Genomic DNA, 57,236 nt, shown 5'->3' on the forward strand with positions numbered 1-57,236 from the left:
GGTGGGTTGGGTGGGTTGCGCAGGGGCGTAAGCGCCATGGATGGCGCGCCCGAGCCTACAGGGACGTATTCACGGCGTCCCCTGCGCAACCCACCCGCCCGGCCCACCCCCCAGAAATCCGCTGTAAACGACCAACCCCAGCCACGAGGGGGCTCCGCCGATGGCCGCCGACCGCGCGCCAGCGCCGCTCTCCGCCAAATCCTCGAACCATGCACTCGCTCACGGATTGACCACGCAATTGATGACAACGTTGTCCCCACCTGGCGCCGGACTCTCTCCCCGGCCCACCAGGTACCTCCGTCCGCCCCCTCCGTCGCCTTCCCGGGCGATGTCCGGACCCTGCGTTACGTGCGGCGCCGTCCCGGCCCGTGCGCCAACCATCGATCGGAGACACACCATGTACGACCCGCTTGTGCAGAGTGCCGATGTACGCAGTGCCCACCCTTCCCTTCATCGCTGTCGCCCGCGCCGTCTGGCCTGGCTGCTGGCCCTGGCCGGGGCGGTTGCCCTGCCCGGCCTGGCCCAGGCCGCCAGCTGTGCCGGCGTGGCCGAATGGGACCAGGCCAAGATCTACCGCAGTGGCGACACCCTGCAGAAGGGAGGGGTCCTCTACCGGGCGAACCAGGACATCTGGAATGCGCCGCCGGACCATCCGGCCGGGGCGCCCTACTACACCAACCTCGGCGCCTGCGACGGCGGCGGGACCAACCAGCCGCCCGTGGTCAGCCTGACCTCGCCGGCCAACGGCGCCACCTTCAGCGCCGGCAGCACGGTCAACGTGACCGCCAACGCCAGTGATGCGGACGGCAGCGTCAGCAAGGTCGAGTTCTTCCGCGATGGCAGTTCGCTGGGCGTCGACACCAGCGCGCCGTACAGCGCCAGCTGGGCCAACGCCAGCGCCGGCAGCCACACCCTGCGCGCGGTCGCCACCGACAACAACAACGCCACCGCCAGCACCGCGACCATCACCATCACCGTCAACGCGGCCAGTGGCGATACCACCGCGCCCAGCGTGCCCGGTGGCCTGGCCGTGGGTACCCGCACCGCCAGCAGCATCGCCCTGAGCTGGAGCCCGTCCACCGACAACACCGGTGGCAGCGGCGTGGCCGGCTACGACGTGTACCGCAATGGCAGTCTGGTCGGCTCACCGTCCAGCGCCAGCTATGTCGATGGTGGCCTGACTGCATCGACCAGCTACAGCTACCGCGTGCGCGCCCGTGACAACGCCGGCAACGCGTCGGCACAGGGCACGGCAGTGACCGCCAGCACCCTGGCCGGCGACGGTGGCACCACCGGCAAGCGGGTCATCGGTTACTTCACCCAGTGGGGCATCTATGGCCGCAACTACCGGGTCAAGAACATCGACAGCAGCGGTTCGGCCGCGCGCCTGACCCACATCAACTACGCCTTCGGCAACGTGCGCAACAACCGCTGCGAAGTAGGCATCACCCAGGCGTCGGACCCGAACAGCGGAGCCGGTGGCGATGCCTTCGCCGACTACACCAAGGCCTTCGGTGCCGGCGAAAGCGTGAGCGGCAGCGCCGATACCTGGGACCAGCCGCTGCGCGGCAACTGGAACCAGCTCAAGCAGCTCAAGGCCAAGTACCCGGGCATGAAGGTGCTGATCTCGCTGGGTGGCTGGACCTGGTCGCGCGGCTTCTCCAGCGCGGCGCAACCGGCCAACCGCCAGGCCTTCGTCGCTTCGTGCATCGACGCCTACATCAAGGGCAACCTGCCGGTGACCGACGGTGCCGGTGGCCCCGGTGCGGCGCTGGGGGTGTTCGATGGCATCGACATCGACTGGGAGTACCCGGTGGCCTGCGGTATCGCCTGCGGCACGCCCGAGGACAACGCCAACTTCACCGCGCTGATGGCCGAATTCCGCCGCCAGCTCGATGCGGTGCGCCCGGGCCTGCTGCTGACGGTGGCGGTCGGCGCCGGCATCGACAAGATCCGCGTCACCGATCCGGCCGCATACCACCCGTACCTGGACTACATCAACGTGATGACCTACGACTTCCACGGCGCGTGGGATGCGAAGACCAATCACCAGTCGGCGCTGTTCGATTCGCCGAATGATCCGTCCACCGGCGACCAGAAGCTGTACAACAGCAACGACGCCATCGAGGCCTTCATCAGCCGCGGTGTTCCCGCCGCCAAGCTCAACCTGGGCATCGGTTATTACGGGCGTGGCTGGACCGGGGTGACCAACGCCAACAACGGCCTGTACCAGAACGCCACCAGTGCGGCACCGGGTACCTACGAGGCCGGCATTGAAGACTGGAAGGTGCTGAAGAACCTGGCGTGGTCGGGCTACACCGACAACACCGCCGGTGCCACCTGGATCTACAACGGCAGCACGTTGTGGAGCTTCGATACACCGGCCAACATCACCCGCAAGATGGGCTACGTGAAGACCCAGGGACTGGGCGGTGCGTTCGTCTGGGAGTTCAGCGGCGACGATGCGCAGGGCACGCTGACCAAGGCGGTCAGTGATGGGTTGAAGTAAAAAAAAGCCGGGGGCGCACTGCGTCCCCGGCCTCGTTCGCGTTGCTACATCCGCCGGGCCGAGCCCGGCGGAATCGCATCAGATCAGCGGCCGCCGCCAGCCGCGCCGGCAGCCGCGCGCTTCTCCAACGCCGCACGCAGCTGCGCCGGCGGCAGGTAGCCGCCGAGCTGGGTGCCATCGGGCGCGAAGATGGCCGGCGTACCGTTCACGCCCAACTGCTGGCCCAGGGCGTACTGCATCGCCACCGGGTTGGTGCAGTTCTTCGCTGCCACCGTGCCACCACGCTTGGCATTGGTCAGCGCCTGGCGGCGATCGGCCGCGCACCAGACCGAGATCATGTCGGTGTAATCCTTGCTGCCCAGCCCCATGCGCGGGAAGGCCAGGTATTCGACGGTGATGCCGTTGCGGTTGAGCTCGGCGATGTCCTGGTGCAGCTTGCGGCAGTAGCCGCATTCGATGTCGGTGAACACGCTGATGGTGTACTTCGCGTTCGGCGCGGCGAACACGATGCGGTCGCCATGGTTGGCCTTGGCCAGCAGGTCGCGACGGTAGCCCAGCAGGCCTTCGCTGTTGGCCGGGCTCTTGGCGCGGGTGTCGTAGGGCTGCGACTGGAACAGGTAGCGGCCGTCGTCGGAGACGTACAGCAGCTGGCCGGAGACCACCACTTCACGGAAGCCCGGGAAGGGCGCGGCACCGATGTAGTCCACCTGGAAGCCGGGGTTGAGCTCGGTCAGCGCCTTGCGCACAGCCTGCTCGGCCGGAGCATTGGCCGTGGCGGCAGGGCCGGCCTTGGCTGCCGCTGCAGCGGGGGCCTTTGCGGCGGGCGGGGCGGGCTGGGCGCAGGCACTCAGGCTGAGCGCGCCGAACACGGCGGCGATGGCGAATCGGAGCATGGAGCAGTCCGCAGCAGAAAGAAGACCCCGGATTCTGACACAGCCATCCTGAGCGGTCCGCGATGCCGCGCACAGGCCCGGCAGGGGTTCAGCCGCGGGCTCAGCCGCGTGGATGATGGCGGGCGTGCAGTTTCTGCAGGTGTTCGCGTGCGACCAGCGTGTAGATCTGCGTGGTGGACAGCGAGCTGTGGCCCAGCAGCATCTGCAGCGCGCGCAGGTCGGCGCCACGGTTCAGCAGGTGGGTGGCGAAACTGTGCCGCAGGCCATGCGGACTGATCCGCGCCGGGTCGATACCGGCCACCGCCGCGTATCGCTTGACCAGGTGCCAGAAGGCCTGGCGGGTCAAGCCATGCAGCGCCGGTTCGATGAACAAGGGCGTCTGCCCGTCGGCCAGCGCCTGCACCTTGCCCTTCCCCACCAGCTGCGGTCGCGACTGCTGCAGGTAGCGTTCCAGCCAGTACTGCGACTCCTCGCCCAGCGGCACCAGGCGTTCCTTGCTGCCCTTGCCGGTCACCCGCAGCACGCCCTGGCGCAGGTTCACCGCCGTGGCGGGCAACAGCACCAGCTCGCTCACCCGCAGCCCGGCGGCATACATCAGCTCCAGCATGGCGCGGTCGCGCAGGCCGAGCGGACTGTCGATATCCGGTGCCGCCAGCAGCGCGTCGATCTGGCTCTCGGCCAGCGCCTTGGGCAGCAGCCGTGGCAGCTTCGGCGGGTCCAGCAGCGCGCTGGGATCCTCGCTGCGTTCGCCACGGCGCACGGCGTCGGCGAAGAAGGCACGCAGCGCCGACAGCAGCCGCGCGTTGCTGCGCGGCGACCAGTTGTGGCGGGTGCGCCAGGCCAGATAGTCAAACAGGCCGGCGCGCTCAACACCGGCCAGACCACCGTCGCGCCCGTCACACCAGCGCGCCAGGCCTTCAAGGTCGCGGCGATAGCTGTCCAGGGTGGCGCGGGCCAGACCGTGCTCGGCCCAGATCGCATCGAGGAAACGCTGGATGCGCTGGCTGTCCTCGCCGCGCAGCTCGGGCAATTGCTGGACCAGCTGACGACGTTCGGCGGGAGTGGAAGTGACGGCCATGCACGCAGGATACGAGGCCAACTGCGGGCACGGCCAGCATTGCGTATGCTCGGCACATGTCGAGCCCCGCCACCGATGCGGCCCACGTCGCCGCTGATACGCCCCGCCCGCGCGCGCTGCTGCTGTGGCGCCTGCTGGCGATGATCTATGACGCGCTGCCGGTGTTGGCCTTGTGGATGCTGGCCGGCACGGCCTTCACCCTGGCCTATACGTTCAGCGGCCATGCGCAGCGCGAGAACATCGCGCCTTTCAGTACCTGGCAATGGCTGCTGTGGGCGGTGTGCTGGGGGTTGACCGGGTGGTATGCCACCGCCAGCTGGCGGCGCGGTGGGCAGACGCTGGGCATGCGCCCGTGGCGCTTGAAGCTGGAATCACGCGATGGCACGCCGTTGCGACGCGGCCAGCTGTGGCTGCGCTTCGCGGTGGCCACGCTGTCGTTGCTGCTGGGCGGATTGGGCTTCTGGTGGGCCTTGGTGGATCGCCAGCGGCTGACCTGGCACGACCGCGCGAGTGCCACGCAGCTGCTGCGGATACCGAAGCGCTGACCTGTCCTGGCAGCGCCGGGCCATGCCCGGCGGACGCGGGAAATCGCACACCTTCGCCGGGCATGGCCCGGCGCTATCGGAATCAGCCCGATTTGCGCCGGAACAACAACCCGGACACGGCCAACATCACGATCGGCGGCAGCGCGTAGGCAATGCGGTAGTCGAACTTCAGCGCACCGGCCATGCGGCCGAAGAACAGCTGCAGCAGCCAGAACGCCAGCGCGAACAGGATGCCCAGGAACAGGCGCTTGCCCATGCCACCACTGCGCAGCGAACCGAACGCGAACGGCACCGCCGCCAGGCACAGCGCCAGCACATTCAATGGATAGAACCAGCGGCTCCAGTACACATCCTCGTAGTCGCGTGCGTCCAGCCCGTTGCGCTCGCGGTAGGCGATGCTGGTGCTCAGCTCGGACACGCTGAGGTTGCGCGGCTTGGCGATGCCGGTGGCCAGGGCGCCGGCGTCCAGCTTGGAATTCCACGGCTCACGGGCCGCTTCCTGGCGCGTCGCCGAGCGCTCGCCGAAGGTGTCACGGCGCACGCCGGTCAATACCCAGCCATCCTTGTCATGCTCGGCGGTGGCCGCATGGGTCAGCGTACCGATCCGACCCTCTTCGTCGATCTTGTACAGGCGCACGTCACGCAGAATCAGCCGGGTGCCCTTGTCGCCGACCAGCTGTTCTTCGCCACTCTGTGCATTGAGGAACGTGTCACCTTCGCGCGCCCACAAGCCGGAGTAACGCGCCACCGCCATGTCGGTGCCCCACTTGGCACTCATCTTCAGCGAATCGGCGCGGTTCTGGCCCCACGGCCCCAGGGTCTCGGCGCTGATCACCATCAGCCCGGTCAACAGCGACAAGGCGATCGCCACCGACACGCTCAGGCGCTTGCGCGACAGGCCCAGCGCGCGCAGCGCGGTCAGCTCCGAGGTTGCGGCCAGCTGGCCCAGGCCCATCAGCGCGCCGATCACCGCCGCGGTCGGGAACATCGTGTAGGCCCGGCGCGGCACGGTGTACAGCACCCAGGCGGCAGCATGGCCCAGCGAATAGCCGTTCTTGCCGATGTCCTTGAACTCACCGGAGAAGGCCATCAGCACGTCCAGGCCCACCAGCACCGCCCAGGTCAGCAGCACGGTACCCAGCACTGCCCGGCCCAGGTACAGATCGAAACGCATCGGTCGCAGCATCATGCGCGGGCTCCCTTCGGGCGGGCCATGCGGCCGTCACGCGCGTACATCCAGATCGCCAGTGCCAGCAGCGGCAGGGTCAGCCACCACAGGCCAAGCGCCGGCGGAATCTGACCATTGGCGATCCAGCCACTGCCGATGAACATCAGGTTGGTACCGACCATGTAGGCCATCAGGGCCAGCATCATCCGCCCATAGCGCTGCTGGCGCGGCGAACTGCGTCCCAGCGGCACGGTCAGCAGGGCAAAGGCCAGCGCGATCAGCGGCGGCGCCAGGCGACGGTGCAGCTGTGCCTGGGCCTCGGGGCGCTTGTCACCGAACAACGCGGTGGTCGGCATCAGTTCGGGGTCATCACTCTTGCGCGCTTCACTGCCGTCGGGCAGCGCCACGTCGTTGCGGGCGAAGGTCGCCAGGCGGTAATCCAGTGCACCGGCCACCGGCCCTTCCAGCTGGTGGCCATCATCCAGTTCGAGGAAGCGCTGGCGGGCGCCTTCGAAGTACATGCGGCCACCGGCGGCGGACACCACTTCAAGGCGATCCTCCTTCTGCCGCTGCAGGAACACCCGGCCCAGCTGGCTGCCATCGGGCGAGATCGAGGCGACATAGACCACCCCGCCATTGGGCAGCGGGGTGAACCGGCCCGGCTCCAGGCCGGCCATCAGCACGCTGCGGTTGGCGTCCTGGACCATCTGTTCGGCGGTGCGCCCGGCCCAGGGGCCGAGCCACAGCGAACAGGCACCGACCACCGCGATCACCGGCAGCACCAGCATCAGCAGGGGCTTGAGCAGGCGCCGGGGGCCGACACCGATGGCGGTGATGACCGCCATTTCCGAGTCGCGGTAGAGGCGGGCAATGGCCAGCAGCAGGCCCAGCATCAGTGCCAGCGGCAGGATCAGCGGCATGTAGACGATGAACTGCAGGCCCAGCTGCGAGAACAGCAGCTTGGCCGGCAGCCGCCCGTCGGCGATGTTGCCGAGGATGTCCACCAGCACGCCGCCCACGCTGACCACCAGCAGGACGATCAGGGTAGCCAGGAAACTCTGGACGAAATCGCCCAATAGATAGCGGTCGAGCTTCAACATGGGGCGGTGGTTTAAACTCTCAGGTTCGTTCGCGGTGCCGCCCAGTCTAGCGTCTGGGCGTAAACGGTCCGCGATTGTACGGACTTGCCAATGGAATCTGCTCAATGGCTCTCGAATTCACCCTGAACCACCTCGCTGCGGCTTCGGCCGCCGTTGACTGCATCGTCGTCGGCGCCTATGCCGACCATACCCTGACTGCGTCCGCGCAGGCACTGGATGCTGCAAGCGGTGGCCGCCTGGCCGCCCTGGCCCAGCGCGGCGACCTGTCCGGCAAGACCGGCGCCACCACCCTGCTGCACGACCTGCCGGGCGTGACCGCCCCGCGCGTGCTGGTGGTCGGCCTCGGCGATGCCGCCCGCTTCGGCGTGCCGCAGTACCTGAAGGCGGTCGGCGATGCCGTGCGCGCGCTGAAGGCCGGCGCTGCCCGCAGCGCACTGTTCACCCTGTCCGAAGTGGCAGTGAAGGACCGCGACGCGGCCTGGGCGATCCGCCAGGCGGTGATCGCCGCCGACCACGCGGCCTACCGCTACACCGCCACCCTGGGCAAGAAGAAGGCCGACGATGCCGGCCTGGCCCAGCTGGCCATCGCCGGTGATGACGCGCAGGCCCTGGCCCAGGGCCAGGCCATCGCCGCCGGTGTCGAGTTCGCCCGCGAGCTGGGCAACCTGCCGCCGAACTACTGCACCCCGGCCTATCTGGCTGAAGTGGGCGTGAAATTCGCCGGCGAGCATGACGGTGCCGAAGCCGAGATCCTCGACGAGACCCAGATGGAAGCGCTGGGCATGGGCTCGCTGCTGGCCGTGGCCCGTGGCTCGGCCAACCGCCCGCGCCTGGTCGTGCTGAAGTGGAGCAATGGCGGCGACGCCAAGCCCTACGTGCTGGTCGGCAAGGGCATCACCTTCGATACCGGTGGCGTCAACCTGAAGACCCAGGGCGGCATCGAAGAGATGAAGTACGACATGTGCGGTGGCGCCAACGTCATCGGCACCTTCGTCGCCGCGGTCAAGGCCAAGCTGCCGTTGAATCTTGTGGTGGTGGTCCCGGCGGTGGAAAACGCCATCGACGGCAATGCCTACCGTCCGTCCGACGTCATCACCTCGATGTCGGGCAAGACCATCGAAGTGGGCAACACCGACGCCGAAGGCCGCCTGATCCTGTGCGACGCACTGACCTACGCGCAGCGCTTCGAGCCGCAGGCGCTGGTCGATGTGGCCACCCTGACCGGTGCCTGCATGGTCGCCCTCGGCCACCAGACCGCAGGCCTGATGAGCAAGCACGACGACCTGGCCAACGAGCTGCTGGCTGCTGGCGAGCAGGTCTTCGACCGCGCCTGGCGCCTGCCGCTGTGGGACGAGTACCAGCCGATGCTGGATTCCAGCTTCGCCGACGTCTACAACATCGGCGGCCGCTGGGCCGGTGCCATCACCGCCGGCTGCTTCCTGTCGCGCTTCGCCGAAGGCCAGCGCTGGGCCCATCTGGACATCGCCGGCGTGGCCAGCGATGAAGGCAAGCGTGGCATGGCCACCGGCCGTCCGGTCGGCCTGCTGAGCCAGTGGTTGCTGGACCAGGTCGCCCGCGCCTGACGCTGTACCTGACCCTGGCCGGCAACCGCCGGCCGGGGCCTCGCCGGTCCAGCCGCCACCCGGCATGGATCGGCACCTGCCTCACCTGGATGCCGCCATGCCCCGCGCCGACTTCTACCTGATCGCCAAGCCCCGTTTCCTGACCGAGCCGTTGCGCCTGGTCTGCGAGCTGGCGCGCAAGGCCAACGACGCCGGGTTGTTCACCCTGGTCCTCGCCCGCGACCAGGCCCAGGCCGAAGAACTTGACGAACTTCTCTGGTCATTCGACGACGATGCCTACATTCCGCACCAGATCGTAGGTGAGGACGTGGACGAGGAAGAAGCCCTGGTACTGATCGCCCCGCCCGGTGGCGAGGCCCCCGTGCGGCCGCTGGTGATCAACCTGCGCGACGAACCCTGGCTGGGCCAGTGCGAGCGCGTGCTGGAAGTGGTCCCGGCCGATCCGGAAGCGCGCGAACCACTGCGCGAGCGCTGGCGCCAGTACAAGACCGCCGGCTACGACCTGAACAAGCACGACATGTAAGCCCTGCGAGGACCCCTTGATGCGCCTGCTGATCGCCCTGATTCTTCCCTGGCTGTCCTTTTTCACCATCGGCCGGCCGTTTGCCGGCATCGTCTGCCTGATCCTGCAGATCACCCTGATCGGCTGGCTGCCCGCCGCCATCTGGGCTGCCTATTCGGTCAGCCAGTACCACACCGACCAGAAGATCCGGCGCACCCTCGGGTCGCGCTGATCTCCCTTCCCGCCTTGATGACTGGTTCCCCCGCATGACCCAACTCGCCTCCAGCTACGACCCGAAGTCCTTCGAGACCGACCTCTACGAGGCCTGGGAGAAGGCCGGCCATTTCAAGCCGTCCGGCAAGGGCGAGCCGTACACCATCCTGCTGCCGCCGCCGAACGTGACCGGCACCCTGCACATGGGCCATGCCTTCCAGCAGACCCTGATGGATGCGCTGGTGCGCTACCACCGCATGCGCGGCTACGACACGCTGTGGCAGGTCGGTACCGACCACGCCGGCATCGCCACCGAGATGGTGGTCAGCCGCAACCTGGCGCTGGAAGGCAACGGCGAGACCCGCGATTCGCTGGGCCGCGAGGGCTTCATCGGCAAGGTCTGGGAGTGGAAGCAGCAGTCCGGTGACATCATCGAGCGGCAGATGCGCCGCCTGGGCACGTCGGCCGACTGGTCGCGCAGCACCTTCACCATGGACCCGCAGCCGTCCGAAGCGGTGATCGAGGCCTTCGTGCGCTGGCACGAGCAGGGCCTGATCTACCGCGGCCAGCGCCTGGTCAACTGGGATCCGGTGCTGAAGACCGCGATTTCGGACCTGGAAGTGGAGAGCGCCGAGGAAGACGGTTTCCTGTGGTCGATCGCCTACCAGCTGGATGAAGGCCTGAGCTACGAGCACGTCGAGCGCGATGCCGACGGCGTCGAAACCCTGCGCGAAACCCGCGATTACCTGGTGGTTGCCACCACCCGTCCGGAAACCCTGCTGGGTGACACCGCGGTGATGGTGCATCCCGAAGACGAGCGCTACCTGCACCTGATCGGCAAGAGCGTGGTGCTGCCGCTGACCGGCCGCCGCGTGCCGGTGATCGCCGATGACTACGTGGACCGTGCGTTCGGTACCGGCGTGGTCAAGGTCACCCCGGCGCATGACTTCAACGACTACCAGGTGGGTGTGCGCCACAGCCTGCCGATGATCAACCTGTTCACTCCGGTGGCCGCGATCAACGACAACGCGCCGGAACGTTTCCAGGGGCTGGACCGTTACGATGCGCGCAAGGCCGTGCTGGGTGAACTGGAAGACCTGGGCATCCTGGTCGAGACCAAGGCGCACAAGCTGCAGGTGCCGCGCGGTGACCGCACCGGCCAGGTGATCGAGCCGTACCTGACCGACCAGTGGTTCGTAAAAATGGACGAACTGGCGCGTCGTGGCCTGGAACTGGTCGAGGACGGATCAATCGCCTTCGTGCCGCCGAACTGGATCAACACCTACCGCCACTGGATGAACAACATCCAGGATTGGTGCATCAGCCGCCAGCTGTGGTGGGGCCACCGCATTCCGGCGTGGTTCGATGCCGCCACCGGCAACTGCTACGTCGGCCGCAGCGAAGAGGAAGTGCGGGCGAAGAACAATCTCGGCAGCGACGTCGTGCTGAGCCAGGAAAGCGATGTGCTGGAGACCTGGTTCTCCTCGCAGCTGTGGCCGTTCTCCACCCTGGGCTGGCCGAACGAGCAGGCGATGGCCGAGCGCGGTTTCGACCGCTACCTGCCGTCGTCGGTGCTGATCACCGGCTTCGACATCATCTTCTTCTGGGTGGCGCGCATGATCATGGCCACCGACAACCTGACCGGGAAGGTGCCTTTCAAGGACGTCTACTTCACTGGCCTGATCCGCGATGGCCAGGGCCAGAAGATGTCCAAGAGCAAGGGCAACGTTCTCGACCCGCTGGACATCATCGACGGCATCACCATCGATGATCTGGTGGCCAAGCGCACCGGCGGGTTGATGCAACCACGCATGGTGGAGAAGATCGAGAAGGCCACGCGCAAGGAGTTCCCGGACGGGATCGCCGCCCATGGTGCCGATGCGCTGCGTTTCACCATCGCCGCGCTGGCCACCCATGGCCGCGACATCAAGTTCGACATGAACCGCGCCGAGGGTTACAAGAATTTCTGCAACAAGCTGTGGAACGCCAGCCGCTTTACGCTGATGAACACCGAAGGTGCGGCGTTCACCGGCGTGCCGACGCCGCGTACCGATGCCGAGCGCTGGATCCTCTCGCGCCTGGCCGCTACCACCGCCGAAGCGCAGGGTCATTTCGCCGCCTATCGCTTCGACCTGTTGGCGCAGTGCCTGTACGAATTCGCCTGGAACGCGTTCTGCGATTGGTTCCTGGAGCTGAGCAAGCCGGCGTTGAACGGTGCCGATGCCGCCGACGCCGAGAGCACCCGCCACACCCTGCTGTACGTGCTGGAAGCGCTGCTGCGCCTGCTGCACCCGCTGACCCCGTTCATCACCGAACAGCTGTGGCAGCAGCTGGCACCGCGCCTGGGCCTGGCCGAAACCACGCTGTCGCTGCGTCCGTACCCGACCGCCGCCGAGTTCGAGGGCGATTTCACCCAGGCCGAGGCCGACGTGGAATGGTTGAAGGCGGTGATCAGTGCGGTGCGCCGCGTGCGCAGCGAACTGAACGTTGCCCCGTCCAAGCTGGTGCCGCTGCGCCTGCTGGCCGGCCAGGAACAGGACCGCGTGCGCATCGAGCGCTTCAGTGCCTCGCTGTCGTTCCTGCTGAAGCTGGACAGCATCCAGTGGCTGGCCGACGCACAGAGTGCGCCGCCGGCAGCCGCCGCGATCGTCGGTGAACTGAAGCTGCTGGTACCGCTGGAAGGCCTGGTTGATCTCGATGCCGAGCGCGCGCGCCTGGACAAGGAGATCAAGCGCGTGGAAGGCGAACAGGAGAAGAGCGAGACCAAGCTGGCCAAGTTCTCCGACAAGGTGCCGCCGGCGGTGATCGAGCAGGAACGCGTGCGCCTGGTCGACTGGAACAACCAGCTGGCCGGCCTGCGCGAACAGCGCGCGAAGCTGTAACGCCGCCCTGGTAGGTGCGGACCGTGGTCCGCACCGCTGTGATGTGCCAACCAAGGTTGGCACCTACCAAAGCGCCAACCCTGGTTGGCACATTCTCGAGGTCGACGCCGGGCAATGCCCGGCGTTTCCTTTTGCCACGCGTGGCATCATCGCCTGATGCCGCTTTCCATCTTCCTGCTGGTCCTCGCCGCCGCCGCACTGCACGCCAGCTGGAACGCGATCGTCAAGCGCGGGCCGGACAAGTTCCTCGGCACAGTGCTCGTCACCGGCAGCGCTGCGCTGTTGTCTGCGCTCGTCTTGCCGTGGCTACCCTTCCCCGCCGCGGAAAGCTGGCCGTGGCTGGGCGCTTCGGTGCTGCTGCAGGTGACGTATTACGCGTTGGTCGCACGCTGCTACCAACAGGTCGACATGAGCCTGGCGTATCCGATGATGCGCGGTTGCGCGCCCATCCTCGTTGCGCTGGCCGGCGCCGTGCTCGGCGAACGCCTGCCGCCGTCGGCCTGGCTCGGTGTCCTCCTGGTGAGCGGCGGCATCCTGTGCATGGCCCGCGGCGCACGTGGCGGCCAGCTGCGCCTGCCGTTGCTGACGGCGGCAATGATCGCCACCTACACCCTGGTCGATGCGCAGGGCGCGCGACTGTCCGGCAATGCGCTGAGCTACACGTTGTGGCTGTTCCTGCTGTCGGGCATTCCGTTGCCGTTGTGGGCGCTGCATCGGCAGCGCGGTGCGCTGCTGGCGTATGCGCGCCGGCACTGGCCATTGGGCGTGGCCGGCGGCATCGGTACCACCGCCTCGTATGCGATGGCGCTGTGGGCGATGACCCAAGTGCCGGTGGCAATGGTATCGGCGCTGCGCGAATCGTCGATCCTGTTCGCGCTGCTGATCTCGGTGTTCCTGCTGCGCGAACGGGTGCCACGTGCACGCTGGGTGGCGGCAGCATTGATCGTGGCTGGCGTGCTGGCGCTGCGGTTGGCATGAGAACGGCGTACCAATCGAGGCGGAGATTCATCGGTAGTGCCGGTCGCTGGCCGGCAACCGTCTCCATTACAGCGGCGGCATTGTCTCCAGCTCGCCGTCCACCAGCTCGATCGCCATCACCAGCGCATCTTCGCGCCCCTGCGCAGCAGGGTAGTAGCGAGGGCGCCGGCCGATCTCGTTGAAGCCTTCGCTGTGATACAGCGCCAGGGCCGGGGTGTTGGACGGACGCACTTCCAGGAACACCCGCTGCGCGCCTCGATCACCGGCCAGGCGGACCAGTGCACGCAGCAGCTGGCGGCCCAGCCCACGCGATTGCACCAACGGATCGATGCAGATGTTCAGCACATGGGCTTCATCGGCAGCGAGGCTGAGCACGCCATAGCCGATCAACAGGCCATCGCGCTCCATGGCCAGGCCGGGGTAACCGGCGCGCAGGCAATCCAGGAAAATGCCGCGGGTCCAGGGATAGGGGTAGCCACGCACTTCGATGGCCATCACCCCGTTGAGGTCGCTCTCGCGCAGCGCACGCATCGCCACCGGCCCGGGCTGGCTGACCGCACTCATGCGGTTCCGCCCTTGCGCAGCGCGCGCAGCTGCGGCCACAACGCGCGCTTGGCAGCAGGGTCGCGACGCAGCTGTTCCAGCGGCCAGCTTTCCATCAGCGTCTGTGTGGCCGGATCGTTCGGATTGCAGCCCGAGGCACGCAACAGCGCGATCTGCAGGCGGTCAGGCAAGCGCACCAGCGGTTGGCGCGCGTTGCCGGTGGGTAGCGGACGGGCCGCAGCCGGTATGGTGTCCGGCGCCGCCACCGGCACGGCAGTGCGTGGTGGCGCGCGCTCGGGCCGAGGTTCCGGCGCCGCGTCGCGCTGGCTGGGTGCGTGCTGCATCGAAGGTGGAGCCGTGCGCGTCAGCTCAACCGGCACGGGTGCCGATGCTGCGGCTTCAGCCACGCTCAGCTGCAATGCCGCGTCCATTTCAGCGGCCAACTGGCCGTCGTGATAGACGGTGTAGCCCATGGCCTGCAGCCAGGCCTGCTGGGCCGGAGACCACAACAGGGGCAGGTCCTGGCTCACGCCGCCTCGGACTTCTTGCGCAGGCGCTGCACGCCCCACATCACCGGGCCTGACAGGGCGTACAGGATGCCGACGACCAACAACACGCGGGGCAGATCGATCACCGCGATGGCGATGGCGATCGGCACCAGTGCCAGCACCAGGAACGGGACACGATCCGAACGTGCGCCCTCCTTGGCCGCACCGCCCTTGAAGCTCCAGAAGCGGATGCGGCTGACCATCAACAGTGCGGCGACCAAGGTCACCGCCAGCGCCACGAAGCGCAGCTCGTTGCCGTTCCAGCCCAATGTGCCATCGGCGAAGGCCCAGACGAAGGACATCATCAGGCCGGCAGCAGCCGGGCTGGCCAGGCCGACGAACCAGCGCTTGTCGACCACGGCTACCTGGGTATTGAAGCGCGCCAGGCGCAGGGCCGCGCAAGCGGCGTACAGGAATGCCACCGCCCAGCCCAGGCGACCGACCAGCTCACCGTCGTATTTCAGTTCCGACAGGGACCAGTGATACATCACCAGGGCCGGCGCCATGCCGAAGCTGACCAGATCGGCCAGCGAGTCGTACTGCACGCCGAACTCGCTGCTGGTACCGGTCAGGCGCGCGACACGGCCATCGAGGCCGTCCATCACCGCCGCCACGAACACGGCGATGCTGGCATTGACGAAATCCCCGTTGGCCGCGGCGATGATGGCGTAGAAGCCAGAGAACAACCCAGCCGTGGTGAACAGGTTGGGCAGCAGGTAAATCGTGCGCGAGCGCGGCGGCGGTGTGATCGGGTCCATGGAATCCAGTTTAATCGACTTGCCAGCGGTCGGCGCCAATGCTGCAATCGGCGTTCTACGCCCATTCTGCGGAGTTTGCCATGCGTGCCCTGTCCTGCCTGGGATGCCTGCTGCTGTTGGCCAGTACCACTGCGCTGGCCGGCCCTGTCTACAAGTGGAAGGACGCCAAGGGCGTGACCCAGTATTCGGAAACGCCGCCGACCGGGGCCAAATACGAGACCCGTGCCCAGGCCAGGACGCCGGTGGCGGAAGAAGCGGCGGCGACCAGCGCCGCTCCGGTGCCCAAGGAGTGCAGCACCGCCCGCGCCAACGTGGCGCTGCTGGATGGCGGCGGCCAGGTGATGCACGACACCGACGGCGATGGCAAGGCCGATACCGCGCTTACCCCGGAACAGCGCAGCGCGCAGAAGGGCCTGGCCGAGGCAGCGATCAAGGCGTACTGCCCCCCGGCGGGTTGAGGGGTATCGGCCGGGCGGCGCCCGGCACCCGCCGAATCAACGTCAACGTCAACGTCAAAAGCGGGCATTCCGTGGGATGACGGGGCGGTGTCGGATTGCGGGGACGCCGTAAACCCATCCGTGGGGGCTTGGCAGCCGCATCCATGCGGCTGACACCCCGCAATCCGACACCGCCCCGTCTTCGACAGTTTCCCGGTGGCCAGTAGATCCACGCCATGCGTGGATGATCTACGTTCAATTGTCGAAATATTCGATTTCGACGGAGATTCATCCACGCATGGCGTGGATCTACGTGTCGACCAAGGTCGACACCCACCAAGAGCAGGCCATGCCATCCCGACAGATTGCGGAGATCTGTCGAAGGCGGGGTGGGTCCGGTTGCGGGGGTGTCCGCGGCATGGATGCCGCGGCCAAGCCCCCACGGATGGGTTTACGGCGTCCCCCGCAACCGGACCCACCCCGCCATCCCACGGAATACCCGCTTTTGACGTTGACGTTGATTCTGCGGGTGCCGGGCGCCGCCCGGCCGATACCCCTCCCCCGGCCGGGCTGGCAGAATAGGTATCTCTGCCGTAATCCGAAGCCGACGATGCGCCTCTCCCAGTTCCACCTGCACACCACCAAGGAAACCCCCAGCGACGCCGAGCTGACCAGCCACCGGCTGATGCTGCGCGCGGGCATGATCCGCAAGCTCGCGTCCGGCCTCTACACCTGGTCGCCGCTGGGCCTGCGCGTGCTGCGCAAGGTCGAACGCATCGTCCGCGAGGAAATGGACCGTGCCGGTGCCGTGGAATTCCAGATTCCGACCATCCAGCCGAAGGAACTGTGGGAGCAGACCGGCCGCTGGCAGAAATTCGGCCCGCAGCTGCTGAAGATCAAGGACCGCAAGGAACAGACCTTCTGCTACAGCCCCACCGCCGAGGAAGCGGCCTGCGATTTCGCGCGCAGCGAACTGTCCAGCTACAAGCAGCTGCCGGTGAACTTCTACCAGATCCAGACCAAGTTCCGCGACGAGATCCGTCCGCGCTTCGGCGTGATGCGTGCGCGCGAATTCCTGATGAAGGACGCCTACTCGTTCCACCTGCACGACGAAGACCTCGTGCGTGAGTACGAAAACATGAAGGTGGCCTACAGCCGCATCTTCACCCGGCTGGGGCTGGACTTCCGCATGGTGCAGGCCGATTCCGGCGCGATCGGCGGTGACGCCTCGCAGGAATTCCACGTGATCGCCGACTCCGGTGAAGACGCGCTGGTGTTCTCTACCGGTTCGGACTACGCCGCCAACATGGAAGCGGCCATTGCCGCCGATCCGGCTGCGCGCGCTGCGGCCAGCGAGGCACTGCGCAAGGTCGAGACCCCGGTCCAGAAGACCTGCGAAGACGTCGCCGCGCTGCTTGGCATCGACCTGCAGCGCACGGTGAAGTCGGTGGCGCTGATTGCCGGTGAAGGCAAGGCACAGCAGTTCGTGCTGGTGCTGGTGCGTGGCGACCATGAGGTCAACGAAATCAAGCTGGGCAAGGTTGCAGGCCTGGACGAGCAGCGTTTTGCCAGCGAAGCGGAGATCGCCGAATACCTCGGCAGCGTGCCGGGCTTCCTTGGTCCGGTCGCCCCGGCCAAGCCGATCCGCGTGGTCGCCGATCGCGAAGTGGCGGCGATGTCCGACTTCGTCGTCGGTGCCAATGAGGCCGGTTTCCATCTGGCCGGCGTCAACTGGGGCCGCGACCTGGCCGAACCGGAAGTGGCCGATATTCGCAACGTGCGCGCCGGTGATCGTGCGCTGGACGGCGGCGAACTGAAAATCGCCCGCGGCATCGAAGTCGGCCACGTGTTCCAGCTGGGCCGCACCTATGCGAAGGCGCTCGATGCCACCGTGCTGGACGAGAATGGCAAGGCCGCGGTGATGACGATGGGCTGCTACGGCATCGGTATTTCGCGCGTGGTCGCCGCAGCCATCGAGCAGAACCACGATGACGCCGGCATCATCTGGCCCGACGCGATGGCGCCGTGGCAGGTGGTGGTCTGCGTGATCAATCCGAAGGGCGACGCTGCCGTGGCCGATGCAGCTGCAGGCCTGCTGCAGGAGCTTTGCGATGCCGGCCTGGATGCCGCACTGGACGACCGCGGCCTGCGCCCGGGCGCGATGTTTGCCGACATGGAACTGATCGGCATCCCGCACCGGGTGGTGGTCAGCGAGCGCGGCCTGGCCGCAGGGACCTTCGAGTACCGCTCGCGTCGGGCGGCCGAAGCGGAGAGCCTGGACAAGGCCGCCCTGCTGCAGCGCCTGCAGGGTTGAGCGGAAAAGACCTGGGTATACCCCGGTCTTTTTTATGCCGGATGGCCATCCCCGGAAAATCGCAGCGGACATAATCCGGTCAAAATGGTCGCAACCGGGCCAGCCAGCCGACAGACGGTGACCACAACTGTTTGTGCTGGGATTAATTCCTCATTACTCTGTCCCGCGACGCCACGGACCGGCTCGTCCCTGTCCCTAAATTAGTTTCTGGAGTAATCGTTGATGAGCATCGACCTGACCGGCCTGTCGGCACGTGAGCTGGGCGCATTGATCCGCACAGCCAAGAAGCAGCAGACCATCGTCGCCAAGCGTCGCCCGATCACCAAGGTGCGTGCCCAGCTGAGCAAGCTGGCCAAGACCGAGGGTTACACCATCGAGGAACTGTTCGGTGGTGAACCCGCACCGCGCGCACGCAAGGTCGCCAAGGCCACCAAGGCCCCGTCCAAGACCGCCGGCCGCAAGCTGGGCAAGGTTGCACCGAAGTACCGCAACCCGGCCAACCCGAAGGAAACCTGGACCGGTCGTGGCAAGCAGCCGCGCTGGATGGCCGAGCTGACCGCCAAGGGCAGCAAGAAGCCGGAAGATTTCCTGATCAAGAAGGCCTGAGGCCAGATCGGGTCGCAATGAAAAACGCCGGCGAAAGCCGGCGTTTTTTTGGGGTAGCGCCGGGCCATGCCCGGCGAGCGCAGCGGTTGGTTTCCCGATCCGCCGGGCATGGCCCGGCGCTACCGCCCCCGATCACAGCGTCTTGCGCGCCGGCATCAGCAGGTTGCCGAACAGCAGGCCGGCGACCAGCGCCATCACCACGTTCAACACGGTCAGGAATACACTCTGGCCGGCACCCACGTCCTGTTGCTGGACCAAGGTCAGCACGCCGCGCAGGCTGGTGCTGCCAGGCACCATCATGATGATGCCCGGCAGGCGGATGATCGCGCCGGGACGGCCGACCACGCGCCCGAACAGGTTGCCACCGGCGGTCAGCAGCATCGCCGACAGGAAGATGCCGGCCGGCGTACCCCAGGCGTGACCACCAAATTTGGAGATCGCGTAACCGGCCACCGAAGCGGCGATCACCCACGGATAGTCGCGGCGGTTGGCCTTGAACAGCATCGCGAAGGCGAACGCCGCCGTCAGCAGCGAGCCCCACTCCACCCACGGCCCCTGTGGTCTCGAGGCACGGATCATCGGGTCCAGCCCCAGCACATCGGCCAGGGTCACCGCGATCATCGCGCCGACACTGAGCTTCATGATCGTGGTCAACGCGCCGGCAAAGCGCGCGGTACCGGACACCCAGTGCTGGCTGGCCAGCTCATTGACCGCATTGGTCAGTGACATGCCAGGCAGCAGCACCACCAGCGAAGCGATGATCACCGTATTGAGATTCAGGGCGCCCACGAACGTAGCAACCACGGTGGCGACCAGTCCGGCCAGCAGCGCCGCCAGCGCTTCGGCCGCTTCACGGCTGGCCGGGCGCTTGTCGGTGACCATGCCGAGCAGGCCGATCAACAGGCCGATGACGCCGGCCGTGGCGATGTCCAGCCACGGCAGCTTCCACATGCCCGCCACGCCGGCCGCACCAAGGGTGAAGGACAGGATGGTGCGCAGCTTGCCGCGCCGGCCCGGGTCCTTGTCCAGCTGGCGCAGCGCGGTGTGGCCCTGGGCGATGCTCATGCGGCCGTTGGCCACTTCTTCGGCGATCCCGTCAGCCACGCTGAGCTTGTGCAGGTCGTTCTCGCCCGGCGCCAGCCGGATCACCCGGGTGATGTCGCTGGAGCCGATGGCCTGCGCCGGATCGCTGAAACTGAGGATGATGCCGGTGGGGTTCGACCACGGTTCACAATCCAGATCGAGCTGCCGGGCCAATGCAACCACCGCCGCTTCCAGGCGCTGGGCCGTTGTGCCGTAGCTGTGCAGGCGGCCGGCGATCTCGGAAACGAAGGCCACGCGCTGCGCGTAGGTGGCCTGGGGCGTGGGGATCGTGTGAGCGTCTGCGGACATGCGCCGTAGTATTACCTACGTCAGGCTCTGCTGGAGAAATTCATCCTGGTTCGACGCGACGTGCAATTCAGAACGGTTATGCTGCGACCCGAATGGCCCCCATGACCCCGACCCACGCCCCCCAGCTCGAACAGGACGCTCAGGATCCGGGACTGATCCGGCTGTCCGGCCACTGGACCCTGAAGACCGCCCTGGCCGCGGCCGAAGTGCTGCGCGGCGTTCCGGACAAACTGACCGGCATCGACGCCACCGGCATCGAGCTGCTCGACTCGGCCGGCGTGCTGCAGGTACTGCGCGTCGCCCATCGCGCCGATCTCGGCGAGCACGCGCTGCAGTTCCGCCCGGACCACCAGGCGCTGGTGTGCACGATCGAAGAAGTGGCCGACGACCGTCCGAAGCCGAAGCGTGACTTCGGCGTGCTGGCGGCGCTGGAGCGGCTGGGCGTCAGCGTCCACGCCACCGGCCACAACATCAAGGCGCTGTGCAGCTTCCTCGGTGAGAACCTGGTCAAGGCCGCGCGCCTGGTCAAGGAGCCCCGACGTTTCCGCCTGACCGCGACCGTGCACCAGATGGAGCAGGTCGGGCTGGACGCGGTGCCGCTGGTGGCGCTGCTGTCCTACCTGGTCGGCGCAGTGATCGCCTTCCTCGGTTCGACCATCCTGCGCGATTTCGGTGCGGAGATCTTCGTGGTCGAACTGGTGAACATCGCCTTCCTGCGCGAATTCGCCGTGCTGCTGACCGCGATCGTGCTGGCCGGCCGCACCGCCAGCGCCTTCACCGCGCAGATCGGTGCAATGAAGGCACGCGAGGAAATCGATGCGATGCGCACCTTGGGGCTCGACCCCATCGACCTGCTGGTACTGCCGCGCCTGGTCGCGCTGCTGGTGACCCTGCCGCTGCTGACCTTCATCGCGATGATCGCCGGCCTGGCCGGCGGCATCACCGTTGGCGCATTCGATCTGGATATTCCACCGCAGATGTACATCGCGCGCATGCACGACACGATGGAAGTGCGGCACATGCTGGTGGGCCTGTCCAAGGCGCCGGTATTTGCGCTGGTGATCGGCCTGATCGGCTGCCTGGAAGGCCTGAAGGTGGAAGGCACCGCGCAGTCGGTTGGCGAGCGAACCACCTCCAGCGTGGTGCAGACGATCTCGCTGGTGATCATCATCGACGCCTTCGCGGCGTTGTGGTTCATGCACATGGACTGGTGACATGAGCACGCATCCAACCCCCGAAGACGTGCCCATGCAGGACGACGAAGGCCACGACCTGGCCATCCGCGTGCGCGGGCTGGTCAACCGCTTTGGCAGCCAGACCGTGCACGAAGGGCTGGACCTGGACGTGCGCCGTGGCGAGATCCTTGGCGTGGTGGGCGGATCGGGCACCGGCAAATCGGTGCTGATGCGCTCGATCCTGGGCCTGCGTGTTCCCGATGCCGGGCAGATCGAGGTGCTCGGCCGCGACGCGCGCGCCGACGACGCCGAGAGCCGCCTGCACATCGAACGCAACACCGGCGTGCTGTTCCAGGACGGTGCCCTGTTCTCGTCGCTGACCGTCGGCGAGAACGTGCAGGTGCCATTGAAGGAACACCACCGCGAGCTGCCCGAACGCTGGCACTACGAACTGGCCCTGCTGAAGGTGAAACTGGCCGGCCTGCCTGCCGATGCGATCAACAAGCTGCCCTCGCAGCTGTCTGGCGGCATGCGCAAGCGCGCCGGCCTGGCACGTGCGCTGGCGCTGGATCCACCACTGCTGTTCCTGGATGAGCCCACCGCCGGCCTGGACCCGATCGGTGCGGCGGCGTTCGACCGCCTGATCAAGACCCTGCAGGAAGCGCTGGGGCTGACCGTGTTCCTGATCACCCACGACCTGGACACGCTGTATGCCATCTGCGATCGGGTGGCGGTCATCGCCGACCGCAAGGTGGTGGCCAATGCTCCGCTGCCGGAAATCGAGAGACTGGATCATCCGTGGATCCAGGAATACTTCCACGGACCCCGCGCGCGCGCCGCGCGTGGCGAACAGATCGAGAGTGCCTGAGCCATGGAAACAAAAGCCAACTACGTGCTGATCGGCGCGTTCACCCTGATCACCGGCCTGGCTCTGCTGGCCTTCGGCCTGTGGGCCGCCAAGTACTCCTCCGACCGTACCTGGCAGGAATACCGGGTGGTGTTCCGCGAAGCGGTCACCGGCCTGTCGGTCGGCAGCCCGGTGCAGTACAACGGCATCGCGGTGGGCTCGATTACCGAACTGAACCTGGTACCGGACGATCCGCGCCAGGTGGTCGCACGCATCCGCCTGAACTCGACCACGCCGGTCAAGACCGATACCCGCGCCAAGCTGGCGATCACCAGCCTGACCGGTCCGTCGATCATCCAGCTCAGCGGCGGCACGCCACAGTCGCCGGCGTTGACCACGGTCAACAAGGATCCGGCACCGATCATCCCGACCACGCCGTCGGCGCTGCAGAACATCACCGACGTGGCCAACCGCATCGTCGAGCGCATGGACCAGATCCTCAGCGACCGCAACGTCGCCTCGATCAACGCCACCCTGGCCAACCTGGAAACGATCAGTGGCGGCCTGGCCGACCGCGACCAGGGCACGCAGTCGCTGCTGCTCAGCGCGCGCGATGCCGCGCGCAGCCTGGACACCACCCTGAAGACCACCAACGGCACCATCGAGCGCCTGGACAAGAACCTGGTGCAGCAGCTGCCGGGCATCATCGACAAGCTCGACGCCACCCTGGCCAAACTTGATTCGGCCGCCGGCAATGCCGATTCGATCCTTGGCGAGAACCGCGCCGCCATCAACAGCTTCGCCAATGACGGCCTGGGCCAGCTCGGCCCGACCCTGGGTGAACTGCGTGGCCTGATCCGCGACCTGCGCCGGGTCAGCGACCGCCTCGAGAACAACCCCGCGCGCTACCTGCTCGGCCGCGACGCCCCGAAGGAGTTCGAACCCAAATGAGCCCGACCACCCTTCCGCGCCTGCTGCTGGCAGCGTCGCTGGCCACCCTGCTGGGTGGCTGCTCGATCCTCGGCAGCGGCGACATGAACCCCGTCACCCTCTATTCGCCGGCTGTGCAGGTCAAGGTCGACCCCAGCTGGCCGCAAGCCGACTGGCAACTGGTGCTGGCCAAGCCCAGCGCCGCGCGCATGGTCGACAGCCCGCGCATCAACGTGCGGCCGACGCCGTCTGAGCTGGAGATCTACAAGGGCGCCAGCTGGGCGCAGCCGGCCACCGACATGATCGAAGACACCCTGCTGCGCGGCTTCGAGGATTCCGGCCGCATCCACGGCGTGGCCCGCGTCGCCGCCGGCATCCGCGCCGACTACAAGCTGTCCACCGACGTCCGTCGCTTCGAATCGGACTACCAGGGCCAGCCCACGCCGACGGTCGTCATCGAGATCAACGCCAAGCTGATCGACGTGACCAGCCAGCGGGTGGTCGCCGACCGTACCTTCCGCCAGCTGCAGCCGGTGGGCAGCACCGACGTGTCGGCCGTAGCCGCCGCCTTCGAGCGTGGCCTGCAGCAGGTGGCCCAGGACGTGGTGGGCTGGACGCTGACCAGCGGGCAGAACGACAAGCAGACGCTGAAGCGCTGAACGGTTTCCGCTGATTGCGCCGGGCCCGGTGCTGCGAAACGGGTAGATCCACGCCGTGCGTGGATGAATCGTCCGGGACCTGCGTCAGGTCCGCGGCGTGATCCAGCGGAACGTAAGGTTGATGCGTTCACCCTGCACCCGCGCCATCTTCGGCAGCGCGTGCTGGTAGTGGCGCTGGGTCTCCCCGGCCATCAACAGCAGATCGCCGTGTCCGAGCAGGTACTCGGCCTTGCGCGCAGGATCGTCACGTCGGCGCAGCAGGAACCGTCGCGCCGCTCCGAGGCTCAACGAAGCAATCACCGGCGCCGCCCCCAGCTCCGGCTCGTCATCGCTGTGCCAGCCCATGTAGTCGGTGCCGCCGCGGTAGCGGTTGAGCAGCACGCTGTTGAATCGACCCACGCCCTGCGCTTGCAGCCGGTCGCGCAATGCCCCCAGCACAAGCGGCCACGGATGGGGCACGAACTCGGCGCCTGAATAGCGGTAGCGCGCCTGCGGATCGCCGATCCAGCAGCTCAACCGTGGTGAGTCCACCCAGTTGCCGAACATGCGGATGCGGTGAATCTCCCAAGGAACCGCTTCGCACAGCGCCTTCAACAGCGTGTCTGCGTCCCCCGCTGGCAACCAGCCCGGCAGATGGCGGACGTCAGCATCAGGCAGGTCGTGGGGAAACAGCATGGGAGATTTAGGGAGAGGGGGCAGCGACGTGCCGCCCCGTGGATGCTCAGCGGCGCTTGAACGCGACGCCGGTCTTTTCCTTCAACTCATCCTCGCCCACACCCGCGGCAGTCTCCACCAGCACCAGACCGTCATCGCTCACATCGAATACCGCCAGGTCGGTGATGATGCGATCGACCACGCCCACACCGGTCAGCGGCAGCGTGCATTCGGCCAGGATCTTGTGTTCGCCGTTCTTGGCGGTGTGCTCCATCAGCACCACCACCCGCTGTACGCCGGCCACCAGGTCCATCGCCCCGCCCATGCCCTTGACCATCTTGCCAGGCACCATCCAATTGGCCAGGTCACCCTTGTCGGTGACCTGCATCGCGCCCAGGATCGCCAGATTGACGTGGCCACCGCGGATCATCGCGAAGCTGTCATGGCTGCCGAAATAGCTGGCACCGGCGCGCGCGGTGACGGTCTGCTTGCCGGCATTGATCAGGTCTGCATCGACCTCATCCTCGCTCGGGAACGGGCCGATGCCCAGCAGGCCGTTTTCCGATTGCAGCCACACATCCACGCCGTCGGGAATGTGATTGGCCACCAGCGTCGGCAGGCCGATGCCCAGGTTCACGTAGGCGCCATCGGTCAGTTCACGCGCAGCGCGCGCCGCCATCTCGTCGCGGGTCCATGCCATCTCAGTTGCCCTCCGCACGGATGGTGCGCTGTTCGATACGTTTTTCGGGAGTGGGGTTGTGCACGATGCGGTGCACGTAGATACCCGGCAGATGCACCTGGTCCGGGTCGATGCTGCCGACCGGCACCACCTCCTCCACTTCCACGATGCAGACCTTGCCAGCCATCGCACAGGCCGGGTTGAAATTGCGCGCGGTCTTGCGGAACACCAGGTTGCCGGCCTCGTCAGCCTTCCAGGCCTTGACCAGTGCCACGTCGGCGCGCAGCGCGGTTTCCATCACGTAATGCTTGCCGTCGAACTCACGGGTTTCCTTGCCTTCGGCCACCACCGTGCCATAGCCGGTAGCGGTGAAGAACGCCGGGATACCCGCACCACCGGCACGCAGGCGTTCGGCCAGGGTGCCCTGCGGATTGAATTCCAGCTCCAGCTCGCCGGCCAGGAACTGCCGTTCGAACTCCTTGTTCTCGCCCACGTAGGACGAAATCATCTTCCTGATCTGCCGGGTTTCCAGCAGCTGGCCCAGGCCGAAGCCATCCACGCCGGCGTTGTTGGAGATCACGGTCAGGCCCTTGGCCCCACTGTCGCGCAGTGCGGCGATCAGTGCTTCAGGAATACCGCACAGGCCGAAGCCACCCACGGCCAGAACCTGGCCATCAGCGACCACGCCCTGCAGGGCATCTGCCGCAGAGGCGAAACGCTTGCTGCGCGTGCCGCTGGAAGTCGATTGCTGCATCTCTACTGCCCTACCCGGTGAGAATGCCGCCATTCTAGCGGTACACCCGTTGCCGGCTGGGATGCGCCGCAGCATGAACCAGCATGCCGGGCCTTCAATCCGTAGAATGTCCGCTTCCCCGCTTGCGGTGCCCTTGGCAACGCGTGCTGCAGATGGAGAGGACAGGACGACGCATGGCCGTAGTATTCACCGGAGGGGAACTGTCCCGCTGGCTGGATGCCGGGACACTGGGCAAGGGCAACCACCTCGTTTCGGCAGTGCGTGAACTGCGCTACCAGTCACCGCTGCTGACCGCCCAGCTCGAGGGCTGGCAGGTGTCGATCGACCTGGATGCCAGCGCCCGCACACCGCACAGCCCCCTGCAGAGTCGCTGCACCTGTCCGGCGGGCGGGCACTGCGAGCATGTCGCCGCCGTGCTGCTGGCCGCGCTGGAAACCTCCCTGCAGGGCGCGCCGGGCCTGCTGCGTCCGGCCTCCAGGCCAACGCTGCCCACCCTGCAGACCCAGGCGATGACGCCGATCCTCCATCTGCACAGCATGGAGTACCGTCCCGCCTGGCTCACCGAACGCGATGCTTCGCAGTGGCTCGACGTCGCCACCGTCGCTTTCGAATACGGCGAACACGTGCGCTTTCTCGACGACCCGTCGCTGTTCGTGCATGGCGCCGAGGGCCAGCTCTACCTGCTGCCGCGTGACCTGGCCGGGGAGGCACGACGCGAAGCTGAACTGAACAGCGTCCACCTGCACCGCGAGCGGCAACCGCGCATCGTGCTGGATGGCGGTGGTCCGTTGTTCGAGCTGCGCAGTTTCGACTGGACCCGCTTCCTGCTGGAGGATGTGCTGCGGCTGGAAGCGCTGGGCTGGAAGATCGAGACTGACGATGCCTTCCGCCATCGCATCACCCGGGTGGAGGAGATCGACCTGGATGTGCGGTCGATGCCCACCGACAGCACTGCGTTCGACCTGGCCCTGACCATTGACGTCGATGGCCGCAGCGTTGCCCTGGTTCCGCTGTTGCAGGGCGTACTGCAGTCCGATCCGCGCTGGCTGCGCGGCCAGCTGGACGCGATCGGCGATGACGAGAACGTACTGCTGACGACGGCGGGCAATGAACGCCTGGCCCTGCGCGCAGGCCGCCTGAAACCGGTGATCGCGCTGCTGGCGGATCTGTTCGGCGACCACGGGCAACCGTTGCGCCTGCAGGCGCACGATCGCGGACGCCTGCAGGCACTGCAGGAAGCCGCGCAGCTGCGACTGCACAGCAGCAACGATACCCGCGCACGCGTGCAGCGCCTGCTGGACGCACCGGCGATGACCGCTGTCCCGGCGCCCCAGGGCTTGCGCGCGACGCTGCGCAGCTACCAGCTTGAAGGCCTGTCCTGGCTGCAGTACCTGCGCCAGCAGGGTCTGGGCGGCGTGCTGGCCGATGACATGGGCCTGGGCAAGACACTGCAGACCCTGGCCCATCTCCTGGTTGAAAAACAGAGCGGCCGCCTGGACAAACCGGCACTGGTGGTCATGCCGACGTCTCTGCTGCACAACTGGCAGAGTGAAGCTGCGCGCTTCACCCCGGATCTGCGCGTACTGGCCCTGCATGGACCCGCACGTGACACGCAGTTCGGCGCCATTGCCGCACATGATCTGATACTGACCACCTACCCCCTGCTCTGGCGCGACGAACAGGCACTGCAGGCGCATTCCTATCACCTGCTGATCCTGGACGAGGCACAGCAGGTGAAAAACCCCAGATCGCGTGCAGCGGCCACGCTGCGCACGCTGCAGGCCCGTCATCGACTGTGCCTGACCGGCACCCCGCTGGAAAACCACCTGGGCGAGCTGTGGACGCAGTTCGACTTCCTGCTGCCCGGGCTGCTCGGCAGCGAAAAGCAGTTCAACCAGCACTGGCGCCACCCCATCGAGCGCGGCAGCGATCGCCGGCGCGCACAGCTGCTGGCCCAGCGCATGCGTCCTTTCATCCTGCGCCGACGCAAGGACCAGGTTGCCTCCGAACTTCCGCCGAAGACGGTCATCACCCGCACCGTGGCGATGGAAGGCGGCCAGCGCGAACTGTACGAAACCGTGCGTGCGGCAATGGAAAAACAGGTACGCGAAGCAATCAACGGCAGCGGGCTGGCACGCAACCACATCGTGGTGCTGGACGCCCTGCTGAAGCTTCGCCAGGTCTGCTGCGATCCGCGTCTGCTGCCGGGCGGGACATCCGCGCGCACTGCAGGCTCGGCCAAACTGGACCTGCTGCGCGAGATGCTGCCGTCCATGGTCGAAGAAGGACGCCGCATCCTGCTGTTCTCGCAGTTCACCGGCATGCTGGCCCTGATTGCGCAGGCATTGGATGCGCTGGGCCTGGCCTACGTGACCCTGACCGGCGACACCCAGAACCGGGTAACACCGGTACAGCGCTTCATGGACGGCGAGGTTCCCGTGTTCCTGATCAGCCTGAAGGCCGGCGGCGTGGGCTTGAATCTGACCGCCGCCGACACCGTCATCCACTTCGATCCGTGGTGGAACCCGGCCGCCGAGAACCAGGCCAGTGACCGTGCCCATCGCATCGGCCAGCAACAGCCTGTATTCGTCTACAAGCTGATCGCCGCGGGCAGCGTCGAAGAACGCATCGCCGACCTGCAGCAGCGCAAGGCCGAGCTGGCCGAGGCGATCCTCGAGGGTGCCGGAGGCACAGGTCCACGCTTCGATGCAGCAGACCTGGAGGCGCTGCTGGCGCCGCTGCCGGGTGCACCGGGCAGACGCCCTGGCAGGGCCAGCAGGCGGCCGGCGCAGGCCTGACAGGGAACGTCAGTCATGTGGCGTTGCCTGATGGAAACGATTCCCATACAGGCCGGGCGCTACAATGAAAAGCTGAGCTCACCAAAGGATCTGATCGATGCCCCTGCCCGCCTTCAAGGCCTATGACATCCGTGGCCGCGTGCCGGAAGAACTGAACGAAGACCTGGCCCGCCGCATAGGCGTGGCCCTGGCCGCGCAGCTCGCGCCCGGCCCGGTGGTCCTTGGCCATGACGTGCGCCTGACCAGCCCGGCGCTGCAGGATGCGCTGGCATCGGGCCTGCGCGGCACCGGCCGCGAAGTGATCGACATCGGCCTGTGCGGTACCGAAGAGGTGTATTTCCAGACCGATCACCTGGGTGCAGCTGGCGGTGTAATGGTCACCGCCAGCCACAACCCGATGGACTACAACGGGATGAAGCTGGTCAAGGAGAACGCGCGCCCGATCAGCTCGGACACCGGCCTGTTCGCGATCTCCGATGCGGTTGCCGCCGATACCGCGCCCGCCGCCCCGGCCAAGGCTGGGCAGACCGCCGAGCACGACAAGAGCGCCTACATCCAGCATCTGCTGTCCTATGTCGATGTCAGCAAACTGAAGCCGCTGAAGCTGGTGGTGAACGCCGGCAACGGCGGCGCCGGCGCCATCGTCGACCTGCTGGCACCGCACCTGCCGTTCGAGTTCATCCGCATCTGCCACGAACCCGATGGCAACTTCCCCAACGGCATCCCCAATCCGCTGCTGCAGGAGAACCGCGCCGCGACCGCTGAGGCGGTTCGCGAGCACGGCGCCGACTTCGGTATTGCCTGGGACGGCGACTTCGACCGTTGCTTCTTCTTCGATCACAGCGGGCGCTTCATCGAGGGCTATTACCTGGTCGGCCTGCTGGCCAAGGCGGCTCTGGACCGCAACCCGGGCGGCAAGATCGTGCATGACCCACGGCTGGTCTGGAATACCGTGGAAATGGTCGAGCAGGCTGGCGGCGTGCCGGTGCTGTGCAAGAGCGGCCACGCTTTCATCAAGGAGAAGATGCGCGCAGAGGATGCGGTGTACGGCGGCGAAATGAGCGCCCATCACTACTTCCGCGAATTCGCCTATGCCGACTCGGGCATGATCCCCTGGCTGCTGATCGCCCAGCTGATTTCCGAAAGCGGCCGCTCGCTGGCCGACTGGGTGGAGGACCGCATGGCGGCGTATCCGTGCAGCGGCGAGATCAACTTCAAGGTCAGCGATGCGAAGGCGTCCGTGGCCCGCGTGATGGAACACTTCGCCGTGCAGTCGCCGGCACTGGACCACACCGATGGCATCAGCGCCGACTTCGGCGACTGGCGTTTCAATCTGCGCAGCTCCAACACCGAGCCATTGCTGCGCCTGAACGTGGAATCCCGCGGGGATGCGGCCCTGATGCAGGCCCGCACCGACGAGATTTCCGCCCTCCTCAAGCAGTAACCTGGGACAACCATGAGCAACATCCAGCCTGTCATTCTGTCCGGCGGTTCCGGTACCCGCCTGTGGCCCCTCTCACGCGAGGCCTATCCCAAGCAGTTCCTGCCCCTGGCCGGTGAACTGACCATGCTGCAGGCCACCTGGCAGCGCGTGGCCCCGATCGCCAGCCGCGGGCCGCTGGTCGTTGCCAACGAAGAGCACCGTTTTGTTGCTGCCGAACAACTGCAGCAGGTCGGTGCCGAACCAGCCGCGATCATCCTCGAGCCGGTCGGCCGCAACACCGCTCCGGCGATTGCCGTGGCGGCGCTGGAAGCCACCCGCGATGGTGCCGATGCGCTGTTGCTGGTGCTGCCCTCCGATCATGTGATCACCGATGAAGCTGCGTTCCGCACTGCGGTCCAGGCCGCCTCCATCGCCGCTGAAGCCGACAAGCTGGTCACCTTCGGCATCGTGCCGACCGGCCCGGAAACAGGCTACGGTTACATCAAGGCCGCCGACGGCCACGGCGTGCGTGCGGTCGAACGCTTCGTCGAGAAGCCCGACCTGGACACCGCCACCGGCTACGTGACCAGCGGCCAGTACTACTGGAACAGCGGGATGTTCCTGTTCAAGGCCTCGCGTTACCTGCAGGAGTTGGAACGCCTGCAGCCGGCCATGTTGTCGGCCTGCCGCGACGCATGGCAGAGCGCACGCCGCGATGCCGATTTCACCCGGCTGGACAAGGACGCGTTCACTGCCGTGCCGTCCGATTCGATCGATTACGCGGTCATGGAAAAGACCGCTGATGCGGTGGTGGTGCCACTGGATGCCGGCTGGAACGATGTCGGCTCGTGGACCGCACTGCGTGATGTGTCGCAGCAGGACGGCGATGGCAATGCGCACCAGGGCGATGTGATCGCCATCGACTGCCGCAACACGTATGCCTACGGCGAGCGCCTGGTGGCGATGGTCGGACTCGACGATGTCATCGTGGTCGAGACCGACGATGCGGTGCTGGTCGGCAAGGCCGACCGCATGCAGGAGGTCAAGACGGTGGTGGCAAAGTTGAAGGCCGACGGCCGCAGCGAAGCAACCTGGCACCGCAAGGTCTACCGCCCGTGGGGGGCGTACGACTCGATCGACAACGGCGAGCGTTTCCAGGTCAAGCGGATCACCGTCAAGCCGGGTGGTACGTTGAGCCTGCAGATGCATCATCACCGTGCCGAGCACTGGATCGTGGTCAGCGGCACCGCCGAAGTCACCCGTGGGGACGAAGTGATCCTGCTCAGCGAGAACCAGAGCACCTACATCCCGCTGGGCGTGACCCATCGCCTGCGCAACCCCGGCAAGCTGCCGCTGGAACTGATCGAAGTGCAGTCCGGCAGTTACCTCGGCGAGGATGACATCGTGCGGTTCGAGGATACCTACGGGCGGAGTTGACCCTACGCCCTGCGGTGGGTGCCGACCGTTGGTCGGCACATCGCCTACCGGGTCAGGCAATCTCGGCCATGACCCGCTTCAGGCCGTCCTGCCACGTTGGCAGCGCGATGCCCAAGTCCTGCTGCAGCTTGCGGTTGTCGAGCACCGACCATGCGGGTCGCTTGGCCGGGGTCGGATATTCGGAACTGGGGATGGCTTCAACCGACGGCACCTTGTCCAGCACGCCCATCACCAGCGCTTCGGCGAAAATCGCTTCGGCAAAGCCATGCCAGCTGGTCTGGCCCGACGCCGTCAGGTGCCACGTTCCCGACAGCGCGCCCGGATGCTGCAGCGCCTGCACGGTGACATCAGCGATCAATGCCGCCGGCGTCGGCGTGCCGATCTGGTCGGCCACCACACGCAGCTGATCGCGCTCAGCGCCCACCCGCAGCATCGTGCGCAGGAAGTTTGCGCCGTGCGAGGCATACACCCATGCCGTGCGGAAGATTAGATGACGGCCGCCGGCAGCGCGCACGGCGTCTTCGCCATCACGCTTGCTGGTGCCATAGACCCCCAGCGGCGCGGTCGGTTCATCCTCACGGTACGGGGCCGTGCCCTGGCCATCGAACACGTAGTCGGTGGAGTAATGCACGAACGGCACGCCATGCGCCGCACACCAGCGCGCGATCACGCCCGGCGCCTGCGCGTTGGCAGCGAAGGTGGCATCAACGTCCCGTTCGGCACGGTCAACGGCGGTGTAAGCGGCCGCATTGACCACCACCGACGGCTGCAGGCGATCCAGCAGTGCCGGCAGGCTGTCAGGCCGGCCGAAATCAGCCACCTCGCAGGTGCTGCCATCGGGCAACGTGCCGCTGCGGGTGGTCGCTACCACCTTGCCGAGCGGAGCCAGTGCGCGCAGCAGTTCCTGGCCGAGCTGCCCGTTGCCGCCGAACACCAGCACGGTCACGGCACGTACACCGGCAAGCGATCTTCGGCGATGTCCTTCAGGAATGGGGCATTCTCGTCCTTGGCCGAAAGGGTCGGAGTGCTGATCGGCCAGTCCACGGCGATATCGGCATCGTTCCACCGGATGCCGGCATCCACCTCCTTGACGTAGACATCCGTGCACAGGTAGCTGAACAATGCGCGCTCGGACAGCACGGCGAATCCGTGGGCGAAGCCTTCCGGAATCCAGAACTGCTTCCTGTTCTCAGCGCTCAGCACGACCGCCTCCCAGCGGCCGAACGTCGGCGAGCCGCGGCGGATGTCGACGGCGACGTCGTACACCTCGCCTTCCAGCACCGATACCAGTTTTCCCTGGGGCCGCGGCCATTGGTAATGCAGCCCGCGCAGTACACCTCGGCTGGAGGTGGACACATTGCTCTGCACGAAACGATCCGGCAGGCCCAATGCAGCAAAGCGCTCGGCGTTCCAGGTCTCGTAGAAGAAACCACGCTCATCACCGAAAACCGCCGGTTCGATCACCCGGCAACCCGGCAGTGAAGTTTCGATCACTTTCACGGAACGACTCCACGCAGGGCGAGCTTGTGCAGGTACTGGCCGTAGCCATTCTTGATCAGCGGTGCAGCCAGCGCTTCCAACTGCTCGGCGCTGATCCAGCCTTGGCCGAAGGCGATTTCTTCCGGACAGCAGACCTGCAGGCCCTGGCGGGTCTGGATCGTCTCGATGAAATTGGACGCTTCCAGAAGCGACTGGTGGGTACCGGTATCCAGCCACGCATAACCACGCCCCAGCGCTTCCAGGTGCAGATTGCCCTCCTGCAGGTAGCGCTTGTTGAGATCGGTGATCTCCAGTTCGCCACGCGGCGAAGGCTTGAGTTCGGCAGCGTAGTCGCTGGCCTTGCCGTCGTAGAAATACAGCCCGGTGACCGCATAGTTCGAACGCGGATTCTCCGGCTTCTCGACCAGGTCGATCACCTTGCCGCTCTTGTCGAACTCTGCAACACCGTAGCGCTCCGGATCATTGACCCAGTAGCCGAACACGGTCGAACCGTCCACGCGTTCGTCGGCGCGCTTGAGCACCTCGCGCAGGCCGTGGCCGTGGAAGATGTTGTCACCCAGCACCAGGCAGCTCGGCTTGCCGGCCACGAAATCGCGGCCGATCAGGTACGCTTGGGCCAGGCCATCCGGGCTCGGCTGCACGGCGTACTGGATGTCCATGCCCCACTGCGAACCATCGCCCAGCAGGTGCTGGAACAAGGCCTGTTCGTGCGGGGTGTTGATGATCAGCACTTCACGGATGCCCGCCAGCATCAGCACGCTCAGCGGGTAATAGATCATCGGCTTGTCATACACCGGCAGCAGCTGCTTGCTGACGCCCTTGGTGATCGGGTACAGCCGGGTGCCGGAGCCGCCGGCGAGGATGATGCCCTTGCGTTGGGTCATGTCGTGTCCTTGGTTCAGGCCGCGGTGCCGATGCGCTGCAGGCGGTAGCTGCCGTCGAGCACGCCGTTCACCCATTCCTGGTTGTCCAGGTACCAGTCGACGGTGAAGCCGATGCCCTGTTCAAACGTGTAGGCCGGCTCCCAGCCCAGGTCGTTCTTCAGCTTGGAGGCATCGATCGCGTAACGGCGGTCATGGCCCGGGCGGTCGGCAACGTAGGTGATCTGGCTGCTGCGCGGCTGGCCGTCCGCACGCGGGCGGCGCTGGTCCAGCAGCGCACAAATCGCCTGCACCACTTCAATGTTCTGCTTTTCCGAATTGCCACCGACGTTGTAGGTCTCACCCACCTTGCCCTTGGCCAGCACGGTGCGGATCGCCTCGCAGTGGTCGGTCACGAACAGCCAGTCGCGCACCTGCTTGCCATCGCCGTACACCGGCAGCGGCTCACCGGCCAGCGCCTTGGCGATCACCAGCGGGATCAGCTTCTCCGGGAAGTGGTACGGGCCGTAGTTGTTCGAGCAGTTGGTGGTCAGCACCGGCAGCCCGTAGGTGTGGTGGAACGCGCGCACGAGATGGTCCGAAGCTGCCTTGGACGCCGAGTAGGGCGAATTGGGCGCGTACTGGGTCGTTTCGCTGAATTTGCCGGTCTCACCCAGCGTGCCGTACACCTCGTCGGTGGACACGTGCAGGAAGCGGAACGCCGCGCCCTGCTCGGCCGGCAACGCCTTCCAGTAATCGCGCACGGCCTCGAGCAACCCGAGGGTCCCGACCACATTGGTCTGGATGAAGGCACCCGGACCGTCGATGGAACGGTCCACGTGACTTTCAGCGGCGAAGTTCAGCACCGCATCGGGCTGGTGTTCGGCCAGCAGGCGGGTCACCAAGGCGCTGTCGCCGATGTCGCCCTGCACGAACACGTGGTCCGGATTGCCGTCCAGGCTGGACAGGGTCTTGAGATTGCCGGCGTAGGTCAGCGCATCGAGATTGACCACCTTGACGCCACGGGCGACCGCTTCGAGAACAAAGTTACCGCCAATGAATCCGGCACCGCCGGTGACAAGCCATGTGGGCACTACTCGTTCTCCTGTTGAAGTTTCGTCTACTGGCCACGCTGAGGAGGCCCGAATCAGCGTTACAGGATACATCGGCCCCGTCTTCACGACTGCCTGCTGGACGTGAACGCAGGTCGCTGCAGCGGCGCCTCATGCGGCATCGCAGCATAACCATACGCATTCGCATGGTCACCCCAAGCCAGCTAGAATCGGGATCCCACCCCCGAACCGGTTGCTGTGCGAGGACCGGACGTTTCCCGTTACTGTGAGCCGGCCAGCGGCCGGCACTACAAGGATCGAGTACCAGATGAAAATCCTCGTCGCGTACAAGCGCGTGGTGGACTACAACGTCCGCATTCAGGTCAAGCCGGACGGTTCCGGCGTGGTCACCGACGGCGTCAAGCTGTCTCCCAATCCCTTCGATGAAATCGCCCTGGAAGAAGCGTTGCGCCTGCGCGACAAGGGCATCGCCAGCGAAGTCGTGGTTGCCACCATCGCGCCGGCCGACGCCCAGGCGCATCTGCGCAACGGCCTGGCCATGGGTGCCAACCGTGCCATCCACGTGGTCACCGACCAGGCCATCCAGCCGCTGACCGCCGCCCGCACCCTGCTCAAGCTGATCGAGAAGGAACAGCCGGATCTGGTGATCCTGGGCAAGCAGGCCATTGACGACGACGCCAACCAGACCGGCCAGATGCTGGCCACCCTCTGGGGCCGTCCGCAGGCGACCTTCGCCAGCAAGCTCGAGATCGCCGACGGCAAGGCCACGGTCACCCGTGAAGTCGACGCCGGCCTGGAAACGCTGGAAGTCGATCTGCCGGCCGTGATCACCACCGACCTGCGCCTGAACGAGCCGCGCTTCATCAAGCTGCCCGACATCATGAAGGCCAAGGCCAAGCCGCTGGAGACCCTGCAGCTGGCCGACCTCGGTGTTGAAGCCGCCGATACCTTCAAGACCACCCAGTACGCCGCGCCGTCCAAGCGCAGCAAGGGCGTGATGGTCAAGGACGCGGCCGAACTGGTCGCCGCACTCAAGCAGAAGGGGTTGCTGTAATGAGCAGGATTCTCGTCATCGCCGAGCACCACGACGGCAAGCTCAACGCCGCCACCGCCAAGACCGTCAGCGCTGCGGCCGCCATTTCCGGCGCCAGCATCGATGTGCTGGTGCTGGCTGCCGACCCGAACGCCGTTGCTGCTGAAGCGGCGAAGATCGCAGGCGTCGCCAAGGTCCTGACCGTGGCCAACGCTGCCAACGCACAGGCGTTGGCCCAGGTACTGGCCCCGCAGATCGCGCAGCTGGCCAAGGGCTACACGCACGTGTTCGGCCCGTCGACCACCTTCGGCAAGGACCTGATGCCGTGCGTGGCCGCCCTGCTCGGCGTCAACCAGGTTTCGGACCTGATGGCCGTCGAAGGCAGCCACACCTTCAAGCGCCCGATCTACGCCGGCAACGCGATCATCACCGTCGAAGCGCCGGCCGACCAGATCGTGGTCGCCACCGTGCGTGCCGCGTCGTGGCCGGAAGCCGCCCAGGGTGGCAGTGCCTCGGTTGAAGCCGCCAGCGTCGATGCGGCCCTGCCGAGCCACACCCGTTTCGTCGGCCTGGCCGCCGGCGCCAGCGACCGCCCGGACCTGCAGAGCGCCAAGCGCGTGGTCTCCGGTGGCCGTGGCGTCGGTTCGGAAGAGAACTTCAAGATCATCTTCCAGCTGGCCGACAAGCTCGGCGCCGCCGTCGGTGCTTCGCGTGCGGCCGTGGACGCCGGCTACGTGCCCAGCGACCTGCAGGTCGGCCAGACCGGCAAGATCATTTCGCCGGAACTGTACGTGGCAGTCGGCATCAGTGGTGCCATCCAGCATCTGACCGGCATCAAGGATGCCGGCACCATTGTCGCGATCAACAAGGATGCGGATTCGCCGATCTTCGAGATTGCCGATATCGGCCTGGTGGGGGATCTGTTTGCGATCCTGCCGGAGCTGGAAGCCGCGTTGGGCTGATTCGGCCCCCATAGCTGCAACGCCTGAAGCAGTGGGCACGATCCCCGGCTGGAGCCACACTTCCGCCGGGGATATTCGCGTGACCGCAAAGCGCCGGGGTCGACAAATTCTGATACATAGCGACATGCCCCGGGGCTGGCCATGCGCGGTTTCGCGGACCAGAATGCGTCCGTTTTCACACGCTTGTCATATTGATGAAATCAGGAACAAGGGCAACTGCCCGTGCATTTGCCAAGGATTTGGCTGCTTCATGGAAGTACCTGCCGATCGCCCTGGTGGCCTGCGGTGTGACGGCCGCAGCGGCATGGATCAGCTTTGGATTCACGTATGGCGCCGGAGCGATCATTGCTACCGGACTGTTGCTGGGCTGCGCACTGTGGTTGCTTGGCCCTGCCCTGCGCAATCACTGGTGGGGTTCGGCACTGGCAGCTGGACTGGCCAGCCTGCTGCTGGTCGGCAACGCGGCGAAGGTGGCGATGCTGCACATGCCGCTTTCCATCGCAGATGTACAGGCGCTGCCCATCCTGCTGGCCACTCTGTCTGGCCGCCCCCTGCTGCTGGCCACGGTCCTGATTGCCATCGCTGTGCTGCTCCCGCTGGGCAGCCTCCGTCCGCGCTGGCGCAGCCTGCTGGCACTGGCCACCGCGACCGTGTTCGTGTTCCTGCTGCCCACTGCGTCCGGCGTGTTGCGTCCGATCTCCGAAAGCCTGCTTCCGGTGGGAATCGAAGAACTGAAGATGCCCAATGGCGAGATCGTGCAGATTCCAGGCCGCGAGGATCAGCTCAGCCTGCTGCGGGTGCGCGGTCCGTTGCTGTACCTGCTTGAAGACTGGCGGATCATGCGCGAGGACACCCGCAAGGTTCCTACAGCTGCAGAGATCGATGCACTGGCGCTGCAGGCCTGGCGCCCGGGTAGCATCGGCAAGCCGCGCAACGTACACGTCGTCCTGCTCGAAAGCGTCTGGGACATCACGCTCCTGGACCGCTACCACAGCTCCCGCAGCCCGCTCGACCCACGCTTCCTGGCACTGTGGGAAAGCGCTGGACGCCCCTACGTGCTGTCGCCGGAAATGGGGGGGGCCACCGCCAACGCCGAGTTCGAGGTGCTGTGCGGCCTGCCCGCTCCGCGCAACTCGGTCGCCTTCGTCAACCTGATGCGCAATCCCTCGCCCTGCCTTCCTGCAGTGCTGGCGCGCTCGGGCTACCGCACGGTGGCCAGCCACGCGCATCTTGCCGACAACTGGAACCGGGTACGTGCCTATGACCACGCCGGCTTCGATCTGTACCGACCGATCAGCGCTTTCGAGCTGGATGATCTGGAAGGTGGTCTGCTGGCCGACAGTTCGTTCTTCAGGCAGAACCTGCAGTACCTGGATGAAAACCAATCCGACGGCCCCCTGTTCAATTATCTCGTTTCGCTGTCGTCACACTGGGGCTTTGTCCGCAATACCGAGCGCCGCCCCGACCTGGTGACGATCAGCCCGACTGATGTTCCAGTGCTTCATGCCTATGCCAATGCAGTGGCCTATACCACCAAGGCCTTCATGGATTGGTCCGAAGCTGTCCTGGCACGCGATCCAGAGGCCCTGATCATCGCTTTCGGCGATCACTCGCCATCGCTCGATGTGGACCCTGACCCTTACACCGCGGTCAACGGCGGTGACAAGGCGGTGTTCGACACCCCGGCGACCCGGCGCAAGGTCGGCATCAGCCGTACACCGCTGCTGATCCTCGATGGGCACCGCGGAGCGCTTCGCACAGGCACCGATCTGCCGATGTACGAGCTGCCGGGCCTTATCGGCCAGCTGCTGGGCAACGGAGCCCTGCTGCCGCAGTCGGCGCAGCGCGGCCCGATGACGCTGCGCCCCTTCCGCGGGCACCTCCTCACCGGCAACGACGGCAGCTGGAACGACTGTGCCGGCCGCGACAGCGCACCGCGTACCCCGACCTGCAATGCCGCCTGGAAGCAGTTCGACCAGCTGCGCGCCCTCCGCCAGGACACCGTCCTCGGCGATGGCCACTACCTGCGCACGCAGCATGCCGAGACGTTCCGCGTGCCTCGCCTGCACCCGATGGTGGTCGAAGCAAGCCATGCAGACTGCGAGTTCGAGGTCGATCAATGGGGCCCGCACCAGACGGCGCCGGGACAGGGGTTCAATGTGCAGCCCGACGGCTCCAGCGCCATGTGGTTCACGATGAAGCATCTGCGCGGCACGCCCCAGGTGAAGATCGGCAACACCGTCGGCAAGGCCAATGCGGGCGAGCGTCTGATCACGGCCGCCTTTGCTACCGGCGCCATCGCCAACCTCGCCGGTCCCGTCCCGGTCACCCTCAGCTGCCCCGGCCAACCACCGGTACAGGTGGGCACTCTCGATGTTTCGGCTGCGCCGGAACCGGCACCATCGGTTGCTGCCGACGCGTGCAGCTTCACGGTTGACCAGTGGGGCCCGCGCACCGGTACGGCAGCACAAGGATTCAACCTGCAGCCCGACGGCAGCAGTGGAATCTGGATCACCATGAAGCAGTTGCAGGGGCATCCGCAGGTACGTGTCGGCACCACGTCCGGAGCCACCGCTTACGGCGATCTGCTGGTGACCTCCGCCTTCAGCGATCCTGCACTGCTCGCCAAGCCAGGCTCGCTGCCGGTGTCGATCGGCTGCCCGGGGCATGCGGCAGTGGAACTGGGCGCGATCCAGCTTGAGGCCAGCCACTGACACAGCCGGCAGAAGCTGAACGCGTGGACCCACGCCCAGCCTGGCGAAGATTACACCCGGCCGGTGTGAGACGGCCGGTAAAGCTATAATCGGCGACTGCCGCCACTGATCGTCGCGCGGGCGGATGCCGGGGCACGCAGCTCTCCGTGCATCCGGCCACCTGTCGAGATGGTGACATTCACGTGCCGAGGCAGGGCGCGCCAGGATCCCTCTACGCCATGACAGACGCGATGCCTTCCTCTCCAAGCCGCGGGGATTCCACCCTTGAAATTTCAGTGGTGGCGCCGGTTTATGGCTGCCAGGGCTGTCTGGAAGACCTTGTGGACCAGGTGGAAGCGGCGATCACGACGATGGGCGTCAGCTTCGAGATGATCCTGGTCGACGACGCCAGCCCCGACGGGGCCTGGGCCCGGATCGCGGAACTGGCCAGCAGCCGCCCGTGGCTGCGAGGCCTGCGTTTGTCGCGCAACTTCGGCCAACACTCAGCCATCTCCGCCGGTATCGAACACGCACGTGGCAAATGGACCGTCGTCATGGACTGCGACCTGCAGGACGTGCCCGGCGAAATTCCGGCGCTTTATCGCAAGGCCAATGCCGAACAACTGGATGTGGTGTTTGCGCAGCGCCTGGAACGTCAGGACACCCCGCTCAAGCGCCTGTCCTCCTGGACCTTCTTCAGTGTGCTGGGTTGGCTGACCGGCGTTCCCCAGGACCCGAGCACGGCCAACTTCGGCATCTACCACCGCAAGGTCATCCAGGCCGTGTGCCAGATGCCCGAACGCGACCGTTCATTCCCGTTGATGGTCAAGTGGGCCGGCTTCCGCATCGGCAAGTTGCCGGTGCAGCACCAGGCCCGCACTGTCGGGGAGACCTCCTACACCCTGCGAAAGCTGCTCAAGCTGTCGATGAACATCGCCTTGGGCTACTCCGAAAAGCCGCTGCGGATGGTTGCCGGCACCGGCATCGTCTGCTCCCTGGTCGCCTTCGTGCTGGTGGCCATGAGCCTGCTGCGCTGGTGGGACGGGGACATCGAGGTGGCCGGCTACACCTCCATCATCGGCTCGGTCTGGCTCATTGGCGGCCTGGTGATGTTCTGCCTCGGCGTGGTTGGTCTGTATGTCGGCCAGGTGTTCCGCAACGTGCAGAAGCGCCCGTACTACATCGTCGCCGATGCGGTGAACGACGCAGAGGAAATGCGGTGAACGTGGTCATCGACAACGGCCAGGGCCGCATTGCCGCGCGCCTGACCCCCTGGGACGAACGCGCACTGGGCTTTGTCACCGTCGAGGTGACCTGCCTGGAGATCTCCACTGCCGAGCAGGCTGCCCCGCTGCTGTCCGAACTGGAGCAATGGTGCGCCACGCATGCCGTGCACTACCTGTTCGGCCGCATCGACGCGACCCAGACGGCGGCCAAATCGGCCCTGCTGATGCAGGGTTATGCCTTCGTGGAAACCTCCCTGACCGTCTCGCGCAGCGGCTTTGCCAACCTGCCGCCGGTACCGCGCGGCATGCTGCCGACGCTGCGTCCGGCGACCGGTGCGGACGTGGCCGAACTGCGGCGCATCGCCACCACCGATTTCGCGCATGGCCGCTTCCTGGAAGATCCTGCCATCGACCCGCAGCGCGCGGCGCTGCGCACCGCCAACTGGATCGAAGATCTGGTCGGCGGCGGGTTGGCCCAGGTCGCCGAATCACGCGGACGCACCATCGGTTTCCATGCCGAACGCGTGGCGGCTGACAACAGCAACTGCGAGCTGCTCCTGACCGGTGCCACCGGCCCCTATGCGATGCTGGCCCTGCCGCTCTGGATCACCGCTCTGGAATCGCTCGCCGCACGCGGCGTTCCGCAGTGCACGACCCTGGTTTCTGCCGCCAATACGGGCATCCTCAACCTTTATGCCCGCCTCGGCTTCCATTTCAACAGCACCCTGTTTGGGTTCAGGAAATTTCTATGAATAACACCGTTACCGAAGACAAGGTCGTTGCCGTGTTCGCCCGTGTGCTGGGCATCGCGGCCGACAGCGTGAACGATGAACTGCGCTACGCCACCATCCCGCAGTGGGATTCGATCGCCCACATGTCGGTGGTGGCCGCGCTGGAAGAAGCATTCGGCGTGATGATCGACATGGACGAAGTGATCGACATGAGTTCGGTCGGCAAGGCCCGCGAAATCCTGCGCAAGCACGGCGCGGCTGTCTGATCATGGCCGACGTCGCGCCCGTCATCCTGGTCACCGGTGCATCGCGCGGCATCGGTCGTGCGATCGCCCTGCAGCAGGCTGCACAGCACGCGCAACTGGTACTGGTGGCCCGCGATGGACAGGCCCTGGCTGAACTGGATGCACAGGTTCAGGCACTCGGCGCGCCGCCGGCATTGTGTGCGGCGCTGGACCTCACCGACGCCGAGGCCATCGCCGGCCTGTTCAAACAGGTCTTTGCACGCTTCGGCCGGCTGGACGGACTGGTCAACAACGCTGGCGTGCTGCATGAAGGCCTGCTGGGCATGATCCGTGGCGAGGACATCGACCAGGTGCTGGCTGTCAACGTCAAGGCACCATTGATGGCGATGCAGTACGCATCACGGCTGATGGCCCGCAGCGGCGCAGGCAGCATCGTCAATCTGGTGTCGATCATGGGAATCAATGGTGCCGCCGGGCTCAGCCTTTACGCAGCCAGCAAGGCGGCACTGCTCGGTGCCACGCGCTCGGCCTCCAAGGAGCTGGCCCCACGCGGCATCCGGGTCAACGCCGTCTCGCCGGGCTTCATCGACACCGACATGACCCGCAACATGCCTGAGGCAGCGCATGCCAAGCGCGTTGCATCGATTGCGATGGGCCGCGCCGGCACCCCCGAGGAAGTCGCCGCGCTGGTGGCCTTCCTGCTCAGTGATGCCTCCACCTATGTCACCGGACAGGTGATTGGCATCGACGGACAAATGGTGGTCTGAATGTCGTTCTGGAACCTGGAGCAGCACGGCGCGCGCATTGCCCTGATCGACGGCGAGCAGTCGCTGGACTACACCGCGTTGGCCAAGCTGGCCGACCAGCACGCCACACAGCTTCCGGACGGGCGCGGCATGGGCCTGCTGTGCATGCCCAGCCATGTCGATGCCGTTGCCCTGTACCTTGGCGCGCTGCGCAGCGGACGCCAGGTTCCGCTGCTGCTGCAGCCGGATACCGACCCGCAGCTGCTGGCCGCGCTGGTGGCGCACTACCAGCCGGACTGGGTGGCCAGCCCGGGCAAGGCCGCCGAAGGCTACCGGACCGTGCAGCAGGGCACAGCGGTGTCCCTGCACGTGCGCGAGGCGGACGCAGCAACCGACGCGCCACATCCTGACCTGGCACTGCTGCTCAGCACCTCCGGCAGTACCGGTTCGTCCAAGCTGGTGCGCCTGTCGTCCACCGCCCTGGACGCCAATGCCAGCGCCATCGTGGAGTACCTGGGCCTGCATGCCGAAGATCGCGCGATCACCACGTTGCCGTTGGCCTACTCGTTCGGCATGTCCATTCTCAACAGTCACCTGGCCGTGGGTGCATCGGTGGTGCTGAGCGAGGACAGCCTGATGACCCGCGAGTTCTGGGACAGCGCACGCCGTCACGGCATCACCTCACTGTCCGGTGTCCCGGCCACCTTCGAGATCCTGCGGCGAATGGGCCTTGCCCGGCTGCAGCTGCCCAGCCTGCGCATGCTGACCCAGGCCGGCGGCCGCCTGCGCGATGAACTGGTGGCTTATTTCGCTGAATCCAGCCAGGCCCATCGCCTGGAGTTCTTCGTCATGTATGGCCAGACCGAGGCATCGCCACGGATCAGCTACGTTCCTTCCGCACGCATCATCGACAAGGTCGGCAGCATCGGTATTCCGGTCCCCGGTGGCCGTATGCAGGTCGATGCCGCGACCGGTGAGCTGATCTATTCCGGCGCCAACGTGATGATGGGTTATGCCAGCACCCGCGCCGACCTGGCCAAGGGTGACGAGCTGCAGGGTGTGTTGCGCACCGGCGACCTCGCCCGCGTCGACGAAGACGGTTTTCACTACATCACCGGACGCGCCAAGCGCTTCCTGAAAATTTCCGGCAACCGGGTCAATCTCGACGAAGTCGAGGCCATGCTGTCGTCTGCACTGAGCCAGCAGATCGTCTGCTCAGGCGACGATGACGACCTGGTGGCCTTCAGCCACGGCACCGAGATCGCCGAACAGGCGCAGGTGCGCCAGCTTGTGCAGGAACGCTACAAGCTGTTCGGTGGCCACGTCCGTACCCTCCATCTGGATGCGCTGCCCCTGATGGCCAGCGGCAAGGTGGATTACCAGAGTCTCCGGCAGATGGCCGGACAAGGAGTTGCAAGGTGACCCTGCCCGCTGCGCCGGCTGCCGATGCGGCCGCCGCCCTGGATGTCGATGTCTTCGGCCTGGACCGCGCACAGAAGCGCGCCTGGCTGCTGGACGGGCTCAATCGCCTGACCGGCCACCACCGCGCGCAGTGCGCCCCTTATGCGCGCATTCTCGACGGTCTGTGGCCGGCCGACGACGCGGCCAGCCTTGAGCAGGTACCGTGGCTGCCGGTGCGCATGTTCAAGCTGATGGACCTCAAGAGCATCGAGGATGACAAGGTTTCGCGCACACTGGTATCCAGTGGCACCACCGGTGCCGCGGTATCGCGCATTTTCCTCGACGCCGACACCGCACGTGCCCAGGCCCGTGCCCTGACCCGCATCTTCTCCCACTTCGCAGGTGCCAAGCGCCTGCGCATGCTGGTGGTCGACGACTCCAGCTTCCTGCGCGACCGCAGCCGCTTCAATGCGCGCGCCGCAGGCATCCTCGGCTTCTCCAATTTCGGCCGTGACCACCTGTACCTGCTGGACGAAGACCTGCAGCCGGACTGGGCCGCACTGGAGCAATGGCTGCAGGCCCAGCCAGACGAGCCGGTATTGCTGTTCGGCTTTACCTTCATCGTCTGGCAGTCGTTCGTGCAGGCCGCACGCCGCGACGGCAAGCAGATCCGCTTTCCGGCCGGCAGCATGCTGGTACATGGCGGCGGCTGGAAGAAGATGGACGAGCAGAAGGTCGACAATGCCGCCTACAAGGCCGCACTGTCGCAGACGTTCGACATCGAGCGCGTGCACAATTACTACGGAATGGTCGAACAGGTCGGCTCGATCTTCTTCGAATGCGAGCAGGGCCACCTGCATGCACCGGCCTATGCAGACGTGATCGTGCGTGACCTGCAGGACCTGCGCCCGGTACCACATGGCACCACCGGTGCCATCCAGGTGCTGAGCCTCCTGCCCGAAAGCTATCCCGGCCACAGCCTGCTGACCGAAGATCTCGGCGTGATCCACGGCGAGGACGACTGCGCCTGTGGCCGTCCCGGCAAGCACTTCGCGGTGCTTGGCCGTATCAAGAACGTGGAAATCCGCGGCTGCAGCGATACCCGCACGGTACCCAACGCATGACCAGACTGCTCTTCTCAATCCACCCGGACGCCGCGCTGGACGCTGAACTGCAACGCCTGTCAGCACTGCCGCCGCTGCTGCCGTTCAGCGCACCGCTGCGCGAGTTCGTCGCTGATTTCTCCCGACGTGTATTCGCACTGCCGCAACTGCGCCAGCACCCCGAGCTGGCCACCCTGGGCCACTGGTTCCGCGGCGCTGCGGTCAACCAGCTGTCGCAACGCATCGGAACGCACCCGACCGAACTGGACCTGGCCCGCGGCCTGATCTTCCATCTGGCGCCGGCCAACGTGGACGTACTGTTCGCATACGCCTGGCTGATGTCGGTGCTGTCGGGCAACACCAACGTGGCGCGCCTGTCGCAGAAGCAGAGCACCCAGCGCGATGCGCTGGTTTCGATCCTGCATGACATGCAGCGCGAGGGCCTGCACCCGCAGGTACTGGAACGTGCAGTGCTGCTGACCTACCCGCACGACGATTCGATCACCACCGCGATCTCCCGTCACTGCCACGCCCGTATCATCTGGGGCGGGGACGCCACTGTCGCCAAGATCCGTTCGCTGCCGATCTCCCCACTGGCCGTCGAACTCGCCTTCCCGGACCGCTTCGGTGTAGCGATGATGCGCGCAGCGGCCCTCACCGAAGGCAGCGATGCCGATCTCCAGGAACTGGCCCGGCGCTTCTGCAACGACGTACTCTGGTTCGGCCAGCAGGCCTGCTCGTCACCGCGCACCCTGTACTGGGTCGGCGATGAGCCCGCAATCACGGCAGCCAAGGCACGCTTCTGGCCGGCGGTGCGCATGCAGGCCGCCGCACTGGAAGACGAGCCGGCCGCGCTGATGGCACGGGTGACCGACGCCAACCTGCTGGCTGCAACCGGTCATGGCGTGCACTCCGCCGATGCCATCGGCCTGTACCCGCTGCGTCTGGAAGCGGCGCGCGCCGATGGCGGGATCCGCGAGATCCAGTCCGGCCACGGTCTGGTGGTCGAAATCGACCTGCACGGACTTGATGCGCTGGCAGCACAACTCGATGACCGCGACCAGACGCTGGTACAGCACGGCTTCACGGCTTCGGCGCTGCGCGACTTCCTATGCGGTCTCGGCAATCGCGCCATCGATCGCGTTGTGCCGTTCGGCCGCGCCCTGGACTTCCACCCGGTCTGGGACGGCACCGACCTGCTGGATGTCCTTACCCGCAAAATCACCCTGCCAGCGACCTGACCCGATGAGCTACGTTTTCATTGCCTTGACCATCCTGCTGACCGTCTATGGCCAGCTCATGCTGAAGTGGCAGGTCAGCCTCAATCCCGGGTCGACCATCGACGGCCTGAACCTGCGTGCGATCATCACCCTGCTGCTCAATCCCTGGGTGATCAGCGCCTTCGCCGCGGCATTCGGCGCTTCGCTGTGCTGGATGGCGGCCATCGGCCGGATGCCGCTGAGCAAGGCCTACCCGTTCACCGCATTGAGTTTCCCACTGGTGGCAACCCTTGCGGTACTGCTCTTCCGCGAGTCCTTCGACTCGCATAAGATCGCCGGCACCGCCTTGATCATCCTGGGCGTCATTGTCCTGTCTCGCTCCGGAGCCTGAACCATGTCGCAGAAGACCGATGGGTTGCACGCAGTGCTTTCACACCCGGCGGTCTACGACCTGCTGCAGAACCTGCTGGGCGCCCGTCGTTCCCGTGCACGGCTGATCCGCGACCATATCCGCCCCCGCCAGGGTGATCATGTCCTCGATATCGGCTGCGGTACCGGCGAACTTTTCAGCCAGCTGCCCGCGGGCCTGCGCTACGTCGGGTTCGATCTGTCCCAGGACTATATCGATGCCGCACGGAAGCGCTTTGGTGACCGCGCGCGCTTCGAATGCATGGATGTGGCCGACTACAAGGTGGGTCAGGAGCAGCAGAAGGCCGACCTCGTGCTGGCCATCGGCATCCTGCACCACCTTGACGATTCACACGCGCGGGCGCTGATGCGCACCGCACATGCCGCCCTCAAGCCGGGCGGCCGTTTCATCTCGCTCGACGGTGCCTACGTCGATGGCCAGTCGGCCATCGCCCACGGCCTGATCGCCCGCGATCGTGGCCAGAGCATCCGCACACCGTCCGCCTACCATGCCCTCGCCGAGGCAGAGTTCGGGGTGGTCAAAGGCCAGGTCAGAAGCGATATGCTTTTCGTCCCCTATACACACTACATCATGGAATGCGTGCGCGAGGCCGACGCCAGCCACGATCAGGAGCAGCAGTGATTCCTTTCAACAAGCCGTTCATGACTGGCCAGGAACTGGTCAACATCACCCATGCGCATGCCAATGGGCATCTCAGCGGCGATGGTCCCTTCACCAAGCAATGCCATGAGTGGCTCAATGCGCGCACCGGCGCCAGCGCCTCGCTGCTGACCCACTCGTGCACCGCCGCCCTGGAAATGGCAGCCCTGCTGCTGGACCTTGAAGACGGCGACGAAGTGATCATGCCGTCCTACACGTTTGTCTCGACCTCCAATGCATTCGTGCTGCGTGGGGCGGTGCCGGTGTTCGTGGACATCCGCGCGGACACGCTGAACATCGATGAGGCGCTGATCGAAGCGGCCATCACCCCGCGTACCAAGGCCATCTGCGTGGTGCATTACGCCGGTGTATCGTGCGAAATGGACGAGATCCTGGCCATTGCCGCGCGCCATGGCTTGGCGGTGGTCGAGGATGCCGCTCAGGGCATCATGTCCACCTACAAGGGCCGGCCGCTGGGCACCCTCGGCGATCTCGGCGCCCTGAGCTTCCACGAAACCAAGAACATCATTTCCGGCGAAGGCGGCGCGTTGTTGTGCCGCGACCACACCCACGCCGAGCGTGCCGAGATCATTCGCGAAAAGGGCACGAACCGCAGCCGCTTCTTCCGCGGCCAGGTCGACAAGTACACCTGGGTGGATGTGGGTTCCTCGTTCCTCCCCGGCGAGATCACTGCCGCCTTCCTGGCCGCGCAGATGGATGCGGCCGAGGACATCACCGCCCGCCGCCTGGCGATCTGGGAGCGTTACCACGCCTGGGCAGCACCGCATGAGGCTGCAGGCCGCCTGGTACGGCCGACCATACCGGCCCACTGCAGCCACAATGCGCACATGTATTACATGCTGTTGCCCTCGCTGGAGGCACGGACGCAGTTCATCCAGGAACTGAAGGCACGCGGTGTGCAGTCCGTATTCCACTACATCCCGCTGCATTCCTCCCCGGCGGGGATCTCCCATGGGCGTACAGGCTCGGCCATGCACGTCACCGACGATATCAGCATCCGGTTGGTGCGCATGCCCCTCTGGATCGGTGTTGAGCCGCAGCTGGATGCAGTGATGGAGGCGGCCGACGCGGCACTGAGGCAGTACGCATGAATGAAGTATCGAAGACACGTGCCGCGCGCCACGAAACGGCGCTGTCGTTTCCAGTGACAGCGCCGATGGCCCCGGTCCTGCGTGCCTTCGGCATTCTGCTGGTGATCGCTGCGTCGGCAAATGCCCTGCTGTACAGCGACGCCGTTGCTACGCCGCTTGTGCAGTCGGACGCGTGGTATTTCCTCGAGAAGTTCCTGCCGCGCTATCTCGATGGTTCGCTGACCTTCTTCGACCTGTTCATGCAGCGCGGTGCAGGTGATCACGCGCAGCCCCTGCAGAAGCTGGTGCTGCTGTTTCACACCAAGTACTTCGATCTGGACTTCCGCATCGAGGGTTTGATAGGCATTGCCATCGGCATCGCCTGGTGCTGGGCCATTTCCCGCGAGATGACGCGCCAGCCCCAGGCTGATTCCCTGCGCAACGCGTTCTCGTGGCTGTGCATCGGGCTGGTATTCGCGCTTGGCCTGTCGCTCAACAGTTCCAACATCTTCACCTGGCCGCTGGCGACACTCGGGTACATCCCGCTGCTGCTGGGCACGCTGTACTTCTCGCTGGTGATGAGCGAGCTGGAGAAAGCCAGGCCAGTGCTGGTGCTGCTTGCGACCCTCCTGCTGGGTCTGTGCACCGACGAGATCGCACTGGTGCTGGTGATCGCCGCAGCGCTTGCCTGCGTACCGATGCTGAACTGCTCGCGAGGCAACAAGCTCAGGATTCTGGCTGCCGGCGTGGGCGGCCTCATCCTGGCGCGCGTGTTTCTGTGGTGGGTCGCGCAGCACGCAGGCACTGGCTCGGCCGTACTGCTCCCCAGCCGTGGCCTGGTCGAATCGCTGTTTACCGCTGACGCCTTCAGCGGGCTGTTGATCCCCTTCTCCGACAGCCTGGTGCACCTGCAGCTGCTTGCCTCGCGCTTCCCCGACAGCACCGGCAAGGCAGCCTTGGTTTGTGCCGCCGTAGTGCTCGCTCTGCAGGTGTTCTTCTGGGTGACCGTATTCGGTGCCTGGCGTGCACGCGCCTATGACCGTACGTTGGCCATGGCCACGTTCCTAATGCTGGTGGCGTATGCCCTGACCGCGGGCATCATCTTGAGCAGGGTGCCTGCGTTCGACTGGAACTATCTGCACCAGCCGCGGTATGTCATGTCCTACCAGATCAACCTGGTGGCCATCGCGGTGATGTTCCACCATCGCCTCACGCGCCCGACGTCGCCCGCCTCGACGAGGACTGGCGTGATCGAGCGTGGCGCCATCATGCTGTTGATCGCCGGCCTGCTCGGCGTGCAATGGCAAGCGTCGGTCTACAACTGGAAACTGCCGCACTACCTGATTCCCTATTGGCAGAACACGGCACTGGCCATGCAACGGCTGGCAACCGACCCGCGCAACCCGCCGGCGGCCTGCCCGGACATCATGACCGTATGCGGCTATCCCGAGGAACAGCGGGTGAAACTGATCTCGCTGCTGGAGGACAAGCAGCTGAACATCTTTTCCAACCGGTTCCAGATCCGTAATCGCCTCTACCCGTCACTGGCCACGGTGCCCGGTTTCTGGCCAGGCACCACGCAGGAACAGCGTTTCGACCAGCGCATCATGCAGGCATCAGCGCAGGCTACGCTGGTGGCCACTCCAGTGACTGGCAGTTGCAGCGGGCGCGGTGCAGCACAGCCGGTGCACATCCAGTTTGATACCCGGAACCTGGCGCCTTTCGGCGCGCAGTTGTGGGTGGACTCGGTGGGTGCACAGCGAACGTTGCTGGCCAGCACGACGTCACAGGAAACGACACTTACGGTCGAACACGCGTTGCCGGACCACTCCTTGCTGTCGCTGGTCCGCTCCGACAGCCAAGGCGTCCTTACCCAGCAGCAGATCGAGCTGCCGGCCTGTCCTGCAGAGGCACCGGTGCACTGACCCCGCTGGGATCAGCCCGGAGAACCAACAAAATGCCGGCGCGGGATTCGCGCCGGCATTTTTGTTGCCGCCCTGCCAGTACTGCGCAGCTTTCTCTAGTGCGCCTCAACCACATGTGCCGGCGGCTTGCGCTTCAGGCGTGAAAGCGGGCGGTCGATCAAGACGACGATCAGCCACGACAATGCAACAGTGGCTGCAAATGCAGGCAGGAAGAACGTGGTGAACGGACGGGTGAAGCCGCAGGCGCAGACAAACCAGGCCGCCACCGTGGTGTGGATCAGGTAGACCGGATAGCTGAGGTCGCCCAGCATCTTGTCCAGCTTGCCCCCGCGCTGCTGATGCAGCGATACCACCATCCACGCCGACAGCAGCAGCGACGCGTACAGGCCCCAGTCCCACGGCCAGCTGGGCACGAAGAACCATACTGCACCATGCAGCAGCCACGCCGCGCAACTGATGAAGGGCATACGGATGCGCGCCAGCGATTCACGGTACTGGCAGACCAGCGCGCCGACCGCGAAGGGCAGAAGGCACGGCAGGAACGTGGCGTAACGCTCGCCGAAACTGTCCTGATGAATGCCCAGCTTGAGGTTGATCAACGCGCCAATGACCACGCCGAGTGCCGCCGCACCTCGCGAGGTCGCCATCATCGGCATCAAGAGATAGAAACCCACTTCGATGGCCAGCGCGTTGGCGACCGGCACCGGAAGGCCACCGCGAGTGATGCCCGGGAACAGGGTGACCACATAAGCCCAGTCCTGCAGACCGCGCGGCATGTGGAACTCGCCGTTGATGGGACGAAGATCGATACCCACGCTGCCGTAGTACCAGAGCGTAAGCAGGCCCATGATCGCGGCCAGCCAGTAGAGCGGGAAAATGCGCATGAAGCGGTTGAACGCGTACGCCTTCAGGCCTGCACCGTCAAAGCCGTACTTGGTCGTCAGCACCAGGGTCATGAGAAAGCCGCTGAGCACGAAGAACGCCCACACCGCATAGGCCGCATAGCCGTGCGGCATGTTTGACCACAGATGCGAGGCTGCCACCAGCGACGCAAGCACGAAACGGCTCGCACCGAATCCAAAGACAGGCATTTTCAAGATACGGCTCCGGTGGGCAGGAAAAGGTTGTGCAGGTCCGCCCCGATCAAGGGGACGGACAGGCCGTAGCCACGGCACGGATGGTGGCCAGAATCCGACCGTTGCCGTCGCTCAGGGTCAACTCGGAACCGTCATTGATCCATGGCCCCGTGACCTCGTTGCCTGCGGCACCACCTTCGACCCAGACCTTCGGCGCCTGGGTCAGACTGCCCACAGTAGTTTTAACGAAAGACACACCTGCGACCTCGGACGCCCATACAACCTGTACTTCGGCGGACGATCCGGCCGCACCCCGGCAATCAAGCTTGATTACCTTCGGTTGGACCGACATGCCATGCACACTTGCATGGACCAGGCTCATTCCGGCAACAGATGCGTCGGTCACCGCAGCCTGCAGGCCGGGCACTTCGGGTGCGGTTCCGGCCGCGCCAGCGCGTCGCCGTCCGGCTTCATCACAACAGCCTACCAATGTCAGCACCAGTGCGCAGACCCACAGCGCACGCGATTGAGTCCGCATGGAATGCTCCTAGAGATCGCCATCAACCGAGGCGAAGACGACGCATTTTCACGCATGCGACCGGCAGCGTAAAGCCCGTGTTCGCTTGCCTGCGTGGCCCACAAAACCATGGACCAGGGCCCGCCGGTGCCGCTCACCGGCGGGGTTGTGGATGCTCAGCGAGCTGCAATGGCCTTGGACAGGATCCGCCGCAGGGCATCATCCGAATAGTGCCGGTCGATGAATCTGCGGCCATCGTCCGATACCTGCTGCCAACGCACGTCGTCCTGTAGCAGCAGCACGATATGTGCTGCCATGCCGGCGGCATCATCGGCCGCTGGCATGAAGGTGGCTGCCTCGCCCAGGCCCTGCATGCCGACCGAAGTGGTCACACAGGGCAGGCCATGTCGCAGGCTCTCCAGCACCTTGCCCTTGACCCCGCCACCGAAACGCAGCGGTGCCACTGAAACTCGAGCCTTGCGGTACCAGCCCTCCAGCACCTCGTCGCTTACATAGCCGGTAACGTCGATGTTGTCGGACGACATGGCCAGTATCTCCGGACGCGGGTTGGACCCGACCAGACTCACACGCACTGCCGGCAACTGCGCCTGCACCAGTGGCAGGACCTGGTCAACGAACCATCGCGCTGCATCCACGTTCGGCGCATGCGCGAAACCGGCCACGAACAGGATATCCCGTCGCTCCTTCGCTTCCGGCACATCGGCGTCGACAACCGGCTCAAAGGCATAGAGCGGAATGGTTTCCGCACGAACGGCCGCATCCGGTGCCTTGCTCGCCAGCCAGTCGCGGACGTGGGTGGTTTCGTCACTCGACGGGTACAGCACCACGTCGGTTTCCTGCCAGAGCGCGTGTTCGAAATCACGGAAACGCTCGGCCTCGCGCGCGAGTGCGGGATCGGGCTGCAGCTGCAACTGCTGCTGCATTCGCAGGTGATGGATGTCGTGGCCGTAATAGACCAAGGTCGCCTTGCTGTGCCGACGCACGCTGGCGACCAGTTCTGCCGATACGTGCGGCCGGTTGAGGATCACCGCGTCCAGGTAGCGCCCGTTGCTGGCCATCCACGCGTCGAAACCGTCCACCCCGACACAATCCGCGCCGTACATCACTTCGATGCCAGCACGCTGCAGGGGGGGCGCATAGACCGCATCGAGGTAGGCGTTTGCCGGCCAGAACGTCACCTGGCAGCCCTCCTGCAGCAGCGTGTGCATTACCTGGCAGGTCGCACGCGAGCCAGCGTCTCGGTCCGGTTGCGGGATGTAGTGATCGACCACCAGCACGTGGCGCTTGCTGCGCGAGCGATCGCGTGCAAGGAAGACATTCTCGCTATTGGCAAACTGGCCCTGTTCAAGCGTGGCCTTCCAACGGGCGAGGAACTTCTCGCGATTGATTGCCTGCCACGCCTTTACGCCGCTGCCTTCGTCGGTGCCGCTGGAAACACCTTCATAGTGCACGACCACCGATGCCGGCTGCATGTAGACCTTCAGCCCGCGTGCGCGCACGCGGAAGGCAATGTCGGTGTCTTCGTAGTACGCCGGTGCGAAGTGCTCGTCAAAGCCACCCAGCTCCTGGAAGAGCGCCATCGGCAGCATGATCGATGCGCCGGACACATAGTCGACTTCCTTCAGGTAGTTGTAGGCCGGACATGTCGGATCCTGCAGCCGGCCGTGGTTCCATGCGCTGCCATCAGACCAGACGATGCCGCCAGCCTCCTGCAGGCGCCCGTCCGGATACACCAGCTTGGAACCCACCAGGCCAGCATCGGGATGGCTTTCGAAGACATCGACCAAGGCATCCAGCCAACCCGGCCGCACTTCGGTGTCGTTGTTGAGCAGATAGACATAGCGGCCCCTGGCCAGGCTCAGCGCCTGGTTGCAGGAGCGCAGGAAACCCAGGTTCTTTGCATGGACGTGGTAGCGAAGGCCGGGAATCGTTGACAACGCATCGATCCTGGGATCGCCGGAGGCGTCCTCCAGCACCAGCACCTCGAAGGAAACCTTCGCGCCGACACGGGCAATGGACGCCACGCATGCGAGGCTCTGCTCGTAGTTGCCGTAGGTAGGAACCACGATACTGACAACCGGATTCTCGACCTCTGCAAAGCGCACATCCTTCTGGATCGCCTGCGGGTCGCGCATGACATCGTCCAGCAGCAGTCCTTCAAGTGGCGCCGGCGCAGAGGCCTCCTGCCGCAGCAGCATCCTCTTGGCCATCGGAACCATCGGCTTGAGCAGCGGATGGCGCGCCAGTCCGGATGCGCGCAGCGAATGCAGCACCGTGCGCCACTCACCCCGCAGCACGCGACCGGCCAGACGCAAGGGCTTGGTGATGCGCCAGGATCGGGAATTGATCAGCGACGCGGTGAGTTGCTGCAGCCCATGGAGTTCGGCCCTGTAGGACTTCAGCAGTGCAGACACTTCGTCTGCGTCTGCGCCGCCTTCCAGGTCCTGTACGGTGTCTGCATGGCCCACACCGGAACGCTCCATCAGGTGCTGGATCTGCTGATGGTGCTGCTGCAGTGCCTGACGCGCCGCATCCGTCAGGCCGGTCACTGCATTAAGCCTTTGTTGAAGACCTGCGCGCGCGTCCCAGATCTCAGCCATCGCAGCTTCCAGCCGCTCGGCCCTGGCTCTTTCGCCCGACAGTTCGTCATGAAGCGAGTCGACCAGCGCGCGCTGGCTCTGCTCCTGTCCGCGCAGCGCCTCAAGGCACCCATGCAGTTCTGCCACGACCGACTGCTCGCGCACCACGTGGCCACGCAGTTCGCCGATCTCTGCATCCTGGGCCTGCGCCCAGCGCGCCACCTCATGGTGATGCGCGTACAGATCCTCTGCTTCGGCATACAGTACGGATGCAGGCAGTTGCGGCAACAGCGAAGGGGCGGCCGCAGCGACAACGACGAAATAGACCGCGTCGGGGATGACCGCCGCGCGTTCCATTACCCCTTCTCCGGTATCGGTCAAGGCCTGGTAGACCTTCTGGTCCGGGCCACCATCCAGCGACGTGATCGTCGAGCAGACCGACATCCGGTGCCCGCACAGGCGCGACGCCGGGAAATGGCGCGCTACCAGCGCCTGGAACTCCTCCAGGTACAGTTCCTTGACGTGGTACTCGTTGTGGTAGCCGGCGCGATCGGAGTACACCTCCTTGTTCGGCGAAGACATGACCATCACACCATCCGGCCGCAGCACGCGGCGGATTTCGGACATCATCTCTTCCTGCTCGTACAGGTGTTCGATCGTCTCGAAAGACACCACCACATCCACGCAGTCATCGGGCAGCGGGATCGCGGCCGCCGAGCCCTGCAGGTAACGCAGGTTGGACACATCGGCGTAGCGCTCCGCCGCATGAGCGACTGCCTCGGGCGAAATGTCCACGCCGCGCACCGACCGCGCACCGCCGGCCAGCATCGCGCTACCGTAGCCTTCGCCGCTGGCAACGTCGAGCACATCCTTGCCCGCGACCAGCGGCAGGCACCAGGCGTACCGGTGCAGATGCTCCTGGCGGATCACACCGTGTTCGGTGGGGACGAAACGTTCGCCGGTAAACTCGATCATCAGGATTCCTTGTTGACATCGATGGCCAGCATGGGCAAGCCCACCAGGCCAAACCGCATGGTCTCGTCGATCGCGCGGAATTCCAGCGCGTCATGGATCCAGTGCTGCTGTGTGTGGTCGTGCTGGTCGCCGGAGGCCACCGCTGCATCGATCATGTAGGAGCCGGAAGGCATCACCGGCATGCGGAACAGGAACGAGGCTGCAATGCACTCGCCTGGCATGCCACCCACGGGTGCATCCTTGCAGGCGAAGTAACTGTTGTCACCGAACAGGCGCTGGCCCAGACGATCCTTGACATAGAAGCCGACGATAAGGCTGTCCAGCGCCTGCAACAGCTCGACGCGGATGCGCAGACGCACCAGCTCGCCGCCTTCGGCCATGCCCAGCGGCGCGCCATGTTCGTCGGTGAGCGCCACATCAATGATGCGTGCGCCTTGGGCACCAAACTCCTGCCCGACATTGTCAGGGTCGAACTGGAAAAGCGCGATACGGTTGCTTGCGCCGGCCTCCAGCAGGGCCTGCTGACGGAAGTCCGGAGCATCGCCAGCCAAGCGCCTCTGCTTCCGTTCGACCACAACCTCGTCCGCACCAGATTCGCGGCGTCCAACCACATGCTGCTCGGTCATGTACGCCTCGATCACCTGCTGCGACGTACCGGACAGGCGCATCTGACCATTCTGGAGCCATACCGCACTCTCGCAGAGGTTGGTCACCGCCGCCGCATCGTGGCTGACGAACAGCAGCGTGCCGTTCTTCTGGAACTCGCGCAGGAAACGCATGCACTTCTGCGAGAAGAAGGCATCGCCTACGGCAAGCGCCTCATCGATGATCAGGATGTCGGCATCGACGTGGGCGATCACCGCGAAGGCCAGCCGCACCGACATGCCGCTGGAGTAGCTGCGCACCGGCTGGTCAATGAACTCACCGATGTCGGCGAAGGCAAGGATGCTGTCCATGCGCGCTTCGATCTGGGGCCGGGTCAGGCCCAGGATCGTGGCGTTGAGATAGACATTCTCGCGCCCGGTGAATTCCGGGTTGAAACCACTACCAAGCTCCAGCAGCGCCGCCACGCGACCCTTGACCGTGATGTGGCCTTCGGTCGGGTTGAGGGTACCGGCGATCATCTGCAGCAGCGTGGATTTGCCCGAGCCGTTGCGACCGACGATGCCCACGGTCTGCCCACGACGGATCGAGAAACTGACACCACGCAGTGCCCAGAAATCCTTGTAGAAGGACTTGCGCTTGCCCGCCAGGGCCTGCAGGAGACGGTGCGAGGGACGCTCGTACATGTGGTACGACTTGCCCACGCCCTGTACGTCGATGACGACGTCATTGTCGATACGGTCAGAGGACATCGGCAAAACCCACGCGCAGCTTGTTGAACATGCGATGGCCCAGCAGGGCGACCGTGCAGGCGATGAGCGTGTAGATGCCAAGCCCTGCCCAGTCGGGCATACGGCCCCAGATCACCACTTCGCGCACCTGGTCGATGATGAAAGTCAGCGGGTTCAGTTCGAACACGATGCGGTAGCTTTCGGGTACGGATTCAACCGGCACGATGGCCGATGACAGGAACAGCATCGCTGCCGCGATCACGCCGGCGATCTGGCCGATGTCGCGCAGGTAGACACCCAGCGATGACACGATCCAGCCGATGCCCACCGTCAGGATCACCAGCGGCATCACCACCAGCGGCAGCAGGGCTGCCGTGGCCGGAACGCTGCCCTTGATGAACAATTGCAGCAGCAGCAGCACCACCATGTTCATCAACAGGTGGAACAATGC

At 65.7% G+C, this 57,236-nt stretch carries 51 protein-coding genes (1 of these 51 running past the window's edge); 31 read left to right on the plus strand and 20 right to left on the minus strand.

All coding sequences use genetic code 11. From position 1 onward, the window contains the following. The first annotated feature begins 397 nt into the window (after positions 1-397). Complete coding sequence (locus tag AC1DKR_RS19430) at positions 398-2,509, plus strand: glycosyl hydrolase family 18 protein (protein ID WP_478034539.1); 2,112 nt, start codon at positions 398-400, stop codon at positions 2,507-2,509. An 83-nt stretch (positions 2,510-2,592) separates the two neighbouring features. On the opposite strand, the gene AC1DKR_RS19435 is transcribed toward AC1DKR_RS19430, so the two are convergent. Both AC1DKR_RS19435 and xerD read right to left on the minus strand, forming a co-directional pair. Continuing rightward, on the minus strand, positions 2,593-3,402 hold the full coding sequence (locus AC1DKR_RS19435) for a thioredoxin fold domain-containing protein (protein ID WP_313251767.1): 810 nt from the start codon (positions 3,400-3,402) through the stop codon (positions 2,593-2,595). 100 nt (positions 3,403-3,502) lie between these two features. Beyond that, positions 3,503-4,480 carry a site-specific tyrosine recombinase XerD gene (gene xerD, locus AC1DKR_RS19440; RefSeq protein WP_033830309.1) on the minus strand — a complete coding sequence of 326 codons (978 nt, stop codon included), beginning with the start codon at positions 4,478-4,480 and terminating at the stop codon, positions 3,503-3,505. Between the two features lie 56 nt (positions 4,481-4,536). Between xerD and AC1DKR_RS19445 the strand changes: the two genes are divergently transcribed. Beyond that, positions 4,537-5,025 carry an RDD family protein gene (locus AC1DKR_RS19445; protein ID WP_312787780.1) on the plus strand — a complete coding sequence of 163 codons (489 nt, stop codon included), beginning with the start codon at positions 4,537-4,539 and terminating at the stop codon, positions 5,023-5,025. An 82-nt stretch (positions 5,026-5,107) separates the two neighbouring features. On the opposite strand, the gene lptG is transcribed toward AC1DKR_RS19445, so the two are convergent. Both lptG and lptF read right to left on the minus strand, forming a co-directional pair. Next, positions 5,108-6,214, minus strand: a complete 1,107-nt coding sequence (gene lptG, locus AC1DKR_RS19450; protein ID WP_025879356.1) for an LPS export ABC transporter permease LptG — start codon at positions 6,212-6,214, stop codon at positions 5,108-5,110. Continuing rightward, a complete protein-coding gene (gene lptF / locus AC1DKR_RS19455) occupies positions 6,211-7,293 on the minus strand; it encodes an LPS export ABC transporter permease LptF (RefSeq protein ID WP_223494187.1) in 1,083 nt (360 codons plus the stop codon). Before lptF ends, lptG begins: the two co-directional genes overlap by 4 nt. Before the next feature lie 104 nt (positions 7,294-7,397). Here lptF and AC1DKR_RS19460 point away from each other — a divergent pair, with 104 nt between their 5' ends. From AC1DKR_RS19460 to AC1DKR_RS19480, 5 genes are all read left to right on the plus strand, one after another. Beyond that, positions 7,398-8,876, plus strand: a complete 1,479-nt coding sequence (locus tag AC1DKR_RS19460; protein ID WP_059065965.1) for a leucyl aminopeptidase — start codon at positions 7,398-7,400, stop codon at positions 8,874-8,876. Positions 8,877-8,973: 97 nt separating this feature from the next. After that, on the plus strand, positions 8,974-9,399 hold the full coding sequence (locus AC1DKR_RS19465) for a DNA polymerase III subunit chi (protein WP_025879359.1): 426 nt from the start codon (positions 8,974-8,976) through the stop codon (positions 9,397-9,399). A 19-nt stretch (positions 9,400-9,418) separates the two neighbouring features. Beyond that, positions 9,419-9,610 carry a YqaE/Pmp3 family membrane protein gene (locus AC1DKR_RS19470; protein WP_025879360.1) on the plus strand — a complete coding sequence of 64 codons (192 nt, stop codon included), beginning with the start codon at positions 9,419-9,421 and terminating at the stop codon, positions 9,608-9,610. 34 nt (positions 9,611-9,644) lie between these two features. Continuing rightward, positions 9,645-12,473: a valine--tRNA ligase gene (locus AC1DKR_RS19475; protein WP_478034545.1), complete on the plus strand. Its 2,829-nt coding sequence runs from the start codon at positions 9,645-9,647 to the stop codon at positions 12,471-12,473. A gap of 156 nt (positions 12,474-12,629) precedes the next feature. Continuing rightward, positions 12,630-13,451, plus strand: coding sequence for an EamA family transporter (locus tag AC1DKR_RS19480; protein WP_223494183.1), 822 nt, complete (start codon positions 12,630-12,632; stop codon positions 13,449-13,451). A 66-nt stretch (positions 13,452-13,517) separates the two neighbouring features. On the opposite strand, the gene rimI is transcribed toward AC1DKR_RS19480, so the two are convergent. Genes rimI through pssA form a run of 3 tightly spaced genes read right to left on the minus strand, consistent with a single transcriptional unit; the run spans position 13,518 to position 15,300 of the window. Continuing rightward, positions 13,518-14,015, minus strand: a complete 498-nt coding sequence (gene rimI, locus AC1DKR_RS19485) for a ribosomal protein S18-alanine N-acetyltransferase (protein WP_223494182.1) — start codon at positions 14,013-14,015, stop codon at positions 13,518-13,520. Further along, positions 14,012-14,524, minus strand: coding sequence for a hypothetical protein (locus AC1DKR_RS19490; protein WP_313251757.1), 513 nt, complete (start codon positions 14,522-14,524; stop codon positions 14,012-14,014). The genes rimI and AC1DKR_RS19490 overlap by 4 nt, the downstream gene beginning before the upstream one ends. Continuing rightward, entirely contained in the window at positions 14,521-15,300 is a 780-nt protein-coding gene (gene pssA, locus AC1DKR_RS19495) for a CDP-diacylglycerol--serine O-phosphatidyltransferase (protein ID WP_478034552.1), read from the minus strand. The genes AC1DKR_RS19490 and pssA overlap by 4 nt, the downstream gene beginning before the upstream one ends. An 80-nt stretch (positions 15,301-15,380) precedes the next feature. Here pssA and AC1DKR_RS19500 point away from each other — a divergent pair, with 80 nt between their 5' ends. The 3 genes from AC1DKR_RS19500 (at position 15,381) to AC1DKR_RS19510 (ending at position 18,657) form a co-directional block, all read left to right on the plus strand. Beyond that, positions 15,381-15,758: a DUF4124 domain-containing protein gene (locus AC1DKR_RS19500; RefSeq protein ID WP_313251756.1), complete on the plus strand. Its 378-nt coding sequence runs from the start codon at positions 15,381-15,383 to the stop codon at positions 15,756-15,758. A gap of 589 nt (positions 15,759-16,347) precedes the next feature. Next, positions 16,348-18,051 carry a proline--tRNA ligase gene (locus AC1DKR_RS19505; RefSeq protein WP_312785490.1) on the plus strand — a complete coding sequence of 568 codons (1,704 nt, stop codon included), beginning with the start codon at positions 16,348-16,350 and terminating at the stop codon, positions 18,049-18,051. Positions 18,052-18,273: 222 nt separating this feature from the next. Continuing rightward, positions 18,274-18,657 (plus strand): H-NS histone family protein, encoded by a 384-nt coding sequence (locus AC1DKR_RS19510; RefSeq protein WP_089238647.1) that lies wholly within the window; start codon positions 18,274-18,276, stop codon positions 18,655-18,657. A 132-nt stretch (positions 18,658-18,789) separates the two neighbouring features. Here AC1DKR_RS19510 and AC1DKR_RS19515 read toward each other — a convergent pair whose 3' ends face one another. Then, complete coding sequence (locus AC1DKR_RS19515) at positions 18,790-20,049, minus strand: threonine/serine exporter family protein (protein WP_025878492.1); 1,260 nt, start codon at positions 20,047-20,049, stop codon at positions 18,790-18,792. Positions 20,050-20,141: 92 nt separating this feature from the next. Between AC1DKR_RS19515 and AC1DKR_RS19520 the strand changes: the two genes are divergently transcribed. The 4 genes from AC1DKR_RS19520 to AC1DKR_RS19535 are packed head-to-tail and all read left to right on the plus strand — an operon-like array spanning position 20,142 to position 23,660. Then, a complete protein-coding gene (locus AC1DKR_RS19520; RefSeq protein WP_312785489.1) occupies positions 20,142-21,263 on the plus strand; it encodes an MlaE family ABC transporter permease in 1,122 nt (373 codons plus the stop codon). A gap of 1 nt (position 21,264) precedes the next feature. Continuing rightward, a complete protein-coding gene (locus AC1DKR_RS19525) occupies positions 21,265-22,092 on the plus strand; it encodes an ABC transporter ATP-binding protein (RefSeq protein WP_312106469.1) in 828 nt (275 codons plus the stop codon). Positions 22,093-22,095: 3 nt separating this feature from the next. Further along, complete coding sequence (locus tag AC1DKR_RS19530; RefSeq protein WP_100551507.1) at positions 22,096-23,022, plus strand: MlaD family protein; 927 nt, start codon at positions 22,096-22,098, stop codon at positions 23,020-23,022. Next, positions 23,019-23,660, plus strand: coding sequence for an ABC-type transport auxiliary lipoprotein family protein (locus tag AC1DKR_RS19535; protein WP_478034560.1), 642 nt, complete (start codon positions 23,019-23,021; stop codon positions 23,658-23,660). Before AC1DKR_RS19530 ends, AC1DKR_RS19535 begins: the two co-directional genes overlap by 4 nt. A gap of 84 nt (positions 23,661-23,744) precedes the next feature. Here AC1DKR_RS19535 and AC1DKR_RS19540 read toward each other — a convergent pair whose 3' ends face one another. From AC1DKR_RS19540 to AC1DKR_RS19550, 3 genes are read right to left on the minus strand one after another with little or no spacing between them, the layout of a single operon-like run. Further along, on the minus strand, positions 23,745-24,335 hold the full coding sequence (locus tag AC1DKR_RS19540; protein ID WP_478034563.1) for an alpha-ketoglutarate-dependent dioxygenase AlkB family protein: 591 nt from the start codon (positions 24,333-24,335) through the stop codon (positions 23,745-23,747). A 46-nt stretch (positions 24,336-24,381) separates the two neighbouring features. Further along, positions 24,382-25,014, minus strand: coding sequence for a CoA transferase subunit B (locus AC1DKR_RS19545; RefSeq protein WP_447944595.1), 633 nt, complete (start codon positions 25,012-25,014; stop codon positions 24,382-24,384). 1 nt (position 25,015) lies between these two features. After that, positions 25,016-25,747 carry a CoA transferase subunit A gene (locus tag AC1DKR_RS19550; RefSeq protein ID WP_100551502.1) on the minus strand — a complete coding sequence of 244 codons (732 nt, stop codon included), beginning with the start codon at positions 25,745-25,747 and terminating at the stop codon, positions 25,016-25,018. A 173-nt stretch (positions 25,748-25,920) separates the two neighbouring features. On the opposite strand from AC1DKR_RS19550, the gene AC1DKR_RS19555 reads away from it, so the two are divergent. The 3 genes from AC1DKR_RS19555 to AC1DKR_RS19565 all read left to right on the plus strand — a co-directional run bounded on the left by AC1DKR_RS19555 (position 25,921) and on the right by AC1DKR_RS19565 (position 31,405). Further along, on the plus strand, positions 25,921-28,545 hold the full coding sequence (locus AC1DKR_RS19555) for a DEAD/DEAH box helicase (RefSeq protein ID WP_478034568.1): 2,625 nt from the start codon (positions 25,921-25,923) through the stop codon (positions 28,543-28,545). Between the two features lie 97 nt (positions 28,546-28,642). After that, a complete protein-coding gene (locus AC1DKR_RS19560; protein WP_229980191.1) occupies positions 28,643-29,989 on the plus strand; it encodes a phosphohexomutase domain-containing protein in 1,347 nt (448 codons plus the stop codon). A 12-nt stretch (positions 29,990-30,001) separates the two neighbouring features. Continuing rightward, complete coding sequence (locus AC1DKR_RS19565; protein ID WP_108266812.1) at positions 30,002-31,405, plus strand: mannose-1-phosphate guanylyltransferase/mannose-6-phosphate isomerase; 1,404 nt, start codon at positions 30,002-30,004, stop codon at positions 31,403-31,405. Positions 31,406-31,457: 52 nt separating this feature from the next. Here AC1DKR_RS19565 and rfbD read toward each other — a convergent pair whose 3' ends face one another. The 4 genes from rfbD to rfbB are packed head-to-tail and all read right to left on the minus strand — an operon-like array spanning position 31,458 to position 34,859. Continuing rightward, complete coding sequence (rfbD, locus tag AC1DKR_RS19570) at positions 31,458-32,351, minus strand: dTDP-4-dehydrorhamnose reductase (RefSeq protein WP_230111638.1); 894 nt, start codon at positions 32,349-32,351, stop codon at positions 31,458-31,460. After that, entirely contained in the window at positions 32,348-32,905 is a 558-nt protein-coding gene (gene rfbC / locus AC1DKR_RS19575) for a dTDP-4-dehydrorhamnose 3,5-epimerase (protein WP_230111640.1), read from the minus strand. The genes rfbD and rfbC overlap by 4 nt, the downstream gene beginning before the upstream one ends. Further along, a complete protein-coding gene (rfbA, locus tag AC1DKR_RS19580; RefSeq protein ID WP_478034577.1) occupies positions 32,902-33,789 on the minus strand; it encodes a glucose-1-phosphate thymidylyltransferase RfbA in 888 nt (295 codons plus the stop codon). Before rfbA ends, rfbC begins: the two co-directional genes overlap by 4 nt. A gap of 14 nt (positions 33,790-33,803) precedes the next feature. Then, positions 33,804-34,859: a dTDP-glucose 4,6-dehydratase gene (gene rfbB, locus AC1DKR_RS19585; protein WP_230111644.1), complete on the minus strand. Its 1,056-nt coding sequence runs from the start codon at positions 34,857-34,859 to the stop codon at positions 33,804-33,806. Between the two features lie 286 nt (positions 34,860-35,145). On the opposite strand from rfbB, the gene AC1DKR_RS19590 reads away from it, so the two are divergent. The 14 genes from AC1DKR_RS19590 (at position 35,146) to AC1DKR_RS19655 (ending at position 50,283) form a co-directional block, all read left to right on the plus strand. Then, complete coding sequence (locus tag AC1DKR_RS19590) at positions 35,146-35,892, plus strand: electron transfer flavoprotein subunit beta/FixA family protein (RefSeq protein WP_478034580.1); 747 nt, start codon at positions 35,146-35,148, stop codon at positions 35,890-35,892. Then, positions 35,892-36,833: an electron transfer flavoprotein subunit alpha/FixB family protein gene (locus tag AC1DKR_RS19595; RefSeq protein ID WP_478034584.1), complete on the plus strand. Its 942-nt coding sequence runs from the start codon at positions 35,892-35,894 to the stop codon at positions 36,831-36,833. The genes AC1DKR_RS19590 and AC1DKR_RS19595 overlap by 1 nt, the downstream gene beginning before the upstream one ends. Positions 36,834-37,072: 239 nt before the next feature. Then, positions 37,073-39,547: an LTA synthase family protein gene (locus tag AC1DKR_RS19600; RefSeq protein WP_230111650.1), complete on the plus strand. Its 2,475-nt coding sequence runs from the start codon at positions 37,073-37,075 to the stop codon at positions 39,545-39,547. Positions 39,548-39,693: 146 nt separating this feature from the next. Continuing rightward, entirely contained in the window at positions 39,694-40,749 is a 1,056-nt protein-coding gene (locus tag AC1DKR_RS19605) for a glycosyltransferase family 2 protein (protein ID WP_230111652.1), read from the plus strand. Next, the gene (locus tag AC1DKR_RS19610; RefSeq protein ID WP_478034593.1) at positions 40,746-41,504 is read left to right on the plus strand and encodes a GNAT family N-acetyltransferase; all 759 of its coding nucleotides are present in this window, start codon (positions 40,746-40,748) and stop codon (positions 41,502-41,504) included. The genes AC1DKR_RS19605 and AC1DKR_RS19610 overlap by 4 nt, the downstream gene beginning before the upstream one ends. Continuing rightward, on the plus strand, positions 41,501-41,749 hold the full coding sequence (locus AC1DKR_RS19615) for an acyl carrier protein (RefSeq protein WP_230111656.1): 249 nt from the start codon (positions 41,501-41,503) through the stop codon (positions 41,747-41,749). Before AC1DKR_RS19610 ends, AC1DKR_RS19615 begins: the two co-directional genes overlap by 4 nt. Before the next feature lie 2 nt (positions 41,750-41,751). After that, positions 41,752-42,495 (plus strand): SDR family NAD(P)-dependent oxidoreductase, encoded by a 744-nt coding sequence (locus AC1DKR_RS19620; RefSeq protein WP_478034601.1) that lies wholly within the window; start codon positions 41,752-41,754, stop codon positions 42,493-42,495. Continuing rightward, positions 42,496-43,896 (plus strand): AMP-binding protein, encoded by a 1,401-nt coding sequence (locus AC1DKR_RS19625; protein ID WP_230111660.1) that lies wholly within the window; start codon positions 42,496-42,498, stop codon positions 43,894-43,896. Then, positions 43,893-44,999 (plus strand): LuxE/PaaK family acyltransferase, encoded by a 1,107-nt coding sequence (locus tag AC1DKR_RS19630; protein WP_230111662.1) that lies wholly within the window; start codon positions 43,893-43,895, stop codon positions 44,997-44,999. Before AC1DKR_RS19625 ends, AC1DKR_RS19630 begins: the two co-directional genes overlap by 4 nt. Further along, positions 44,996-46,219, plus strand: coding sequence for an acyl-CoA reductase (locus tag AC1DKR_RS19635; RefSeq protein WP_230111663.1), 1,224 nt, complete (start codon positions 44,996-44,998; stop codon positions 46,217-46,219). The genes AC1DKR_RS19630 and AC1DKR_RS19635 overlap by 4 nt, the downstream gene beginning before the upstream one ends. 25 nt (positions 46,220-46,244) lie before the next feature. After that, positions 46,245-46,589: an EamA family transporter gene (locus AC1DKR_RS19640; RefSeq protein WP_230111665.1), complete on the plus strand. Its 345-nt coding sequence runs from the start codon at positions 46,245-46,247 to the stop codon at positions 46,587-46,589. Between the two features lie 3 nt (positions 46,590-46,592). After that, complete coding sequence (locus AC1DKR_RS19645) at positions 46,593-47,249, plus strand: SAM-dependent methyltransferase (protein ID WP_230111667.1); 657 nt, start codon at positions 46,593-46,595, stop codon at positions 47,247-47,249. Further along, positions 47,246-48,379, plus strand: a complete 1,134-nt coding sequence (gene rffA / locus AC1DKR_RS19650; RefSeq protein WP_230111669.1) for a dTDP-4-amino-4,6-dideoxygalactose transaminase — start codon at positions 47,246-47,248, stop codon at positions 48,377-48,379. The genes AC1DKR_RS19645 and rffA overlap by 4 nt, the downstream gene beginning before the upstream one ends. Next, entirely contained in the window at positions 48,376-50,283 is a 1,908-nt protein-coding gene (locus AC1DKR_RS19655) for a hypothetical protein (RefSeq protein WP_230111671.1), read from the plus strand. The genes rffA and AC1DKR_RS19655 overlap by 4 nt, the downstream gene beginning before the upstream one ends. A 95-nt stretch (positions 50,284-50,378) precedes the next feature. Here the strand turns inward: AC1DKR_RS19655 and AC1DKR_RS19660 are convergent, their stop codons facing one another. The 5 genes from AC1DKR_RS19660 to AC1DKR_RS19680 all read right to left on the minus strand — a co-directional run. Continuing rightward, the gene (locus AC1DKR_RS19660; RefSeq protein WP_475279527.1) at positions 50,379-51,374 is read right to left on the minus strand and encodes an acyltransferase family protein; all 996 of its coding nucleotides are present in this window, start codon (positions 51,372-51,374) and stop codon (positions 50,379-50,381) included. A gap of 52 nt (positions 51,375-51,426) precedes the next feature. Then, positions 51,427-51,897, minus strand: a complete 471-nt coding sequence (locus AC1DKR_RS19665; protein WP_230111674.1) for a hypothetical protein — start codon at positions 51,895-51,897, stop codon at positions 51,427-51,429. A gap of 155 nt (positions 51,898-52,052) precedes the next feature. Next, positions 52,053-55,451: a glycosyltransferase gene (locus AC1DKR_RS19670; RefSeq protein ID WP_478034617.1), complete on the minus strand. Its 3,399-nt coding sequence runs from the start codon at positions 55,449-55,451 to the stop codon at positions 52,053-52,055. Beyond that, a complete protein-coding gene (locus tag AC1DKR_RS19675) occupies positions 55,451-56,806 on the minus strand; it encodes an ABC transporter ATP-binding protein (RefSeq protein ID WP_230111679.1) in 1,356 nt (451 codons plus the stop codon). The genes AC1DKR_RS19670 and AC1DKR_RS19675 overlap by 1 nt, the downstream gene beginning before the upstream one ends. After that, positions 56,796-57,236, minus strand: partial view of an ABC transporter permease gene (locus AC1DKR_RS19680; protein ID WP_108264749.1) — the 3' portion only. It continues 354 nt past the right edge of the window; the window shows 441 of its 795 coding nt (coding positions 355-795); the start codon falls outside the window, past its right edge; it ends in the stop codon at positions 56,796-56,798. Before AC1DKR_RS19680 ends, AC1DKR_RS19675 begins: the two co-directional genes overlap by 11 nt.

Source organism: Stenotrophomonas sp. 01N47 (assembly GCF_056399165.1).

What these genes read in the sequence shown, in the direction of transcription:
- AC1DKR_RS19670 (WP_478034617.1), bottom strand. Translation starts at nt 55,451, where the DNA reads ATGATCGAGTTTACCGGCGAACGTTTCGTCCCCACCGAACACGGTGTG.
- AC1DKR_RS19480 (WP_223494183.1), top strand. Translation starts at nt 12,630, where the DNA reads ATGCCGCTTTCCATCTTCCTGCTGGTCCTCGCCGCCGCCGCACTGCAC.
- pssA (WP_478034552.1), bottom strand. Translation starts at nt 15,300, where the DNA reads ATGGACCCGATCACACCGCCGCCGCGCTCGCGCACGATTTACCTGCTG.
- AC1DKR_RS19675 (WP_230111679.1), bottom strand. Translation starts at nt 56,806, where the DNA reads ATGTCCTCTGACCGTATCGACAATGACGTCGTCATCGACGTACAGGGC.
- AC1DKR_RS19635 (WP_230111663.1), top strand. Translation starts at nt 44,996, where the DNA reads ATGACCAGACTGCTCTTCTCAATCCACCCGGACGCCGCGCTGGACGCT.
- AC1DKR_RS19430 (WP_478034539.1), top strand. Translation starts at nt 398, where the DNA reads ATGTACGACCCGCTTGTGCAGAGTGCCGATGTACGCAGTGCCCACCCT.
- AC1DKR_RS19510 (WP_089238647.1), top strand. Translation starts at nt 18,274, where the DNA reads ATGAGCATCGACCTGACCGGCCTGTCGGCACGTGAGCTGGGCGCATTG.
- AC1DKR_RS19660 (WP_475279527.1), bottom strand. Translation starts at nt 51,374, where the DNA reads ATGCCTGTCTTTGGATTCGGTGCGAGCCGTTTCGTGCTTGCGTCGCTG.
- rfbA (WP_478034577.1), bottom strand. Translation starts at nt 33,789, where the DNA reads ATGACCCAACGCAAGGGCATCATCCTCGCCGGCGGCTCCGGCACCCGG.
- lptG (WP_025879356.1), bottom strand. Translation starts at nt 6,214, where the DNA reads ATGATGCTGCGACCGATGCGTTTCGATCTGTACCTGGGCCGGGCAGTG.
- AC1DKR_RS19435 (WP_313251767.1), bottom strand. Translation starts at nt 3,402, where the DNA reads ATGCTCCGATTCGCCATCGCCGCCGTGTTCGGCGCGCTCAGCCTGAGT.
- AC1DKR_RS19665 (WP_230111674.1), bottom strand. Translation starts at nt 51,897, where the DNA reads ATGCGGACTCAATCGCGTGCGCTGTGGGTCTGCGCACTGGTGCTGACA.
- AC1DKR_RS19475 (WP_478034545.1), top strand. Translation starts at nt 9,645, where the DNA reads ATGACCCAACTCGCCTCCAGCTACGACCCGAAGTCCTTCGAGACCGAC.
- AC1DKR_RS19565 (WP_108266812.1), top strand. Translation starts at nt 30,002, where the DNA reads ATGAGCAACATCCAGCCTGTCATTCTGTCCGGCGGTTCCGGTACCCGC.
- rimI (WP_223494182.1), bottom strand. Translation starts at nt 14,015, where the DNA reads ATGAGTGCGGTCAGCCAGCCCGGGCCGGTGGCGATGCGTGCGCTGCGC.
- AC1DKR_RS19620 (WP_478034601.1), top strand. Translation starts at nt 41,752, where the DNA reads ATGGCCGACGTCGCGCCCGTCATCCTGGTCACCGGTGCATCGCGCGGC.
- AC1DKR_RS19590 (WP_478034580.1), top strand. Translation starts at nt 35,146, where the DNA reads ATGAAAATCCTCGTCGCGTACAAGCGCGTGGTGGACTACAACGTCCGC.
- AC1DKR_RS19525 (WP_312106469.1), top strand. Translation starts at nt 21,265, where the DNA reads ATGAGCACGCATCCAACCCCCGAAGACGTGCCCATGCAGGACGACGAA.
- AC1DKR_RS19540 (WP_478034563.1), bottom strand. Translation starts at nt 24,335, where the DNA reads ATGCTGTTTCCCCACGACCTGCCTGATGCTGACGTCCGCCATCTGCCG.
- AC1DKR_RS19505 (WP_312785490.1), top strand. Translation starts at nt 16,348, where the DNA reads ATGCGCCTCTCCCAGTTCCACCTGCACACCACCAAGGAAACCCCCAGC.
- AC1DKR_RS19470 (WP_025879360.1), top strand. Translation starts at nt 9,419, where the DNA reads ATGCGCCTGCTGATCGCCCTGATTCTTCCCTGGCTGTCCTTTTTCACC.
- AC1DKR_RS19500 (WP_313251756.1), top strand. Translation starts at nt 15,381, where the DNA reads ATGCGTGCCCTGTCCTGCCTGGGATGCCTGCTGCTGTTGGCCAGTACC.
- AC1DKR_RS19625 (WP_230111660.1), top strand. Translation starts at nt 42,496, where the DNA reads ATGTCGTTCTGGAACCTGGAGCAGCACGGCGCGCGCATTGCCCTGATC.
- AC1DKR_RS19530 (WP_100551507.1), top strand. Translation starts at nt 22,096, where the DNA reads ATGGAAACAAAAGCCAACTACGTGCTGATCGGCGCGTTCACCCTGATC.
- AC1DKR_RS19520 (WP_312785489.1), top strand. Translation starts at nt 20,142, where the DNA reads ATGGCCCCCATGACCCCGACCCACGCCCCCCAGCTCGAACAGGACGCT.
- AC1DKR_RS19535 (WP_478034560.1), top strand. Translation starts at nt 23,019, where the DNA reads ATGAGCCCGACCACCCTTCCGCGCCTGCTGCTGGCAGCGTCGCTGGCC.
- lptF (WP_223494187.1), bottom strand. Translation starts at nt 7,293, where the DNA reads ATGTTGAAGCTCGACCGCTATCTATTGGGCGATTTCGTCCAGAGTTTC.
- AC1DKR_RS19655 (WP_230111671.1), top strand. Translation starts at nt 48,376, where the DNA reads ATGAATGAAGTATCGAAGACACGTGCCGCGCGCCACGAAACGGCGCTG.
- AC1DKR_RS19595 (WP_478034584.1), top strand. Translation starts at nt 35,892, where the DNA reads ATGAGCAGGATTCTCGTCATCGCCGAGCACCACGACGGCAAGCTCAAC.
- AC1DKR_RS19445 (WP_312787780.1), top strand. Translation starts at nt 4,537, where the DNA reads ATGTCGAGCCCCGCCACCGATGCGGCCCACGTCGCCGCTGATACGCCC.
- AC1DKR_RS19515 (WP_025878492.1), bottom strand. Translation starts at nt 20,049, where the DNA reads ATGTCCGCAGACGCTCACACGATCCCCACGCCCCAGGCCACCTACGCG.
- AC1DKR_RS19545 (WP_447944595.1), bottom strand. Translation starts at nt 25,014, where the DNA reads ATGGCATGGACCCGCGACGAGATGGCGGCGCGCGCTGCGCGTGAACTG.
- AC1DKR_RS19615 (WP_230111656.1), top strand. Translation starts at nt 41,501, where the DNA reads ATGAATAACACCGTTACCGAAGACAAGGTCGTTGCCGTGTTCGCCCGT.
- AC1DKR_RS19555 (WP_478034568.1), top strand. Translation starts at nt 25,921, where the DNA reads ATGGCCGTAGTATTCACCGGAGGGGAACTGTCCCGCTGGCTGGATGCC.
- AC1DKR_RS19460 (WP_059065965.1), top strand. Translation starts at nt 7,398, where the DNA reads ATGGCTCTCGAATTCACCCTGAACCACCTCGCTGCGGCTTCGGCCGCC.
- AC1DKR_RS19645 (WP_230111667.1), top strand. Translation starts at nt 46,593, where the DNA reads ATGTCGCAGAAGACCGATGGGTTGCACGCAGTGCTTTCACACCCGGCG.
- AC1DKR_RS19560 (WP_229980191.1), top strand. Translation starts at nt 28,643, where the DNA reads ATGCCCCTGCCCGCCTTCAAGGCCTATGACATCCGTGGCCGCGTGCCG.
- AC1DKR_RS19465 (WP_025879359.1), top strand. Translation starts at nt 8,974, where the DNA reads ATGCCCCGCGCCGACTTCTACCTGATCGCCAAGCCCCGTTTCCTGACC.
- AC1DKR_RS19550 (WP_100551502.1), bottom strand. Translation starts at nt 25,747, where the DNA reads ATGCAGCAATCGACTTCCAGCGGCACGCGCAGCAAGCGTTTCGCCTCT.
- xerD (WP_033830309.1), bottom strand. Translation starts at nt 4,480, where the DNA reads ATGGCCGTCACTTCCACTCCCGCCGAACGTCGTCAGCTGGTCCAGCAA.